Genomic DNA, 57,076 nt, shown 5'->3' with positions numbered 1-57,076 from the left:
CGATCCGAAAAAGTCTAAGGTTGTCGGCAAAGTTGGTTGGGCCCTCCATCCGGAAGGCACGCGTCGTGGCAGCCAGACAGGTGGTTTCGGCATTGGTATCCCGGCAAATGCCGAGCACAAGGAAGCTGCCTTCCTGTTGATGCAGTGGCTCACTTCCAAGCAAGGCGACAAACTTGTGGCGATGGCAGGCGGCAATCCGTCCCGTTTCTCTACTCACCAGGATGAGGACGTGAATGAGAAGTTCCCGCACATGGCAACCTTTGGGGAAGCCCTGAAACATGCCGACCCTGACTGGCGCCCAATCATTCCGGTCTGGGGAAAGATCAATGCTGACCTTGGCACTACGCTGTCCAAGGTTCTGACAGAAGATCTTGATGTTCAAGAAGCGCTTGATGGGGTTGCCGAAAGAACCCGAACGGTGATGGACGAAGCTGGCTACTACACCTGGCAGTAACATCCCGATCGTTCCGGGCCGAAGAACCCACAGCTTCGGCCCGGCCCTTCTCATTCCCTATCCCAGGAAGGCGTCTTTCGATGAAAACGGCGACGCTCAATCGCTTAACGCCCTATATTTTCATGGCCCCGGCGGCTCTGATTATGATCATCGCCTTGCTCTATCCGCTCGGCTACATGATTTATGGGAGCTTTCGCGCCTGGGATCCGAGCCAAACGCTCTCGGAAACCGAGTTTGTTGGGCTGAAAAACTACATCAGCCTGCTGAACGATCCGAATTTTCACGAGAGTCTGGCTGTTACGTTGAAATTTGCCTTCGTTGTGGTGAGCATCGAAATGGTGCTGGGCGTTGGCCTCGCATTGCTGCTCGACCGCAACATTCGCGGTATGTCGATCCTCAGAACACTTTTCATTTTGCCCATGATGATCGCGCCTGTCGTTGTCGGCTTGATGTGGCGGTACATGTATCACCCAACGGTGGGCACGTTTAATCGCTTCTTGAAGTCAATCGGTCTGGATGGTGTGGATTGGCTTGGCCAGCACGCCCTGATGTCTGTCATCATCGCTGATATCTGGCAATGGACACCCTTTATCTTCATCTTGTCCTTAGCTGCGCTTCAATCGTTGCCGAGTTCGGCGCTGGAAGCCTCGCGCATTGATGGTGCAACCGGCTGGCAGCAGATTTGGCACATCAAGCTGCCATTGATGATGCCGGTTTTGATCGTGACGTGCCTCTTGCGTCTGATTGATGCGTTCAAGGTGCTGGAGGTCATTCTTGTGATGACGGAAGGTGGCCCTGGACTATCGACGGAAATCTTGGCTCTTCGAATATCCAGAACAGCGACCGAGTTCCGCGAGCTGGGAACGGCAGCAGCCATGTCCAACTATCTCTTGATCCTTTTGATGCTGCTCACCGCATCCATGTTTGCCTACACCAAGTTTCAGGAAGCACGTGCTGCCCGGTTGGCAGCCCATGCCAAGGAGGACGACTGATGGCTTCCCCCTCCTACGACAAGCAGAACCCCGCGTTTTTTGCGCTGCTCGCCGCGCTGATTTTTATGGCGATCGGGCCGATCTTCCTGATGCTTGTCAATTCGTTCAAGCTGGATGTCGACATCATCTCAGGCACGAGCGGTCTTTTGTTTCTGCCGACAATCCAGAACTACGAAACCGCACTTTGCGACATTCTTTGGTACGAGCTTGAACATCTGGACTACTGCTCGCTCAAGTTCGGCCAATCCTTCATCAACTCGCTGATCATTGCGCTTGTTTCGACTGTTCTGACACTGGTCATCGGCTGTATGGCCGCCTATGCGCTGGTTCGCTTTCGGTTCATGGGCCGGGACGTAGCCTCGGTTTCAACCTTGATGGTGCGCATGGTACCGCCAGCCGTATTGCTGGTCCCCGTTTTTGGCCTTTGGAACAATGAGTTTTGCATCGACAAGACGACCATGGTCGGGGAGTGGATCCGCGATACGTTTGGCGGGCGAGGGGATGTTTGCCTTGCTGGAACGTACTCAGGCATCATCTTGATCTATGTCGCCATGAACCTGCCCTTTGTAATTTGGATCTTACAGAGCTTTATCGTTCAGGTGCCACGTCAGCTTGAAGAAGCCGCAAAAATGGACGGGGCAAATCCTTTTCAGGTCTTCTTTCTTGTGGTTCTGCCTTTGATCAAACCGGGCTTGGCAGCGGCCGCAATCTTTACCTTCCGTATAGCCTGGAATGAGTATCTACTGGCATCTGCCTTATCGGATCGCGATACCAAAACTGTGCCGATCCTGATCGTAAACAACATGTCCGAATTCAACGTGGAGTGGGGGGTGATCATGGCCACGGGCATGCTGCTCGCGATTCCGCCGATCATCTTCACCTTGCTGGCGTCTCGCCAAATCATCACGGGCATGACTGCCGGCGCCGTGAAAGGGTAAGGTACATGCTGGATTGGCTGCTCTCGCCAATTGATCCAGATCGGGCTCATGACGTCGGTGTCTATGTGTCGTGGCATGCCAGATTGATGGTCGTAGCCTGGGCCGGTTTGGCTCCAGTGGGAGTATTGGGTGCGCGTTTTTTCAAAATCTGGCCAGGGCAGGATTGGCCAAGGGAGTTGGATAATCAGAATTGGTGGATCCTGCATCGGTTTTGCCAGTATGGCGCAGTCACCTTGTCCTTCATTGCGCTGGGATTATTGCTGTTGAGTCAGCCGTTGTTGTTTGCCTTTGGGCATCCTCATGCTTTCATTGGATGGTCAGTGGTATTGTTTGCGCTGTTTCAGGTGGCGGGCGGCCTCATGCGCGGCACCAAGGGTGGTCCGACGGATATCGATCTCAGAGGAGATCATTACGATATGACAAGCCGCCGTGTCGTCTTTGAGTATATTCATAAGTATCTGGGCTATGCGACGCTTGCTTGTGCAGTCGCTGCCGTTGTGAGCGGGCTTTGGCAAGCAAACGCGCCGCGCTGGATGTGGGGCGTGATTGGAATTTGGTGGACTGTGCTGATTATCGCCTTTGCATATTTTCAGCGGCAAAAGATGGCGATTGACACCTATCAGGCAATATGGGGTTCGGACGAGGCCCTTCCGGGCAATAGCCTGAAGCCGATCGGAATTGGTGTTGCCCGCCCAGATGAAGCCAAACAAACACCGGAAACGCTCGATACCGCAAAATCGATGGTCGCGGATCGGACCTGAATCTAACGGCGTCGATATCGGCCTAGATATTTAAACCGGGTCTTTTTGGCTTTGCGGGCCTTTAAAATACTCCATTAATGCCGCCTGATCTTCACCACCGAGACCTGCTGCTGTGAGCATTCGGTGAACTTCAGCACATGTGGCGGTGAGCGGCATGGCGGTTCCGGTGGCTCGCGCTAAATCTTGCGCGCCATTCAGATCCTTCACCATATTGTCGATCCGCCCGGTCCGGCGATAGTCCTTGGTGACAAAGCGAGGCATGTATTCCTGAAGCAACGAAGAATCTGCACGGCCTCCTTTCAAGGCTTGTGGGATTTTGGCTGCATCAACACCTGCATCCAATGCCAACTGTGTTGCTTCGGCAACGGCCAGAAATCCAAGGCCACATAGTACCTGATTGATGAGTTTTGTCGTTTGTCCGGCTCCGACTGGCCCCATGTGGGTGGAATTGGCGGTCACATGTTTCAGAACCTTTTGAGCATCCTCGAAGTCTTCTTCTGTGCCGCCGGCCATGAGTGTGAGTTCTCCAATCAACGCCTTTGGGGCACCACCAGATAGGGGGCTGTCCACCCAACGCAGCCTATGCTCTTTGGCTTTCGCTGCCAAATCTCTAGTAGCAGCCGGATCAATGGAAGACATGTCGATGATCAGAGCGTTTTTGCGTGCGCCCTCTGCAACACCAGCGCTTCCGAAGACTGCAAGATCAACGATCTTTGGTGAGTTTAGGCTGGTGATTATATAGTCAGCCTTTGAGGCTGCGTCAGCTGCGGATGCGGTTGGGAAAGCCCCAACTTCTGCCAAAGCGGTCATGTTGTCCGGATTAAGATCAAACACATGGACACTGTTGCCGGTCTCTGCCAGGCGGCGGCCAATTGCCCCGCCCATTGCACCAGCACCGATGAGGGCAATGCTTTCACTCATGATCCATGTCCTTTGATATAGGCGCTGAGGGTGTCGACAATCGCTTCAATTGGTTGGTTGATATCGATCACGGTGCCTTGTTCGTCTACATCCAGTGGCTCAAGGGCAGCAAACTGGCTGTCGATCAGGCTTGTCGGCATGAAATGTCTGGTGCGTTCCGACATTCTTTCGGTAATCACTGCGCGCGCTCCACTTAAATGAAGAAACGCGATCTCTTCTCTAGCGGCAGTCCGGATTTGGTCTCTGTACTTTCGTTTCAGCGCTGAACAGCCAACCATGTAGCCGTCTTCTGCGTGTGCCAATTCTTGGCCGACAAGAGCAAGCCAAGGGGCACGGTCTTCATCATTCAGCGGTATGCCAGAAGACATTTTTCGAACATTTTCTTCCGGGTGCAAATCATCGCCATCGCGGTAGTGTAAGCCAGTCGCAGCCGAAAGCGCCGCTCCAATTGTTGATTTGCCACACCCAGCGACACCCATGATCACGTATTTTTTCATGGTTAGAGAGACGCGGTGATGCCGCCATCGACATAGAGCGTGTGTCCGTTGACGAAGCTGGACGCCTGACTGGATAAGAAGATGCAGGCTCCGACCAATTCTTCAACATTGCCCCACCGACCTGCAGGTGTGCGTTTTTCCAGCCAAGCACTGAATTCCGGATCGGCTACAAGGGCGGCATTCAGCGGTGTATCAAAGTAACCAGGTGCAATGGCGTTACATTGAATGCCGAACTTGGCCCAGTCTGTCGCCATGCCTTTAGTAAGATTGCCGACGGCCCCTTTTGTTGCCGTGTACGGAGCAATCGACGGGCGTGCCAAAGAGGTCTGTACGGACGCGATATTTATGATCTTGCCGCGCCCTCGTTCAATCATATGCCGTGCGCAAGCTTGACCTACATTGAAGACGGTTGCGATGTTGGTATTGAGAAGTTCTGCAAATTTGTCAGCCGGGAAATCCTGAAGTTCTGTGCGGAACTGCATTCCGGCATTGTTGACCAGAATGCCAACGGGCCCGTTTTCTTTCTCATAGTGGTCTACTGCAGTGCGAACAGCGCTGTGATCTGTTGCATCAAATGCGAGTTCATCAATTGAAAGCCCTTCGCCACGAAGGGTTTCGGCTGCAGATTTGAGTTTGGTTTCGTCGCGGCCATTCAAGACAACCTTGGCACCGGCCTGCGCTAGACCTCTGGCCAGTGCAAACCCAATTCCTTGCGATGAACCGGTAATAAGAGCGCATTCCCCCGTGAGGTCAAAAAGCCCAATTCCATTTGTCATCTGTTGTCCCCATTTGCTCTCGACAAGCCGTTACGTCATGTTATGTTATCGATAACATTTGAAGTCAAGAGAGGCAACCTTCATGTCAAAACCGGACGTCTTGCAAATGAAGCCTTACCCGGCTTGGGATGAAACGCCCCTTAATGAGGCATTCACGATGCACAGGCTGTTTGAGGCTGAAGACCGCGACACGTTTTTAGAAAACGTTGGCCGTAAAATTACGGCTATCGCCACCCGCGGAGAAACCGGTGCGGACAGATCTATTATCGAAGCTTGCCCAAACCTGAAGCTGATATCCGTTTATGGGGTAGGATATGATGCAGTTGATTTCGAGGCCTGTCGAGAATACGGAATAAAGGTCACCAACACGCCGGATGTGCTGACCAAAGACGTCGCTGATCTTGGAGTGGCCATGATGCTCTGCCAATCGCGCGGCATGATTAGCGCGGAACAATGGGTCAAATCTGGAAGCTGGGCCTCAAAGGGTTTGTACCCTCTGATGAACCGGGTCCATGAAGCAAAAGCGGGAATCTTGGGTCTGGGGCGCATTGGCTATGAAGTCGGCAAGAGGCTGGCTGGCTTTGACATGGATATCGCCTATTCGGATGTGTCTGAGAAACCTTACGCACCAGACTGGACCTTCATTCAGGACCCGGTTGATCTTGCAGCCCGATCCGACTTCCTGTTTGTCACTTTGGCGGCCTCTGCGGAGACGCAGCATATCGTCAACGCTAAAGTTCTGAAGGCGCTTGGTCCGGACGGGATGGTGATCAATATTTCCCGTGCGTCGAATATCGATGAAGCAGCCTTGCTGGACGCCCTGGAACTAAAGACCATTCGCTCGGCGGCTCTGGATGTGTTTGAGGGAGAGCCAAAGCTAAACCCACGCTTCTTGGACCTCGACAACGTTTTGCTTCAGCCGCACCACGCTTCGGGCACTTTTGAAACCCGCAAGGCAATGGGCAAGCTGATGCGAGACAATCTGACCGCCTTTTTTGAAGGCAAAGAACTGCTGACGCCGGTGCTGTGAGGACATCCATGAAGGCAATTGTAATTCACGCGGCCAAAGATCTGCGTGTCGAGGAACAGGAAACGGCGGCTCCAGGTGCTGGTGAAGTTGAAATTGAACTGGCCACCGGCGGCATCTGCGGCTCTGATCTTCATTATTATAATCACGGCGGTTTCGGAGCTATCCGGTTAAGAGAGCCCATGATCCTTGGCCACGAGGTCTCCGGTTACATTCGCCGGTTAGGCCCGGGTGTCGCAGACTTGAGCGAAGGTCAGTTGGTGTCGGTCTCACCGTCTCGTCCTTGCGGTGAGTGTAGCTATTGCCAAAACGGCCAACAAAACCATTGCCTCAACATGCGGTTTTACGGGTCCGCAATGCCGTTCCCGCATATTCAGGGTGCATTCCGGCAAACCCTTGTCGCAAATACGAGCCAGATTGCGGTGGCGGATGGATTGAGCGCAGGGGAGGCTGCAATGGCTGAGCCATTGGCGGTCTGTCTCCATGCGGCCAAACAGGCAGGAGACTTGTTGGGGCGGCGCGTTCTTGTAACAGGCTCGGGACCGATTGGAGCGCTTTGTATCTTATTGGCCCGTCGTGCGGGTGCCGCAGAAATTGTCGCCACCGATCTGTCCGACTTCACGCTTGGAATTGCACAGAAAGTCGGCGCAGATCGCGCCATCAATATGGCGTCGACCCCAAATGGTCTGGCGGACTACGAAAAGAACAAGGGGTACTTTGATGTGGTGTTTGAATGCACCGGTGCTGCTCCTGCTCTAGCATCAGGTGTTGCGTGCCTGAAGCCAGGAGGAACATTGATCCAGCTCGGTCTCGGAGGCGACATGAACGTGCCTCTGCAAGCCCTGACAGCAAAGGAAATTACGCTGCGCGGATCATTTCGTTTCCATCAGGAGTTTTTCACTGGTGTGGAGATGATGAGAAATGGACTGATCGACGTGAAGTCTTTGATCACGCACACTTTGCCCTTAGAGGATAGTGTCGCGGCTTTTGAGCTGGCATCTGATCGTAGCCAAGCCATGAAGGCGCAGATCAGTTTCAACTAACGTCGGCCCCAATGGCGATCAAGGCGGCTCTCGCAACTTCGATATCCTGTTCTCCAGAGCCAGATCCAACCCCGATGCCGCCAACAAGCTGACCGCTCATGAGGATGGGCAGGCCACCGGGTAAACCTGTTACGCTCCCATCGGTTGCAGCGGCTATAGCTGGCCTTACTGCTTCCGGAATGTGCGTGGTGGGCGCTCCGATTGATGCTGCGGTTTGGGCTTTTGAAAGAGCGCTTTTCCGACTGAGAAACTTTGCACCTAGCATCCTGATCTCACCAAGGACTTCACCGGACGCATCCACAATAACGATGCATTGAGGTTGGCCGATCTGTTCTGCGGTTTGGACTGCCGCCTTCAGCATGGTCAGGGTGGCATCATGGGTCAATTGCAGTTTCATCACAGTAAAATTCATGGCCACCTCCTTTGACATCTCATGAGGGCATGTTATCGATAACAAACTGTCTTTGGAAGATGTTTGCGAGAGGCCGACATGTCGTTTTTTGAAGCTGTTGACCCTAAGTTTAATCAGTTTGTCATGGGCAATGCCCCGGTAAAGCAATTGGCGAGCGGGTTCGACTGGACAGAAGGGCCGGTCTGGTTCGGCGACGCAAATTGCCTACTCTTCTCGGATATTCCGAACAACCGGATCATGCGGTGGACACCGAATGTCGGCATTTCGACTTATCGTGAGCCCTCTAACTTTGCCAACGGCCATACGCGGGATCGCCAAGGCCGTCTTATTTCGTGTGAGCATGGTGGGCGCCGGGTGACGCGAACCGAGTTGGATGGAACGACCACGGTTGTTGCGGATAGATATGACGGAAAGCGCCTGAATTCACCCAACGATGTTGTCGTGAAATCAGATGGTTCAATCTGGTTCACGGATCCGCATTACGGGATCATGACCAACTACGAAGGCTTTAGGTCGGAGCAGGAACAGCCTTGCTATCTCTATCGTGTCGATCCGGCGAGTGGCGAGATTTCTGCCATGGTGACTGACGCGAATTGTCCGAATGGCCTTGCTTTCTCCCCCGATGAATCAAAACTCTACATGGCTGATACGGGGCGGATGTTTCAGGACGACCCGACCCACATTCGGGTGTTTGATGTCTTGGAAAACGGCAGTTTGTCCGGTGGGGACGTCTTCCATGTTGTCAGTCCGGGGGTGTCCGATGGATTTCGTTTTGATACCGATGGCAATCTTTGGACATCCGCAGCCGATGGAGTTCATTGCATCTCGCCAAATGGTCAGCTTCTTGGCAAGATCCTGGTGCCTGAGGTGGTCTCCAACATTTGCTTTGGTGGTCGCGGAAAGCACGTTCTTTTCATCACCGCTACAACAAGCCTCTATTCGATTGCCTTGAATCGCCAAGGAGCACAAACGCCTTAGTCGGCATTGAATTCCCCGGGGTGGTGCTGGAGTGACGCGAGCCACTCCCCGGGTTCATCGTCATGCCTGGGTCTAAATTCTGCTCCCAATGGCCGTGTCCAACCCAAAGAACTGATTGCAGAAAATACTGTCGGATAGTGAAGCTCACCGTGGTCTGGCGCGCCGCGGTCAGGGACTGAGGCTAACTGGATGTGCCCGATCAGCGGAAGCAACTCTTTGAGACGTGTTGTTACGTCACCTTCCGTTCGGCCGACATGATAGCAATCGAACATCAGTTTCAAATTGTCCGACGCGATTGTCTCGATAATATCGCGGGCTTGATCTGTCGTTGACAAAAAGTAGCCGGGCGCGTCGTGGGGGTTTAGGGGTTCAATCAGGATTGTGCGGCTGGTTTGAGAGACCGCGTACTGAAGGTTTTTAAGAAAGCTCGCATGGGCAGCGGCTCCACTTGCGATGCCTGCCATTACATGTATGGCACCTGCATCAATGGCATCGGCGTATGCGATAGCCTCATCTATGACCGCCCTCGCCTCTGTTTCACGGTCCGGTACAGCTGCAAGCCCGTTTTCTCCCGGATTTCCGCGGCGGGTGTTGAGTCCAAGCATCGACAGCCCGGTTTCGATAAGGGCGTCCTTGACGTCGTTCGACGGTGTATCATAGGGCCAATGGCACTCTACGGCAGCGAAGCCTGCCTTTTTGGCAGCGCGGATTGCATCAGGTAAGGGCCGATCAATCCATAAATACCCTAGGTTTGCCGAGAACTTCATGCATACCACCCCATATTGGTTCGTTACTTGCTGCAATAGCAGCTGCTTGACTTGGTTGGGAATGAAATTTGCAAGATGCAAAAATCCGTTATCAATTTGAAAAAGCGCTTATACCGATTAGTTGTAGCGTGTTTAAGTATTTGAATTAATTATGAAATATAATTTCTGATTTCGGAAGTATATGGCATCCAACCTGCATCGTCCTTGCGTCGTAGGCCTACAATTTTGGAAAAGGACGAAGATACTATGGCTAGTTTACCCGCGACTCGTCCCATGATCGGGACGAATGATGATGACATATTGAATGGCACTGTTCATTCAGATGTTATCTCGGGCCGCTTTGGTGACGACACGTTGATCGGAGCCAATGGCAATGATGAAGTCTGGGGCGGTACAGGTGACGACACGCTCTACGGCAACAATGGAAACGATATTCTTTATGGGTCTGGAGGACCAAACCTAGTTCAGATCACTTCGGTTGAAATTGGAGACGACTATCCAGTCTCTGTGGTCTTCGAAGGTGAAACCGCCGGCTATCGAAATACCTTTGGCTATTACAAGGTCTCCGAAGATGGCACCATATATCATGTTGAGGTCATATGGCCAAACGCGTCTCTGCAAGGAAGTGGAGGTAACCTGATACAGGGCGAATCCCGCGAGTTTCTGGATGTTCAATCCGGAGATCAGCTGGCCTTCTTCATAATATCTAACGGCTACAGCAGAAACGGAGGCTATGCCGGCATAGACTTGGAGAATGGGACTCTTGAGTTTCAGGAGAGCGACGGGACAACTGCCACGATCAACAGCACCAGTCCGAGACTGTATTACATTGCCGCAGACGGAACACGGACGATGATCCAAACGGATCCGTATCACACCGCTGCATATGGCGACACAGTTGGACTAAATCCGGACGGATTCCTGCATACAACCGGTGTGTTGAAGACGGATGCAGGTACAATCACTCTTGGCTTTGAAGACCTCTACAACGGCGGGGATAGAGACTTTGACGACAGCGTCTTCACCGTTGATATCGGCGTTGCCAATGCGTTGGTTCTCAATGCGCATTATCGAGGTCAAAATGAAGGGGAAGACCCTGATACCGGCGATGGTGAAAACCCCGTTGTTATAGAGCGAAGCGATAACGACATTCTCTATGGAGGAACGGGCCAAGACGAACTGCATGGCCGGTCCGGAGACGATACACTTTACGGCAATAATGGTGAGGATGACCTTCACGGCGGCAGCGGTGATGACGCCCTTTATGGAGGTTCAGCGTCGGATAACCTTTATGGAAATTCAGGCAATGACACGCTGTTCGGCGGTCAGGGCAATGACAGTCTGAACGGCAACAATGGGGACGATATCCTCAATGGGGAATCCGGGAATGACGAACTCATTGGCGGAACTGGCAACGACACCCTAGATGGCGGGCATGGCAATGACATCCTTGATGGCGAATATGGAAATGACGTTATCAAGGGAGGAGCCGGTGACGATCAACTGAGAGGCGGTTATAACAATGACGAGCTCTTCGGCGGGCATGGGAATGATACGTTCTATGGAGATGCCGGGAATGATGTCATGCATGGTGGCCGCGGGGTCGATACGGTTGATTACAGCGCCTATGATGTAGATCTGACTGTTTCGCTCCATAACAAGAAGGCGCATGGGCTGGAGATCGGCTCCGATACTCTGAAGTTTATCGATAACATCACGTCAGGAGATGGGGATGACTTCCTCAAAGGATCATCTGGCGACAATGTCATTAACGGGGGAGCTGGTGACGATACCATCAGAGGACTTACTGGAGAGGATGTTCTCACCGGTGGAGCGGGAGCTGATACTTTCGTCTTCCGCACGTTTGATCTGAATCCAGCAGACGTCATTACGGACTTTGACCTGCTCAATGACACCTTGGATCTAAGTCATCTGGCTGGAGGTGAGGGTGAAGGCTTCCTTTCTAGCCTTCAGGCCTTGGAGCAGGGAGACGGAACACTGCTTTCGGTCGACCTAAATGGCGACGGCTCCTATCAGGATATTTGTTCCCTGGAAGGCATTGGGTCGGTGTCCCTGACAACACTCAACAACAACGACTGTTTCTTATTTTGATCCAGTTTGTTCCGACCCGCCTCTGTTGCAGAGGCGGGTTTTCGCTGAGTTGGTTTTTCTCTAATTTTGCATTTTCGGAATCCGGGAGCATCAAAGCAGTGGGCAAGAGCTTTCCCATTTTGCAAAGCCTGAGATGGAAACATCTGAAAAGGCTATTTATTTCAATTCGATAGATTAAATTCAACAATGTGGGAGATTATGCGCGTTGCTGGCACGGCGCTTGCTCAAGAAAGGCATAACTTGTCTTTTTGGGAAAGCGCTTCGTGCAGATTGTTTACGAAAGACCATGCCAACGCCTCCACCATCGGGTAACAGCGCCCATGCGTGTGAGTTTCAATGGCCGTTCTTTCGATACGGTTGATTGGAGCCTTGGTGGTTGCCGGATTTCCTTTGTCGGCGATTTTCCAGATGTCGGTTCGGAGCACACTCTGAATTGTTCGCTGGCTTTCCAGGGTTTTGAAATCACGCTCAAGGTTGAGGCACGAGTGGTCCGCCACGAGACAGAGCGGCGGGAACTTGCCTTTTGTTTCACAGATGTGGGTGAGCGTGAGACAGCCCTGCTGCAGCATTTTGTGGAAGATCTCATTCGCGGAAAGATGTCGACTGTAGCGGACACAATCGTCCGAATAGACACGCCGGTGACACCTGTTGCGACAACCCCAGACCCTAATCCCATTCAGGCGGTGCCGATTCGGCGCTGTGCGTGGAAGCAATTTCTGTTTGTTTCATTTTATCTGGTGCTCGGCGCGGTCGTGTTCGGCTACATCGCGCTCTACTTCTACGCCTTGATGTTTCAGATGGAAGTGACCTCGGCGGTTATCTCGTCCGAGCGCGCTGTTGTCGCTTCCCCGGTTGCCGGTCAGGTCAACAAAATTAATTTTGCAGTTGGAGCAACGATTTCTACGGGCGCTCCGCTTGTCTATCTTGAGAACACGGCCCTCACTCGGAACCTAAGAGCTGCTCAAGCTGATTTGGCAGAAACGGAAGCAGAACTTGCCGAAGCCCAATCCGTTCTTGCTGGAGAAGAAGAAAAGGCCAAAGGCTATGATCTGGTCGCACGAAACAATGTGCGACAGGCAGAAACACAGTTGGAAAAGCTACAACTGGCAAACAAGAATGCGAAGTTGAAAGTCGAACGCATGCGCAAGCTTACTCAAAAAGGGCTTGCACTTGCCGACGACCTAGAGGCTGCCGAGTTGGAGCTGAAAGCCGTTCTTTCTGAGTATGAGCGCAAGAAAATCCATATTCAGGAACTCAAACAGCTGATTAAAAACGGTGATGCAACCCGGTTGTTTACCGGGAACGGATTCGCCGGTCGATTATCGGAAACCAAGGCACGTATTGCGCGGCTCAGGCGCGAGTTGGCTTACAAAAAAGACCATAGCAGGAGTTAGACCAGGTGGAGCCGTATGCAATTGTTAGGGCTCCTTTTGATGCTGTTGTTGTAACGCGAAACGCGACTGTTGGATCGCCCGCGAAACTGGGTGAACCCTTGTTGGTGCTCGAACGGGTAGGAACAGAACGCGTGACGGCTTTTGTCTCACAGGATGAAGCTTCCCAGCTTCTAAATGGGAGTCTTGCGAATGTGTTTGTACCTGCAGAAGACCGATGGGTCGAAGGCATCGTATCTGAGGTTGATCGCACCGATGGGTTTGTGGATGAGGTCACGGAGGCTTTTCGGTTTAGGGCTCCTGATGCGAAATCTGCAAAGGTAACCCTCGAATTTGGAGGCTCGCAGACTTTAAAGAGTGGCACCCCAGTCATCGTCTATTTCGATCGGCATCGGAATAACCGGGTCTGGCGGACATTCCAGCAAATCCGGGATCAATTCAAATGAGGGGGCAGATTGACACAAGTCCCTATTTTGTCGACGAGATCACTCATGAGTCCAAGGGCTTTGCCAAATGGCATTCATTGGTGCTCCTTCAGCTCGGACTTTATCTCGGAATTGGCTTCATCGGTCTGATACCAAACGTCAGATGAAGTGACTCATATTTGGGCTTCCGGTTTTGTTGCGAATATGATTCCAGATGGCAAACGATGGGAGTTTGCCATGGGAGCCGCGATACCGCTTCGAGATGACTTTGACGGTTGTACCCTTCGCCGGTTGGCGAGGGTGTGCCGGGACGCCAAACAGACCCGTCGCCTTTTGTCATTGGCGGTGATCTATGATGGGGGGAGCCGTTCGGACGCAGCTCATATTGGCGGAGTGACGCTCCAAATCATTCGCGATTGGGTGCTGCGTTTCAATGCTTCTGGTCCCAATGGTCTGAAGGATACGCCCAAGTCAGGTCGCCCCTCAAAACTTGACGAGCAGCAGCGTCGTGCGTTGATCGAGATTGTCGAACGAGGCCCGTATCCATCGGTGGATGCAGTGGTACGTTGGCGCTTGAAGGATCTCGCTGCGTGGATCCTGTCTGAATTTGGCATTGTCGTTGACGAGCGTACCGTATCGCGGGAGCTGAAGAATGCGGGTTATCGGCGTCTGACGGCCCGGCCGCAGCATCCGGCGCAAAACGAGTTTGCCGTCGAGGATTTTAAAAAAGCTTCCCAGCCGAACTGGCGGAAATCGGCAATCAGCTTGAAAGCGGCACCCCGATAGAGGTTTGGTTTCAGGACGAGGCGCGTGTGGGTCAAAAGACCAAGATCACAAGGCGATGGGCAAAACGCGGGACAAGGCCGCGGGCCCCCAAGGATCAGCGGACAAAGTCAGCATGGATATTTGGGGCCATCTGCCCGGAACGGGGTGTCGGTGCTGCGCTCGTCCTTCCCAAGTGCAACATCATGGCCATGCAAATGCATCTTCAGGAAATCTCGTCGCAAGTCGCTCCGGGAGCCCACGCCGTTGTCATCCTTGACCAGGCTGGCTGGCACACATCTGGCAAACTCGACATTCCCAACAACATTACCCTTCTCCCATTGCCACCGAGGTCTCCCGAATTGAACCCGGTCGAGAACCTATGGCAGTTCATCAGGGATAACTGGCTGTCAAACCGGGTCTTCAAATCCTACGAACAAATCATCGATATCTGTTGCCGCGCATGGAACAGGTTAATTGAACAACCATGGACCATCATGTCCATCGGAATGCGAGATTGGGCCCATCGGTTCTGAATTTTGACGGTTGGTATGACGAGCGTTGAAAATGTTTTTTTCAGCCCGGCGACCAAACAAATTACCTTTGTGATCGGGATACTGGGCATATGGCGTTATGGCTGGTGGTTTACCCATGCCGTTCGCGCCTGGATTTACGGGCGCTTTATCTATCCGTCCATGCGGGATGCTGGTCAGAAGGTTTGGGAGGATGGTTGGCGCCCCCGTCACCTCCATTTCATGATGACGACATACAAGGAGCACCGGGACATTACCGAAAAGGTGATCCGCTCCATTTGCCGGGAAATTGAAGATGCCGGAGTTCCTGGCACAATCTGGTTGGGATCGGGGGACCGGTATGACGAGGTGCTAATCTCCGAGCAGTTGGCTCGCGAATGGGCAGACCTTGATGTGACTTTGCATATTGTCCGCCAAAACCAGCCCGGGAAACGGTTGGCTATCGGACTGGTTTTAAGGGCTATGAGCCGGGGAAGTGTTGAAGATGATGATCTGATCATCTTTATGGATGGTGATTTCATTTTGGCAAAAAATGCTGTTGGCGCTTGCTTGCCCCTTTTCAAACTCTATCCGGATTTGCAAGCTTGCACGACAAACGAGGAAGTGCTCTGCATCGGCCCAAAATGGGTTGCAAACTGGCTGACAATGCGATTTGCACAGCGCCGGTTGGCCATGCAATCGCACTCCTTGTCAGGCCGTGTGTTGACGTTGACGGGGCGCATGTCGGTTTTTCGCGCAAAACACCTCACCAAGCTGAAATTCATTCGGCTTCTGGAAGCTGACCATTTGGAACATTGGCTGTGGGGGCAGTTCAGGTTTCTCTCCGGAGATGACAAGAGCACCTGGTATTACATGCTGCAATCAGGTTGTCGGATGCTCTATGTGCCAGATGCCATGGGTTACACGGTAGAGGTCATCGAAGGGTCTGGCATGGACCGCATGGTTCAGAACTTCCGAAGATGGTCCGGTAACATGCTGCGAAACGGAACGAGGGCGCTCGCTCTTGGTCCGAGTCGAATGCCGTTCTTCATCTGGTGGTGTCTGCTTGATCAACGGTTGTCCATGTGGACCATGTTGGTCAGTCCGGTTTTGGCAATTTCAGCAACTGTGTTGCACGATCCGCTGTATATTTTGGGATACACGGTTTTCATTTGCCTGACCCGACTTTTGCTGTCGCTCTTCTTGTTCCAATACGCACGAACAGTCGATATCAGTGTGCCATTCATCTTGTATTTGAACCAACTCATCAATGCATCGGTGAAGGTGTATTGCATCTTCCGCCTTTCCAAACAGCGTTGGTCCAATCGCGGTGATCAAAGAGCAGGTGAGGGGTCGGGGCTTCTGGCGATGATGCAGAACCTGATGGCAAGCTATCTAACACTGCTCTATGTGACGATGTTGTTCCTGGTTGTTTGTCTGATGGCAGGGCTCGTCGAACCGATGAGTTACAAGATGTTGGACAACGTCTTGCGGTCTGCTGCTTGAGTTTTGCGCGCCCTTCCCATTTTGCAACTCCGACTTTTTGATTTTGCGAACGACCTACGTTCGCGTTTTGGGAAGTCTGAAATAAGTATCTGAAAATACAGGCTAAAAGTCACTTCTGATTTCGGCCTGTTTCTTGAATTGCTGATGTGGAAATCATTTTCCAGGGTGGTTCTTATGAAACTGGCACCGAAGTTCTATGTTTCCGCGCTTACTTTTGTGGGTCTTTTGTGTCTCGCGCCCATCGCATTCAATACCATCGTTGACGCGTATAACCACAATCGCTGGTTCGACTTGGGCCTCGATAAGGCAGAAACGAGCGTCAAGGCGCATTACCCGCTTTATAAAATGATCGAATACCCGCGGATCAAGTCGCCAACTGTAGTCCTTGGCGATAGCCGTGCACGCGCCCTACAGGACAAATACTGGAAGGAACTCGGCCGCGATGACGTTTACAACTTCGCCTATGGTGGTGCGACGGTCTATGAGATCTATGACACTTTCCAATATCTGAAACAGTCTACCGATCTGGAAACTCTGATCGTGAGCCTGCCGCTGCGGTCCATGGATGCTCGTTTCAAGGGTGGCATGAACAGGGTACCGGAAGCGATCTCACTCGCTGAAAACCCTTTCAAATATTATACGAACTGGTTTGTCGCCAAAATCGGATGGACGCTTTTGGAAGAGCGCTATCCTTCTTTGAAAGAGAGCTTTCAGAGCCTTTCCTTCCATCCAGTGCAAAATGCCTTTGCTGGAGAATTTTTCCCATCGGGCGAACTGTCTTTGGACAAGCTGTTGGACCCGGAGCTGTGTGACGAGTGTCAGCTGGCGACACCGTTAAATGGCATCCTCCCGAAGATAGTTTTTTACGGTCACGGGTTTGGGCTCGGCGCATGGGCGCGGTTCTGGCCGGAAGTGTCGCTTGACCGTGAGTTGCCGTCACTTTTTGCCAAGCAGGTTGGCACCAATGGTGCCGCTGACTGGCGGCGGTTCAAACAGTCTGATGAACTGTGGTCCATGGTGGAAGAGATGGCTGCCTGGTGCGCTGAAAATGATGTGCGTCTGGTTTTCCTGATCCCGCCTACCATCACCGAGATGCAGCAGCGCATCGGAGATTTCGGCCTGAGTGCGGCAAATCACAAGTTCCGGGAGAGGCTGGCCGCCATGGCTCCAGTCATCGATCTCGATTTCAGCAACGCGTTCACTGAAGATCTCGCCAACTTCACCGACGCCTATCATTTCGGCTCAAAGCCTGCCCGAAAGATTGTCGGAGAATTGCTCCTCGCTTTAGAGCCGACAACGGAACAGCGGTCTTTAGCAACAAAGCGCCGAGGAACGCTCTCGTGTCCCACGTCTGAGAAAGACACCCGCCAGCTGCATCAGGAAGATGGTCTGGAATTGCGCGAGGGAAGCCATTGTAGGATTTGGAGGCAGAAAGATGTTTGAGCACCACGCAAGCTTGCAAGACTTCCGCCCGTTTTTTCTAGGCCTGACCGCAGGAACAATGATGGTGGCTGCGTTTTTCACTTTCGCAGACATCGATGCCTATCGGTCTGGGTTCAATGAACTCCAGTTCAAAACGGAACAGACTCTGCTTTCAGACATGCTTGTCGGTGCTGTTTTAAGTACCAACGGACAGGAGGTGGCGCAGTGACTGAGAGAACCAAGAACCACCTTTGGAAAGGGCTTTTGGTGAGTGCCATGCTCGGCGGGGCAGCTTTTGTTGCTTTGCAGCCGAACCAGACGGTAAAACCGACCAAATCTCAACGACTTGATCCCACGATTGATGAAATGATCAAACAGGCGCGGGGTTTGCAAAAGGTAGGGCGATGGGAGGCGGCTGCCGACATCCTCACCCAATTGGCTCATGATGGTCATCCTGTTGCCTTGTACCACTTGGGACGCGCTTTCAAGAACGGGTGGGGTACGGAGCGGGACCTGCCACAAGCGAGAGCAGCCTTTCTGGAAGCTGTTCGCTACCAATTCAGATTTCGCGGCGAAACTGCATACGAACTTGGTCGTCTCTTTCAGCGTTCGTCAGGCGAAAAATGCGCTGCAATTGCGCTCCAATGGTTTGAGAAGGCGCTGGCCTGGGACTATCCCAAAGCGCACGTGCAATTGGCCAAACATTATGAGCGTGGGATCGGGACTGACCGCGATCTTGATGTCGCGTTTTTCACTACGAACGTGCTGCGATTGCCGGTTATCCATCCTCCACAATCAACTACGCGCGCATTTTGTACACCGGTCGTTACGGTGTGGTGCAGGATTTAGAGCAGGCTCAGTTCTGGGCGGATCGCGCTATTTCCGGACTGGAGAAGAAAGCCCGTGATGGATCTGCGAGCGCAGCCAAGACCCTTGGCCGGATCTATCGGGATGGCGAGTTTCGGCCCCCGGATAGGCAGAAATCTGAAAGTTGGTTCATTCGCTCGGCAAGCCTTGGTGATGCGGGAGCGATGCACGATCTTGCCCAGATGTTGCTGGCTGATGAACCTTCTGAAAAAGGGGGGAAGGGCGTTTTGAAATGGCTGTCATTGGCGGCGAAAGCTGAACATGGCGGCGCTTTGACAACGCTTGCGCGGCTTCATCTCAAAAACCGATTTGGCCTCGATCCGAAAGCATCCGTTGACCTGCTTAAACGCGGCGTTGCTGTTGGCCATCCAGGCGCTATGGAGGAACTCGGGCGTCTTTATGCAGAAGGCAAGTTTGTCGAACAAGACCGAGCCAAGGCTCTTGAATTGGCAAGCAAGGGCGCGGATCGCGGGCATCAGGGTAGCTCGAGGCTGCTGAAGGCGCTTGAAGATGTTGCAAGTGCCGACTCCTCGGAAAATGCAAGCCGCTCTCTCAATCAAGACACGTCCGGGAAGGGGTAAACCCATGGTATTCAGTTCGCTGGAGTTTATGTATCTGTTCTTGCCGCCCGTGCTTTTGGGTTTTTTGTTTCTCCGATACCTGCGCTGGGAAAATGGCATCATCTGGTGGCTGACGCTTAGCTCACTTGCCTTTTACGCCTGGTGGACGCCGGTTTATTTGCCACTTTTACTCGGATCGGTGGTAATCAATTATGGCTTTCACCGCATCCTGCTGAAGGTGCCAGACCGGTATATTCTCACCTTGGGAATTGTCTTCAATTTGGGGCTCATTGCGATCTTCAAATACGCCGACTTTTTTATCGGCAATGCCAATATGTTGGCCGGGGCTGAATTTCCGCTTTTGCACCTTGTTTTGCCGCTGGCTATTTCCTTTTTCACCTTCCAGCAAATCTCGTTCCTGATCGACACGTACAAGGGCGACGTTTCGCATTGCGATTTCGCCAGATACACACTGTTCGTTGTCTTCTTTCCGCAATTGATTGCCGGCCCGATCGTAATGCAAAAGGAGACGATCCCGCAGTTCAGGATGACGGTTTTTCAGAACCGGCTGGTAATGAATTTTGCGGTTGGCGGAACCTTGTTCGCGATCGGATTGTTCAAGAAAATCGTTCTTGCTGACGGCGTTGCGCCCTATGCCAATGGTGTCTTCAATCTGGCAGAAACCACATCAGGCGTGCCCTTTGAAGCGGCGTGGATCGGGGCTTTGGCCTACACTTTCCAGCTCTATTTCGACTTTTCGGGCTACTGCGATATGGCGCTTGGTCTTGCGCGCCTGTTTGGCATTCGCCTGCCGGTCAATTTCAACTCACCTTATAAGGCAACCAGCATCTCCGATTTTTGGCGGCGTTGGCACATCACCTTGTCACATTTTCTGCGTGACTATTTGTACATCCCCCTTGGTGGAAACCGGACCGGTCCTGCGCGCCGCTATGCCAACTTGATGATTACAATGCTTCTAGGCGGGCTTTGGCACGGGGCAAGCTGGACGTTTGTGTTCTGGGGGGGATTGCACGGGTTTTATCTTGCTGTGAATCATGCTTGGTCCGCCGCTGCTGAAAAGGGCTATATCCCGAGCATTCTGCCTGCACCGCTGTCTTCACTCACTGCACGCGCACTGACACTTCTGGCTGTTGTTGTTGCGTGGGTGTTTTTCCGGGCAGAGAGCTTCGATGGGGCGAGCAACATCCTCGCTGGTATGGCGGGTCTCTCAACCGTATACGAGCCTAAGCTCTGGGAGGACGTTGTCTCTTACACAACCCCCGTTTGGGCAATGCTGGCTGCGCTGGCTACGATCGTGTTTTTGTTGCCCAACTCCATCGAGTTCACCGAGAAATACAACCCGGTGCTTGGTTTGAAAAAGCTCTTTAGACACCGTGAAGACGCCAGCTTCTTGCCGCTTCGTTGGCAACCGACTTCAAGCTGGGCTTTTGGAGTTTCGCTCCTGTTCGGCGTCGCTCTCATACAGACCTATCGTTTGTCTGAGATGACCGAGTTCATCTACTTCAATTTTTGACGGGGCGATCATGAACAAAACAATTGGTCTCGGGTTCTTGTTTGTCGTGCTCATGTCGGCCCCCTCTTTTGCAGGAGGGGAGACAAGCACTGGCGACACTCTTGCGATCCCTTCAAGGGGTTTGGAGGTCGATCTTGAAACGGGCAATGTCCGATTGCGGGGTGTGGAAGGTCAGTGTCTTGAAAAAGTGTCCAAGGCTGGGCCCCATGTTTTGGTGGTCGAAAAGAGACCAGGGGATGACCGACCTTCCATCATGGTTGACGGAACTGAGCGCTTCATAAACGCAAATAAGGAAACGCGAGCGCGGCTTGGGTCCGTTCACTTAACCAAAACAGGGGACGTATTTGCGCTGCGGCAATGGAAAACCGGCGCAAAACAAACCGAGTTGCTACAGAATGCAAATGTGGTTCTGAGCTGGCCACGAAACATATCTGCGAAGCTCATTCGGGTTGACGACGCAGCGATTTATGTCCTTGAGGCAAGCCATCGAAACCTTACCAAACTGGTTAGTTATGCTCTTCCGCTTTTGCAGGTTGACGAGCATGGCTCCAAGACGCTGATTGATTTTAAAGGCTGCCATGTCGACAGGCTTCGCCTTCGAAAACAAACAGTTTGGGCGAAACTTGAGTGTGACGACCAGCGGGGTGCTGGAATATTCAAAATTCCGCTTGCAACTGGCATCATTGAAAAACCGCTTCTTTCTAAAGCTGATGCCGACTTTATCTCGTTGCCGAAGAGAGAAAGAAGGAGGGCTGGCGAGACCTTTTTGATCGCCGCCGGTTCACAGTCGGCTTTGCATTTCTTTCGCGCTGTCAATGGTTTGATGCTTTCGCAAACTGGCGAAGTGCGGGCCTGTTCCTCGGATGCGGAGGGCCTGCAGAGTTGGAACCAAAGCTATCGTCTTCAAGCCTTGAGCTTGTTGTATGAAAAAACCGGCGACAACACTTTCGCCCAGCTGGCCTCAAAATCCATAAGGCTGACGCTCGCTGCCCAAGATGGCCTTCAAGAGCGCGCTGGGCCGAACAACCCAGAATGCGGGTGGAGCTCCACGATTTATGGAGGAGGACATGAGCGGCTGAGTTTGCTGATCAATCAGGCTGTGATCGCGAACGCGCTTTCATCTGCCTGCTCGCGGTTGGGGAGCATGTGTTCGTACGCAAATTCCCAACAGATCACGAAGACACTTCAATGCTTGAAAGGAGCATATGAACCGAATTTCGATGCGGCCACCGGTCTATATCGGATTGCAGATAAAATCGACTTTCGGTTTGCAGGAAAGGTCGCCCCCTGGAACTGGCAGATGTCTTTCGCGGCGCTTTTAGGCGCGTTGAGCGAGGACAAGGCCAACCAACGAGCGCAACAACTTGCTGATCGCTTTCTTGATGAGTGGGATAGTGATGATCAGGGATCTTTATGGCGATATTGGCCGGAGGCCTATTACCTCGAAAAGGGGCTCGAGGACCGGGATATCAAGGACCAACGTTTTGAGGATGTGGGTCATGCAGGAATCAGCCTGCTTGCGTTGAAGAACTTCAAAATCGATGATGTTCCTGATGCCGTGCGGGCTCGCTTGGATCATCTCTTGTCGTTCAAGCCAGCGGTTCCATGTGATCTTGATGGAGATGGGCCACCATCCCCCCGCTGGTTTCCAGCCGGAGGATGGGCCGACTATGCATCTGACAGTTTTGCAGCAACTTATGCCGACCCTGTTCCACGCGGAAACTCAGCTGACCGGATTTATGCCCGGGCAAGGCTGATGATCCCAACGCTCCCTTTGATCTGAGGCTGGCAATCTTCGAGTGTGAGGAGGCGTGCCAGCTACTTGAAAGCCATGAGTTTGATAGTTGGCAATCTTTCATGGCGCACAATCCGTTGTTCGAACTTCGATCTCACAATTGAAGGATGAAATGATGTTTGGCTGGGGCAACTAAAAATTCACTCCTCTTGATTGAACGTAGACCTAAAGACACCATGCGTAAGACCGACAAACCAGAAGTGGCAAGGACCGACGTTATGCGGATGTGGATTAAGAGGATTGGCCTCGATGCCACTTTTTGGCTGGTGTTGGTCTTCATCGTTGCATCCGCAACTGCGGCCTATGTCATCGCGGTCGACTTTGGCCAAAAGACGCGAACCAGAGATCTCGCGGCTGCTGCTCAATCCCAGTCTGACCTTCTAACAGCCGCCCGGACTTTTTATTCGCGCGAAGTCGTCGATAAACTCTATTCATCGCAGGATGTCGTGGTCTCGCATGATTACCACGACAAGGAACTCACCATTCCCGCTCCCGTGTCCATGACCTTGGCTCTGGAGGATGAACTCCGTGTTCAAGGATCAGACAGCACCATTCGGATCCTTTCCAATTATCCCTGGCCGTGGCGAACGGATCGCAGGCTTGATGATTTTGAAACGCAGGCCATGGAAAGCTTGCTGAAAAACCCGGATGCTCCTTTTGAGGAACTGGTTCAGCAGGATGGTCGCGCCTTTTTCCGAAGTGCGCGAGCGGTGGTGATGGAAGGCAGCTGCGTTGCTTGCCATAACACTCACCAGGATTCCCCAAAGACCGATTGGGAGATTGGCGACATTCGGGGCATTCAGGAAGTCGTTATCCCCGCCAGCGAGCTTTATGGAGATGGCTTTACCTCCATTGATAATCTGATTTTCATGTTGGTGGTCGCTTTTTTGGCAGCGCTCGCCTTGACCCTTGTTCTGACAAAACAACGCCAGAGGGCGATCAAGAATCTCTCCGATCTCGCGGCAGAAGAGCAGAGAAAAAACAAGGCGCTGCAAGCGGCTACTCAGAGAGCCGAACAGGGAGAGGCCCAGGTTTCTGCCATTCTTGAAAATATGCTGGATGGGGTTTTGACGCTGAACCCATCGGGAGACGTGCTTAGTATCAACCCTGCAGCCCAAGAAATGTTCGGGCTCCAAGATGAAGATAGCTTGGAGAACATCGAAGTCTTCAAGGTGCTCCCGGCAATCGCTCAGTTGATTAAACCGCTGTCAATGGATGAGGTTGGACGCATCCGAGCAGGCTCAGATAGCAGCAGCAAACGCCTTGAAACGTCGGCCCGGCGGCTTGATGGTCAACACTTCCCCTCTGAACTCTCTTTGACCAGAACACGCCTTGGCGGCGTTGAAACATTCACGGCCATTGTGCGGGATCTGACGGATCAGAAAAAGGCAGCGGAGGAACTCCGCCGCGCGGAGACAAGGCTGGTAGACGCGATCGAATCCCTGCCGGATGGGTTCGTACTCTATGACAAAGATGATCGCTTGGTGGTCTGCAACAGCAAATACAAGGAGTTCTATCACTTAAGCGCCGACCTGTCTGAGCCGGGCAATCGGTTCGAGGACATTATCCGCGAAGGTGCACACCGTGGTCAGTATCAATTCGACGCCGGAACTGTTGACGACCGGATTGAACAGCGTTTAGAGCAACACCGCAATCCCGGCGAGCCCATGGAGCAGTTCCTTGCGGATGGCAGATGGTTGCGGGTTTTTGAGGCTCGAACCAGTGAAGGAGGACTTGTTGGTTTCTGTGTCGACATCACCGAGCTGAAACATCGTGAGCAAGAGCTGTTGCGCAGTCAGGGGCTGCTGCAAAATGTGGTGTCTGCTTCTTTTGATGGCGTGATTGTCATGAACGCTGAAGGTGTTGTTCTGGACTTTAATCCGGCTGCTGAGGATGTGTTTGGCTGGACATCCGATGAAATCGTTGGTGAGCGGTTGTCGGACTTTATTATTCCAGAGCATTTGCGTGAAGCGCATGAAGCTGGACTGTCACATTATCTGGCTACTGGTGAAGGGCCTGTCATCGGGAAACGAATTGAAATTCAAGGGCTCCATAAACAGGGACATATTCTCGAGGTCGAGCTTGCGATCCGCCAGACCACCAGTGATACTGGCCCTCTCTTTCTTGGGTATGTTCGAGATATTACGGAAAGAAAAGCCGCCGATGAGGCGCTGCGTGATGCCAAAGAGCGTGCAGAAGCCGCAAATGAAGCCAAAGCGAAGTTTCTGGCGATGATGAGCCACGAGATCAGAACGCCCATGAACGGAGTCCTCGGTATTCTAAGCCTCCTTCGGGACACCAACTTGAATCCGGCGCAGGAAATCTATGTCAAAACGGCAAGAGAATCCGGGCGGTCCTTGCTTGAGCTCATTAATGACATTTTGGATTTCTCCAAACTGGAGGCCAGCCGCGTAGAGCTTGATCAGGCGCCTTTCAATCTACGAACAGCGGTCAAGAGCGTTGTCGATCTTTTCACGCCAATAGCGCAGGAAAAGGCGCTTGAGCTGAACTGGAGGTTCCCGTCTGACCTTCCGCGAAATGTTGTCGGCGATGCTGGTCGTTTGCGTCAGGTTCTCCTGAACTTTGTGTCCAACGCCATCAAGTTTACCGAGTTGGGTTCTGTCGAAGTCAATGTTGGTCTGGAAAAAAGTGATCCGCAAAAACCGGTTTTCCGCTTCTCTGTCAAAGACACTGGTATCGGCATACCGGCAGAAAAGCATGATGCGTTGTTTGGCGACTTCGTCACGGTTGATGGGGCATCGACTAAGCGTTATGGTGGCACTGGATTGGGGCTGGCAATCAGCAAGCAGATCGCAGATTTGATGGAAGGCGAAATCACACTTGAAAGTCTCCCCGGTGCTGGAAGTACGTTCCATTTCTTCGTGCCACTCACGCTCTCGGAGGAGACTGTGGGGGACGAAGAGGAAGCTCATTTAGAAGAACTGCCTGAACTCAAGGAAGGGCTGGTCGTCCTTCTTGCTGAGGACAATACAACCAATCAAATTGTTGTTAGTCATGCGCTTGAGCGCATTGGCTGTGATGTCGATATTGTCGACAACGGGAAAGCGGCGCTGAGAGCGGCGCATCAACGCGACTATGGCTGTATTTTGATGGACATTTCCATGCCTGAGATGGATGGTCTGGAAGCAACGCAGCACATTCAAAGCGAAACACGAAATGCCAACACGCCGATTATTGCTCTGACCGCCTACGCTCTGCGTGGAGACCGGGAGCGGTTTCTATCGGCAGGTATGTCAGACTTCCTGGCCAAGCCAGTTGAAAAGGAGGAATTGGTCGCCTGCATTGCCCGCAATCTTGCGAGCAAAGATACGTCTGCAAAGGCGGAAGGTGCTCCTTACCATGCAGAAGATTTGGATGCAGCTCGGGAAATCATGTCCACGATGCCACCTGAGCTACAGAAAAAGTTCCTCTTTCAGTTCCTTATGGACACAAGAGACCGAGCAGAAGCCGCTTCGTTTGCGTACGAAAATTCTGACCTCATTGAGTTGGAAAGAGCCACACATTCATTGAAAAGCATGGCTGGAAGTTTCGGTGCGACTGACCTGGTCACCATTTCAACAATTATCAATTCTCTGTCGAGAGACGGCAACGAAACAGCAGCATTTGCAATGCACGCGGAACTCCAGACTGCCTGCGGTTTAACGATAGAAAAAGTAATTAAACTCGCTGAGGAGATGGGTGTCGACATTGGCACCGAAGGGTGATTACCTCAGTGGGTGCGAGGAGATTGAATTGAAGGTATTGATTGTAGAAGACACGCTTTCGCTTGCGACTGTCTATGAGCACAAGCTCAACAGAGCAGGATTTGAAACCGCCCACGTTGACACGGGCGCTGCTGCGCTATCCCGGCTTCGCAAAGGTGGCGTCAGTGTCATGTTGTTGGACCTTCAGCTTCCCGACGTTCATGGTCTTCAAATCCTGGAGACTGTGAGAAGCGAACAGCTTCCCGTCACTGTGGTTGTTGTGACAAGCTCAGGCTCCATCAAAACGGCTGTGGAAGCGATGCAGGCCGGTGCTTATGACTTTATCGTCAAACCGGTGGCAGACGAGCGGTTGATTACAACAGTTCGCAATGCACTTGAGCGCGAAACCCTGACCGAAGTTGCTTCCACCGTTCAAAAGCCGAAGGTGAGTAATTCCAAAACCGGCTTTGTGGGATCTTCGCTTCCCATGGCCGCCATTTACAAGATGATCGAGAGCATTTCCCGCTCCAATGCAGCGGTCTTCATCACCGGCGAAAGCGGAACGGGCAAGGAAGTCTGTGCTGAAGCCATTCACCGCTCGAGCCCGCGCTCCAAAGGAGCATTTGTCCCGCTGAATTGTGCAGCGATCCCGAAGGATCTTATTGAATCGGAGATTTTTGGCCATCTCAAAGGCTCTTTCACCGGGGCGACGTCTGATCGGGATGGCGCCGCAATGAAAGCAGACGGTGGTACACTGTTTCTGGATGAAATTTGTGAGTTGGAACTCAATTTGCAGGCCAAACTGCTGCGGTTCCTGCAAAGCGGTTCCATTCAAAAAGTGGGCAGTGACACACTAAAAAAGGTTGATGTTCGGGTGATCTGCGCGACCAATCGCGATCCGTTGCGGGAAGTCGAAGAGGGGCGTTTCCGCGAAGACTTATTTTATCGGCTGCACGTTCTCCCGGTTGACATGCCCCCGTTAAGAGCTCGCGGTGCGGACATTTTGGAATTGGCCAGGCACTTTCTCGATATTTATGCACGTGAAGAGGGCAAGGAGTTTCAAGGGTTCTCAGTTGAAGCGGAAGAAGCGCTTATGGCGCATGGCTGGCCCGGGAATGTTCGCGAAATGCAGAACCTCGTTCGCAAATTGATCGTTTTAAATGATGGGCCGATTATTGAAGCCGATATGATTTCTGTTGTTCAGGGACGCACTCCTACCCCTGCCAGAGAAGCAGCGCCAATCCCCATGCGCATTCCGGGGAAGAGTGTTCCAGCGCAGACTGACGTGGGCGGGAATTGGCCCCATCTTACATTGCCACTCGGTCAACCATTTGAAATACTTGAAAGACAGATTATTGAAGCAACGATTGACGCGTGCGGTGGCAGTCTTCCCAAGACTGCTCGGGTTCTTCAGGTAAGCCCATCAAAGCTCTATCGCAAAAAAGAACTTTGGACGGCGCAGGAAGAGAAAGAGGCGATTTCAACCAGTGCAGAAGATGAGCCGGTTGAAGCTCCGGCACTGACCTGAATTACCAAATGCTCTGATGCGTCTTGCACCCGCTCGAAAGTGTAGCGGGTGCCAAGGGGCCTGATCCTGTAGTGTCAAACCGACGGAAACATCATTTCTGCCATGCCAATTGCGGCCACATGTGAGGCAATAGGCACTAGACCGGAGGTTGCCATCAGTCGTAGATCATGTCTGGACATGGTCACGAGCGTGGCATCTTCCAGATCACCTGATTCAATCTCATTCAATTTCACGACGTGATGGGCAATGAAGATTTGGGATCGGGCGATCTTTTGATTACCATGCAGGATCATGGATGGGCCAACTGTCCACCGTCCGCCGCCATATCCGGTTTCTTCAAGCAGTTCGCGGCGTGCCGCGAACTCGGTCTGCTCCCCTGCATTCACCTGACCGCCCGGCAGGGTGAGGCATACTTCGCCAACGCCATGTTTGTATTGCCGCAAAACCAGCGTTTCGTTTTTTTCCGTGATTGCATAGATCGTCGCAAATGATGGAAGCTTGATCTGATAATAATCCGAAACGATTTGATTGTTTGGCATGAGAACAGACTGACGATTCACTTTTACCCTGTTTGGGGCATCAAATACGGCGACCTCGTCCAGAAGACGCCATGTTTCCTGATTGGGTTTGGGTTTAACCGTTGTCACAGCGTTAGGCCTTCTGAAATTGTGCGTTGGGAGTTTGGAGGCGTGGTGTCGCGGATGCTTTCAGAATTTTGCGCTCGTGACACAGAAGCTGGCTCACATCACTAGGGTCCGCCACAACGGAAATCATATCCGTGTCTGACAAGGCCTCGCAAAATGGTTTTAGATATCCCGACATCGTATTTGGAGCGAGGCATGTGATCAGCCGCGCCGATTTGTGACGGCGACGGAGATGATCGCGAACCAATACGGTTGAGAAGCTGCTTGGAACGATCAACAAACTCGCTTCACTATCCCGACAAATCTGGTAGTTGGTGAAGCGTATCTTGAACTCGGCTATGATTTCGGAAAGTTCCTGATGCTTCCGTTCCCAAGCAAGATATTTTGCCGTTTCCCTTGCTGTGCTTTTTGTGCCCGAAAGCTGCAGCCGCAAAGTAGCGGAGCCGCTTTCTAGGACTGGGGCGTTCTTCTTGTCATAGGCGCTAGACCTGACAACGTTGACCATAAATTCGTAAAGGTCATCACTAAAATCGTGGTCATGGCGGAGCAGGAGTTCTTCCCTGCGCCACATTTCAGTTCCAGCTGAAGCAAAGATGCCTTCAAAACCATTTCGGATCGAAAGTGGCAAGCGAGCCATGACGGAACTGTAGCTGCCATTGGAAATGGCATAACAGGGTGCAAGCTCTACAAACTCTCGCAGGTACTCACCAAAATGATGATCTAGTTGTCCAAAGTTGGATGGTACCAGAATATCTAGATCAAAAAGGAACACATTGTTTGCAGCTGGCGTCTGACGCTTTAGGCTGTGATAAGGACCGCGTATGGTGCTGCTGTTTTCGGATTGCGGGAACATGGCAACTCCTTTCCATGTGGTTTGGGAGTGCATTGCAATTGTCCGGCCAGCTTTAGAATTTTCTGAAAGTTTATTAAATTCAATGATTTCAGAGTTTTTGATTTATTGAAAGTAAACAGAAAGAGCTCAAATCTTCGCAAATCAGTAATTTGGTTTTCAAATCGAAAAACGTTCGATATTGGCCTCCAGCTGGACATTCATGATCATATGTCCTCCCGCTTTGGAAGCAATTGGGTCGAATGAATGCACGGATATTTCCCAAGTAACTGTGTGTTGCGACGAGGTTGACCGTTTTCACGGACGTTTGCAACTCTGACGGCAGCGTTGTCGGGGCGATTATCGATTTTGACGGTTACGTAAGCGCGGTTTTTGAGCTTTTCGTGGACTTTATCCCGTTTGGGCTGCGACAAGACACAGCTGTGGAGCCGCATTTGTGTTGGTTTCGTTGTTTGGAGCGTCATGCAGGCCTCGGCGGGGGCTTGAGGGCGCGGATTGCGGCGAGGATTCGTCCGAAGACGTAGCCTGATACAGCCACCTCTGCCAGTTGGAACGTGATTTTGCGCGCATGGCGTACGACCTTTGCCCCGATTTTGATGAGGCGGCTCTGGATACTTGTCAGCGACCAGTCGGCGACCTCTTCCGGGAGGTCTAGCCCTTGCAGGAAGACACCAAGGTTATACGCCAATGCGTGAAGCTGAAGCCGGACCTCATTGTCACAGAACCGCTTGCAGGACAGGCGGGTCCAAGTGATGGCGTTCTTGCCTTCTTTGATGTGCTGTTCGGCTGTGCCGCGCTGATTGTAGAAGCGGATGATCCATTCCGGCTCCATCGGCAAGTTGGTGACGACAAAACCCACGCGAGGGAATAGATCACCGGGATACCATTCGATCTTGGCAACCACCTGACGGGGCTTGCTCCATGAAGCAGCCTGATACTCAAAAACCTCATAGAAGCGCTTGATCTTTGTCTTTGAGGGACGTCCCACGGGGCGGGTCAGCTGATGGCTGATCTTCTCTTCCAGCACAGCGTTCTTTTTGAGGCGGATGGCGTAGCGGTACCCTTCAGCCTCTAAAGTCTCGTAAAGTTCCGGAATGGCAAAGGCGGCATCAGCGCGAAAGAAGCGCATGATGTCGCGCTCTGCATAGCGCGCAATGACGGGTATCAGAAGAGCCTTCCAGTCATCCGCGCTGTGGACGCTGCCATTGCGCAGGGCACAGCGTTCCAAGTGGCCAAACTGATTGAAGATGAACAATGGGTGATAGCAGTTGCAGCCGAAATGCCCGTTCCATGCGGTTCCCTCCTGAGCGCCATGGGTGGGGCTGACAGAGCTATCCATGTCCAAGGTGATGTAGTTCAGTCCTTGGCGACCATGCACCGCATCAATCCATTGACCGGGCATATCGGCCAAGGCTTCCCTGTTGGCGGCAGTCGCGAGCACCTCAGTCTCAAAGCGGCCCATCTGGGAGGAGGATGCCGCCTGAGTGTCAACGGCACGGCCCCCGATAATCTGGCGCATTACCGGGTCACGCGACAGACGCACGGCATCATTCACATCTTCATAGCCCGCAAGGCGACCAAATATCGATTGGCGCAGCAGGCCCATCAAGGTGTGAACGCCATTCTTACCTTTGCGGGTATCCCGAAGGAACCGAACCGCTTTGCCGAAAAGGCCAAGGGCGTCATCAAGCTCCCGGTAAAGCAGAAGACCGCCATCAGAACTGATCTTTGAACCGTGGAATTCCAACCGCACCCGAGGGTCAAAATCCAGCCGAAAATCGCTCTCAGAACCCGCACCCGTTGGGTGTGCCATTTTTCAGCCCTCCGTCATCAAGTAACACGCTGTAATATAAAGAGAAAAATAGGATAGAAGAAGCTAAATCAGCTGACTACTTGGGAAATCCGGGATGCATAATCATAACTTTGTATTTCAAAAATGAAATTTACAATTCTAAATCGCAAACATTCGAATTCGATCTGTGACGGTAACGAATTGTTAAGATGCTGGTTTTGTTAAGATAATTTTTGCCATCTGAGTTTGGCACACAACTTTTTGTTTGGACTGCGGGTCACCGCAGGAGGACAGGCAGATGAACAAGCCGATCAAACAATTTGAATTTGCAAAAAACTTGCCATCTTTGGATGTGAACGTTGGCGTCTCGAAAAAGGCAATCAGTGTTATCGGACTTGGGTATGTCGGAGCCGTCTCTATGGCATGCCTCGGCTTTCTTGGTCACCGTGTTGTTGGCGCGGATGTCGATAAAGACAAAGTCGACACTGTTGGTAATGGCCAAAGCCCCATTGTTGAAAACAAGCTGGACAGCCTTTTGCAGGAAGCTCTTGGCAAGGGAATCTTGTCCGCAACTACAAACGTAAAAGAGGCTGTTGCAGAGACGGATGTCACATTTGTTTCTGTTGGCACTCCAACGAGCGAAGATGGCGGATGTGACACGCGCGCAATTGAAGCCGTGGCCCGATCAATCGGTGAGAGCATTGAGCAAAAGGACGAGTTTCATGTGGTGGTTTTGCGGTGCTCAGTTCCTCCTGGCACCACTCTGACTGTGATGAAGCCGATCATTGAAGAGGTTTCGGGCAAGGTTGCCGGTCGGGATTTTGGCATTTGCTTCAATCCGGAATTCCTTCGGGAAGGGACGGCGGTTGACGACTTTCACGAGCCTCCGAAAACAGTCATTGGTGTAACAGACCCGAAGACCAGCAAGATTATGGCTGATATCTATGCGCCGGTCGATCAAAACCCGATTGTTACGACCGTGGAAATCGCGGAACTCGTCAAATACGTTGACAATGTCTGGCACGCTACAAAGGTCTGCTTTGCCAACGAAGTTGGTCGCCTGTGCAAGCCACTTGATATTGACAGCCATTCGGTCATGGACATCTTTGTTCAGGACACCAAGCTGAACCTGTCTCCTTACTATTTGAAGCTAGGGTTTGCGTTTGGTGGATCGTGCCTTCCCAAGGAAGTGCGGGCCGTCTCTCACCTTGCAGCTGAACTGGATGTGGACTTGCCGTTGATCGACGCCTTGATCCCTTCCAACGCACGGCAGGTAGAACAGGCATTAGCGCTTGTTGCAGGTGAGCGTTCGGTATTCCCGCTCTGACGGGGAGCGCAGTGGGGTGATAATGTCCATTTTCGTTAATGGACATTGTGAGGCACATTTTGGGTACGAAGAAGGGCAGCAAGAAGCGGTTTTGGTCGGATGACGAGAAGCGGTCGATCTGTTTGCAGGCCAGAGTGCCGGGGGTTTCGGTTGCGCAGGTTGCGCGCCGCTCTGCGATGAATGCGAACCTGATCCACAACTGGCTGCGTGATGAGCGGTTTGCGCCAGAAGACAGCGATTGCGTCCTTGATGGAGCGGCGTTTCTACCAGTGGAGATAGAGGGCCCGCAGGCCGCACCAGGCCACCAGATCGCGGCGCTTGCCTCGGATATGCCGTTGTCGGCTCAGCGGGTTGATATCACGCTGTCGGACGGGCGGCGGGTATTGGTGGAAGGGACGACGGCGCTGCCGACGGTGCTGGCTTTGGTTGAAGGTCTAATGCCGTGATCCCCGTGCCGTCCAACGCGCGGGTTTGGCTGGCTGCCGGGGTGACGGACATGCGGCGCGGGTTCAACACTTTGGCGGCTCAGGCGGAGAAGGTTCTGGAGCTTGATCCCTATTCTGGACATCTGTTTGTGTTCCGGGGACGGCGCGGTGATCTGCTGAAGATCATCTGGTGGGATCGACAGGGCGCATGCCTGTTCAGCAAGCGCCTTGAGAAGGGCCGGTTTGTTTGGCCTGCTGCGAAGGACGGTAAGGTCAGCGTGACGCCCGCGCAATTGTCGATGTTGCTTGAAGGCATAGACTGGCGGATGCCGCAAAAAACATGGCGGCCCCTGAGCGTCGGATAGGCCAATATATTGGCGTTTGCGCGCCTCTCGGGATTCAACTTACGCCCTTGATCTGATATAAGATCGAAGATGCTGAAGGACCTTGATATCACCCCGGAGGACCCCGCCGAATTGAGGGCGGTGAACCGCCTTCTGGCCGACGAGGTCAAGGCTCTGAGCCTCAAGGTCGAGCAGCTTCAACACCAGTTGCACGGGGCCAATCGGCATCGGTTCGGCTCCAAGTCTGAGGGTCTGGATCAGCTCAATCTCGATCTGCTCGAGGACGCCGAGATTGTTGAGGCCGCTGAAGACCAGGCAAAACAGCCCGCCCCGTCGCAGGAGGGAGTTGATCCAAAGCCGAAGCGCAAACACAGCCGCAAGCCCTTGCCGGATCATCTGGATCGGGAAGACGAGGAGCTCTCTCCCGGTGATGAATGCGGTCGTTGTGGTGGCAACTTGCGCACCCTGGGTGAGGATGTCACCGAAGAGTTGGAATACGTGCCGGGACGCTTCAAGGTGAAGCGGATCATCCGGCCCCGCAAAGCCTGTTCATGGTGCGAGGCGATTGTGCAAGCGCCGCTGCCATCGCGCCCCATTGAGCGTGGGCGGCCCGGACCGGGATTGTTGGCCCATGTTCTGGTAAGCAAATATGCCGATCATTTACCCCTCTATCGCCTGAGCCAGATCTTTGCCCGTGAAGGCGTCGATCTGGACCGCTCGACCATGGCCGACTGGGTTGGTCGCTCGACGGCCCTGCTGGAACCTCTTGCCGATGCCATCGGACGGATGGTGCGGCAAGGACCTGCGCTTTTTGCCGACGATACGCCCATCAAAATGCTGGCCCCCGGCAACAAGAAGACCAAAACGGCGCGGGTCTGGACCTATGTGCGGGATGAGCGTGCCTGGTCTGGCCAATCGCCACCCTGTGCATGGTATCAGTTCACGGTGGATCGCAAAGGAGAGCATCCCGTTGCTCATTTGTCGGGATACAAGGGCTGGGTCCATGCGGATGGATATTCCGGGTTCAACGGTGTGTTCGGTGACGACAAAGCCGATGAGATGGCCTGCATGGCGCATGTACGACGCAAGTTCGTGGATGTCTTCTCCTCGCAGGGCAGCGCCATTGCCGAAGAAGTCATCCGCCGGATTGCTGAGCTTTACGCTATCGAGAAAGAGATCAGGGGCATGCCCCCCGAAGACCGCGCTACCATCCGGCAGGCTAGGGCAAAACCGATCTTTGACGCCTTGGAAGAATGGTTGCAGACGCAATTGCCCAAAATCTCGGGAAAGTCACCACTCGCGCAGGCCATCCGCTATGCCTTGGGCCGAATGCCGAAAGCACGCCCATACCTTGAGCTCGGCCATCTGGAATTGGATAACAACACCGCCGAGCGCGCCGTTAAACCCGTCGCCATCGGACGCAAAAATTGGATGTTCTCAGGCTCCCAAGGCGGCGGCAAAGCCATGGCTATCGCTTATACCCTGATCGAAACGGCCAAGCTCAACGGTGTTGACCCTCAGGCCTGGCTGACCTGGGTCCTCGGTCAAGTCGCCGACCACAAAATCACACGCCTCGACGAACTTCTGCCCTGGCGTTACGCTGCTCAGGCAGCGTAACAGGCCGCATCGGTGTCGCGCCAGAGCGCCTTCGCCGGACGGTCACTGTTGCAGAAACCGGTGCCAAGAAAGTCGCTGTTTTAGGGGTGGCGTTCAAACCCGGTACTGATGACCTTCGAGAGAGCCCAAGCCTTGAGTTGATTTCCGGTCTTCAGGAAAAGGGCGTCGAAGTGACAGCTTATGATCCCGCGCTCGTTCCCGGACCACATTTCCTGAAGCAGTTCGAATACATGCAATATGCGCTGCCTCATCTCAAACAGGTCACGGAAGATTTGCCGGAAATTCTGCGTGAGACGATCCTTGGAGCCGTGGATGGTGTGGACGCAATCGTCGTCGTTCAAAAAATGCCGAACCTTCTAGGGTTGCTGGAAGCAACTGGAAACGAGGCAACGGTGATTGATTTGGTCCGGATGGCGCCGAAGCCTCCAACGGCTGCAAACTATATTGGAATTGGTTGGTAATTGAGTGCACCCTACTGCCTGCTCCTGAGCGCACCCCCGGCGTTCTATAGGAGCAGGCCTTTTTCGATGCGGGCTGTTTAAAATCAAAACGCGTTCAACTTTCCGCAGTGCAACGAGCCTTTTCGTCTCATGAGGCGTACATCCGCTTGCACTGAGTAAAATGGTGAACTGGGGTCGGATATAGTCGCCCCTACCGCTGATTTGGCGTTTTGGTGTGTCAATTCATGAACCAATCCCGAGCATTTTCGTAGCACACCCGCCGGATCAGGGCATCAGTTGCACGCGGTTGGTCGGGAATGCTGCCGTCTTCTACCCATCTTCCCACCATTCGGCAAACCAGCCGGCGATAGTATTCGTGACGCGGGAATGACAGGAAGGAGCGGGAATCGGTAAGCATTCCGATGTAACGCGAGAAAAGCCCCATCTGGGCAACTTGCGTCATCTGTCGCTCCATACCGTCGATCTGATCATTATACCACCAACCCGGACCTGCCTGTATTTTTCCGGGCTCTGACCCATCCTGAAAGTTCCCTGCAATAGTGACGAGCACTTCATTCAAGGTTGGATTCAGGCAATAAAGAATTATGCGCGGCAGAGCTTTTCGTGTGTTGATCTTATCGAGAAGCGCATTCAATTCGGCAGCAAGCGCATAGTCTGCCATGCTGTCACCGCCGATGTCTGGACCCAAGGCTTTGTACAAACGTGTGTTTTGATTGCGCATAGCGCCGATGTGAAACTGCATGACAATATTGCGTTCTGCATAGGCTGCCCCAAGCTCGACCAGTAGAGCCCCGGTAAAATCGGCAGCATCCTGAGTGGGGACGTCTTTCCCGTTCTGTCCACGCTGTAAAATCGCGTCAAGATCCATTGGGTGTCGGGGTTCAAACGCATGGAGGCGCGTCAAACCGTGATCGGCAGCCTTACAGCCATAGGATACGAAAAAATTCAAACGTGTGAGGAGTGCCGAGAGCAGATCCTCAAACCGATTGATGTTGGTACCACTGACCTCAGATAACCTTTTGATGTATTCTGCAAAGCCTGAAGCTGCTGGATTGAGCGCCTTGTCCGGGCGGAAGCTTGGGGCGATCTTGAACGGAAGGGTGCTGTCAGACTGTGCGGCCAAGTGATGCTTCAGGTCATCGCAAGGATCGTCAGTTGTCCCGACATATTCGACATTCATCTGCGCGAGTAATCCTTGGGCGCTATGGGTTTTCGCGTTCAGTAGAGCATTGGCCAAATCCCAGACTTCAGCAGCTGTTTCCGGTGATAAAATGCCATCCCAGTCGAAGTATCGTTGAAGTTCTAGATGGGTCCAGTGATGCAGCGGATTGCCAAGACAGTGCGGAATGGTTTCGGCGAACGCATCGAACTTTTCCCGGAAGGAGGTATCACCCGTTATGCGCTCTTCAGGGATACCATTCCAGCGCATGGCTCGCCATTTGTAGTGGTCGCCTTCAAGCCAGATTTCACCAATGGATTGCCATGAACGATCTGAAGCAATTGCCTCCGGGTCCAGGTGATTGTGGAAGTCCACAATCGGCAAAGGGGCTGCGACGTCATGAAAAAGACGGCGGCTTTCCGGAGTGCCGAGCAGAAAATCAGGGCCGAGAAAGGGAGCTGACATAGTGGTTTCCGTTAGTTCGCTTCGGCAAGCGCTGTTTGCACACCTTTGGTCGACAAGGTCTCAAAGGCACCTTGGATTGTCTCGGTGAAGATGGGATTGGCAACAAGGTCTGGCGCAAAGATCATCTCCAGTGACAAAAGCTGTCGGACATATTCGGCCTTGTCGTTTTGAGCAGCGATCTCACTTATTTTATCGGCCAACTGGTCGTTGAGAGGCAGATCGTGTCCGGCCTCGCTCCTACCGCGGCAATATTGCATCCAACCTGCGATGCCGAGTGCAGCGAGAGGCCACGGCCTTTTAGCTTTTAAATGGAACTTGATCGGGGCAAGAAGCCGTTGTGGGAGTTTCTGTGTGCCGTCTGCCGCGATTTGTGTTGTCTTGTGTTGCAGGGCGCGATTTGAAAAGCGTTCCATCAAAGCGTCGATATAGGCTGGAACATCGACATTATCGGGCATTGAAAGAGACTTGGCTTGCTCCTGCATAAGGTTGCAGGCTTCGCTTCGAAGTGTCGTGTCTGTCATGCATTCGGCGATGGTTTCTTTTCCATCGAGTGCGCCAAGATAGGCCAAAAAGGAGTGCGTACCGTTCAGCAAACGGAGCTTTAGGTCCTCATAAGGTTCCACATCCCGCACAAGTTCAACCCCGCCGAGGTTCCAGTCCGGGCGCATGGCCGCAAAGTTGTCCTCGACGACCCATTGGCGGAATTGCTCGCAAAACACTCCGTTGGGGTCAGGAGAACCGAGTGCGATCGCCATTTTCGTATTGGATTCTTCTGTCATGGCGGGTGTTATGCGATCCACCATAGAGCACGGAAAAGTGCAGTTGGTTGATATCCAGTCAGCAAGCTCTGGGTCTATTTTATTGGCGTACTCCAGAACAGTTGTTTGGCAAAGCTGGCCATTTGCCGGGAGGTTGTCGCAGGATAGGATTGTCAGGCCTGCGTTCTGTGCGGCACTCCGCAGGCGAAGACTTTCAACAAGGATGCCGATTGCGGTCTTGGGGGCGTTTGGGGTTTTGAGGTCTGCAACAATCGCAGGGTTGTTTGTGTCCAGATGACCCTTTGAAAGGCAGTAACCCTTCTCAGTGATCGTCAGTGTAACGACTTGCAGGTCCGGGTCTGCGAGTTGGCCCAAAAGCGCATTTGTGCCATCTCGCCGAGGATGAAGTGTCTTGATGACCGCACCAACACGACGAAGGTGCAGGTCGTCGTCAGCCATCTCGCCAACAGTGAATAGTCCATGGGTCTTGTCGAGCTTGGTGAGCGTTTCTTCGCCAGAGTTTAGTCGGCAAACAACCATGCCCCAGTCACTTTGGGACTTCCGCAGCATCTCATCATGAAACACGCAAACATGTGCCTTTGCGAAAGCTCCGAAGCCAATGTGCATAATGCGAGGTTTCAAGCGACTGCGGTCATAATCGGCAGGGAACAGGGATGGCGGCATGGTAGGAATTCCTCAGGGTAAGCAGATGCGTAACTCTGACCATGCTGCATGGTCTTCGCTTTGACAATGAAAGGAGAGGATCTAATCTCTCGGTGAAAGAAAAAGGGGCGGATGCGATGATTGAAAGTTGGCGCTGGTTTGGACCTGAAGACCCCATTTCACTTCAAGATGTTCGCCAAACCGGTGCAGTCGGGATTGTAACTGCCTTGCACGATCAGCCCAACGGGGTTGTTTGGCCACGGGAAGCGATCAGGACGCGCCGAGAGATGATCGAGCAAGCTGGCTTAACTTGGCAGGTTGTCGAAAGCATTCCTGTTCATGAGGACATCAAAAGCGCCGCTTCGGGCTGGGAGAGGCTAGCCCAAAATTGGGCTGAAACGGTAAAGCTGCTGGCTCAAGAGGGTGTGAGGACAATCTGTTATAATTTTATGCCCGTTTTGGACTGGACACGAACTGATCTTGAATGCCTTCTGCCAGATGGTGCGACTGCCCTTCGGTTTGAGTTTCCAGCTTACGCAGCATTTGACCTGTTCGTTTTGAAGAGGGAAGGTGCTATAGCGGATTATACGTTGGAGGATGTTGAAGCAGCAGAAAGATGGCTTGCAGACAAGTCCGATGAAGATGTTAAACGTCTTACGGATACGATTATCGCGGGGCTTCCCGGATCGGAAGAAAGTTACACCTTAGACCAGTTCAAAGAACGTCTTGAGGCCTACAAGGGAATTGATCGCGAACAGCTTTTTCAAAATCTTCAGAACTTTCTGGAGATCGTTATCCCAGCTGCAGATGAGGCGGGAGCCGTTCTGGCAATTCACCCCGATGACCCCCCTCGCCCAATTTTTGGCCTGCCCCGGATCGTTTCCAACTTGGAAGATCTTCACCGGATCAAAGCAATGCATCCTTCAGTCTCAAACGGCTTCACGGTTTGCTCCGGGTCTTTGGGAGTGCACGCGGATAATGATTTGCCGAAGATTGTTGGCGAACTGGGTGAGCGTGTGCATTTCATGCATCTGCGAGCAACGCGCCGGGAGGAAGACCCAAGGAGTTTTTACGAAGACAACCACCTGGAAGGTGATGTCGACATGATTGCGGTCCTTCGGGTGGTCAGATGTCTGGAACGAGAACTTGGCAAAGAGATTCCAATGCGTCCGGATCATGGACATCGCCGTCTTCATGATCTGCAAGAGACTTCAACGCCGGGCTATCCTGCAATTGGCAGACTGCGTGGGCTTGCCGAACTACGGGGGGCAATTAAGGCAATCGACCATTTCGAGAACCCTTGAGCTCTCTCGTGTGCCCTTTGGCGGTTGCGGGCGGAAATGCAGTGAGGGTTTCGTATAGTCAAATGCCGATTAGTAAGGGAATGTCCTTACCTTGAGTTGCGCAGTGCAAAAACTTTTCTATCACCGGGTGGAAAGTATAATAAACGGCCCTTCAAACAGGTCTGTGAACGTGGTATTTGCCGATATATCGTTGGTAAATATGCCGGTGATTTTGTTGTCGGACCACTTCGGCAATCAAATTGGGCCACGATCTGGGTGAATTGAGAGACTTGATACAATTGTTTCCCACCTTATCGAACACCTGGTCATTTCCTGTGGGGGCACTTCAGGAATGAAAACGGATTTGTTGTCGCCCAAAACGAAGAAGGCGTGATTTATGGGACAGAAGATAGGAACGCCTCGGGAAGTATTTCCCGGAGAGGCGCGGGTTGCTATGACGCCGGATTCTGCAAAACAGCTGCAGAAACTGGGGTTTGAGTGCGCGATCGAGGCGGGTGCCGGTGCGCTGGCAGGTTTTTCCGATGAGGCGTATGCAGAAGCTGGTGTAGAGATCATCAAGACACCGGCTGCCCTTTGGAAAGCGGCCGACATCATCACGAAGGTGCGTCAGCCAACCGAAACAGAACTGAAACGCCTGACATCCGACAAAACGCTGATTTCCTTCTTCAATCCTGCCGGAAACGAAGAGGGGCTTGAGCTGGCCAAATCGAAAGGCGCCAGCGTCATTGCCATGGAAATGGTCCCACGGATCAGCCGTGCGCAGAAGATGGATGCTCTCTCATCCATGGCGAATATCGCCGGATATCGTGCCGTCATTGAAGCGGGCAACAATTTTGGTCGCTTCTTCACCGGCCAGATCACTGCGGCTGGTAAGGTTCCTCCCGCAAAGGTCTTGGTTGTTGGAGCTGGTGTTGCCGGTCTTGCGGCCATCGGCACCTCGACTAGTCTCGGCGCTGTCACCTACGCTTTTGATGTTCGTCCGGAAGTGGCTGAGCAAGTTGAGAGTATGGGCGCTGAATTTGTCTATCTCGACTTTAAAGAAGAGCAGCAAGATGGAGCCGCGACCGGTGGATACGCCTCGGTCTCCAGCCCAGAATTCCGTGAAGCGCAGCTTGCCAAGTTCCGTGAACTGGCGCCAGACATGGACATCGTCATCACCACGGCCCTGATTCCGAACCGCGAAGCTCCAAAGCTTTGGCTGGAAGACATGGTCAAGGCCATGAAGCCCGGTTCTGTGATCGTTGACCTTGCCGCTGAAAAAGGCGGCAATGTTGACGGTACAGTGATGGACGAGAAGGTTGTGACCGACAACGGCGTAACGATTATTGGTTACACCGACTTCCCGAGCCGTATGGCGGCTCAGTCTTCCACTCTTTATGCGACCAACATCCGTCACATGATGACCGACCTGACCCCTGAAAAGGACGGTCAGATTGCACATAACATGGAAGATGATGTGATCCGTGGGGCAACTGTGACCCACGAAGGGGAAGTCACCTTCCCACCTCCACCGCCGAAAGTTCAGGCCATTGCGGCCAAGAGCCAGGAAAAGCCTAAGGAACTCACCCCAGAAGAGTTGCGCGCCAAGGAAATGGCGGACTTTAAGGCTCAGACCAAGCAGCAGGTCACCTTGCTGGCTGTTGGTGCTGCGCTGATCCTTGGTGTGGGGCTCGTTGCTCCGGCCAGCTTCATGCAGCACTTCATCGTGTTCGTGTTGGCTGTTTTCGTGGGTTTCCAAGTGATCTGGGGTGTTGCGCACAGCTTGCACACACCGCTGATGGCAGTGACCAACGCGATCTCCTCAATCATCATTCTGGGTGCGCTGATGCAGATCGGTTCGGGCAGTTTCCTTGTCATATTGCTCGCCGCGCTCTCGGTCTTCATGGCCGGCATCAACATATTTGGTGGCTTCCTAGTGACGCGCCGAATGCTCGCCATGTTCCAAAAGTCTTGAATTGAGAGAGTAGTCAGATGGATTTCGGATTTACGACAGCGGCCTATGTGGTCGCGGCTGTTCTCTTCATTCTCTCTCTTGGGGGATTGTCAGGACAGGAGAGCGCAAAACGCGCAGTATGGTACGGCATTGCCGGTATGGCACTGGCGGTGTTCGCCACATTGATTGGACCCGGCTCTGGCCTGTGGCTCCTGTCGCTGGTACTGATCGCTGCAGGTGGCGTGATCGGCTATTTTCTGGCAAACCGGGTTCAAATGACCCAGATGCCGGAACTGGTTGCGGCCATGCACTCGCTGGTTGGTTTGGCTGCTGTTTTCGTGGGCTTTAACGCGCATATCGAACTTGGCCGCGTTCTGGCCATGGATGAAAGTGAGCGAAAGGCCCTTGAGGGTTTTGCAGCGCTTTTGGCCAAGAAGGATGCGGTTGAGATCGCGATCCTGCGGGTGGAACTATTCCTCGGTGTCTTCATCGGTGCGATTACCTTCACAGGGTCTGTCGTTGCCTATGGCAAGCTGGCCGGTAAGGTCACCTCTGCAGCAACAAAGCTGCCGGGCGGCCACATGCTCAATGCAGGGGCTGCAGCCATCTCCCTGATCGCCCTGGTCTGGTACTTCAACACTGGTGGCTGGTTCCCGTTGATCATCATGACGATCGCTGCGCTCTTCATCGGGTATCACCTGATTATGGGCATCGGCGGTGCCGACATGCCAGTGGTAGTGTCCATGCTGAACAGCTATTCGGGCTGGGCGGCTGCTGCGATTGGTTTCTCGCTTGGCAACGACCTTCTGATCGTCGTAGGTGCGCTGGTTGGTTCCTCAGGTGCGATCCTGTCCTACATCATGTGTAAGGCAATGAACCGATCGTTCATTTCGGTGATTTTGGGCGGCTTTGGTGGCACAACCGGACCAGCCATGGAAGTGGAAGGTGAGCAGATCGCCATTGATGCCGATGGAGTAGCATCCGCACTGGAAGATGCTGACCAGATCATCATCATTCCAGGCTACGGTATGGCGGTTGCACAGGCTCAGCAGAATGTTGCTGAACTCACCCGTCGTCTGCGTGCCAAGGGCAAAACCGTGCGCTTCGCCATTCACCCGGTTGCGGGTCGTTTGCCGGGACACATGAACGTACTGCTTGCTGAAGCGAAAGTGCCTTACGATATCGTTATGGAAATGGACGAAATCAACGAGGACTTCCCGGACACGGACGTTGCCATCGTCATTGGCTCCAATGACATCGTCAACCCGGCTGCTCAGGAAGACCCGAACTCGCCGATCGCTGGCATGCCAGTGCTTGAGTGCTGGAAGGCCAAGCAGGTCTTCGTCTCCAAGCGCGGGCAGGGCACAGGTTACTCCGGTATTGAGAACCCACTGTTCTACAAGGAGAACACGCGCATGTTCTACGGCGATGCGAAGGCTTCGCTCGACAAGCTTTTGACCTTGATCAGCTGATCTGCTGTCAGGTTGTCAAAAATAATGCCCGCCGCAGTCAACTGCGGCGGGCTTTTTGTGTCGGTGTCGAGGACCTTGCGTTATTCCGGACGAGTGCAGCGAAGCTGCAGGAAGATCCGGAACCTGGCGTATCAGCATGAGCGTAGGCGCATACAAGACATTTAGGATTAGCCACGCTACGCGTGACTGATGTCTGGAATCCTGATCACCGCTTCACATACGTTCAGCTGGTCTGGAATGACCGAAGTGTCCGGTCTGGCAACCAGAACTTACTTGTCCTGAAGTCCGTAGCCGGAAAAACCTTTCATCGTGTCTTCGATTTCTTCATCGCTCAAAATGGTTGGGCCGCCGATTTGAAGGCTTAGATAATATTGCTTGGCGATGGTCTCCAGCTCAATCGCGCGCCACATGGCTTTGGCAAGGTTTTCGCCGATAGCAATCATGCCGTGATTGGCGAGAAGGCAAGCAGTGCGGTCCTGCATGGCTTCAATAGCCAAAACGGAAAGTTCTTCAGTTCCAAACGTGGCGTAGCCTGCGCAGCGCACGGATGTTCCGCCGAAGGCCGCGATCATATAGTGGCAGGATGGGATGTCCTTGCGGGCAATGGCGAGTGTTGTGCAATAGGTGGGATGAGCATGTACCACTGCACCAGCGTCCGGACGATCCCGCAGCAATTTTTGATGAAACCGCCATTCGGTTGATGGCTTCAAAGGCCCTTCACAAGCAACACTGGTATCTTCCAGTCCGACCGAGGAGACCATTTCAGGCGTCATCTGGTCGTAAGGGGTGGCTGATGGTGAAATGAGCATTCGGTCTTCAAAGCGTACTGAAATGTTGCCGGATGTTCCCTGATTAATGCCGCTTGAGTTCATTTCGCGGCATCGGGCGACAATCTCTTCGCGGAGGGCAAGTTCATCTTTGTTCATAAGCCCAATCTCCTGTTCGGTTTTGCAGCTGACTCTCGGTCGGCTCGATGAGCGATGTTGTGTGATCAGAGTGTGAGGGTGGTCATGACGAAGTTGGGTTGTGTTTCTGAGATCCCGGCTCCCGCTTGAACGCCACTGGAGATCAAGAGCGTCAGGCACCCCGCTGCAGCACCACCAGCAATATCATGATGTGGGCTGTCTCCAATCATCAGAGTTCTGCCAGGAGGTGGGCTTCCCAAGGCATGCAAACCGGCTTCAAAGATTTCGCGGTACGGTTTTCCGATTACTTCCACCGGACCGCCCGCGTTTTGGTAGTCTTCAGCGACTATCCCGGCTCCGAAGGCAGCAGACCCGTTTACATACATCATGTGGTCAGGGTTTGCGCAGATGGCCGGGACACCCTTTCGGGCAAGATTTTTCAGCATGGATTTGTAGTCATTTCTGGAATGGCTTTCAGGTGTCACGCCTGAGAGAAAGACCAAATCAATTTCGGTGTGGGCAGTGTCCAGAACCTCAAAACCCAGACCGTCCAGAACGCTGCTGTCATTGTCACGCGCCAGGTTGAGAACCCGATTTCCAGGCCGAAGAATTCCAGCTTCAAGCTTGTTTTGGATCAGAGCGCGCGCGAGATCGCCGCTGGTTACGACATCGGAAACAAGGTCGTTTGAGAACCCAAGGCGGGTCAGTCGCTTTATATTTGGGGCTTTTGTCCGACCGGAGTTTGTCAGGGCAACGACAGGTTTGCGAGTATCACGAAGCGCTTCAAGGCAGGGAATGGCGCCATCAAACACTGTTTGCCCGTCATGCAGCACACCGAACTGATCAATCAGTACAGCGTCAAAACGGTCCATGATCTGGCTCAACCTCTGGATTTCGCGTGTCACCTGCTGCCCTCCAGATAAGACCGGGCAATATGCGCTGAACCAACGGCAGCCTCGCCAGATTGGGAAGGGGGCGTTGGGGCATTGATCAGCGTGTTGCGGATGGATTTCCAGATTTTGTTTTTGCCGCCGCCGCCGACCGTGCGGAGAGTTTTTAAGGATGGTGCTCCCAACTCCTTAAGCCGCTGATAGCCGAGAGCCTCGATCCGCGCGATCCCTTCAAGTAGGCCGTGAAAGAACTGAACGTCGTCTTCTGGCCGTGGTGACAGTTTGGGAGCAAGATCTGGATCGTTGATCGGAAAGCGTTCTCCGGTCTTTGAAAGCGGGTAGTAGTCCAGACCGCTTGGTTGTTCTGGATCGATTCTGTCGCTGAGGTTCGCCATCTCATCTTCAGAAAAATACTGAAGAAGAACGCCGCCGCCCGTGTTGGAAGCCCCACCAGCTAGCCATCTCTCCCCAATCCGGTGGCTGTAGATCCCATACTCTGGAGCGAAGATTGGGGTATCGGACAAGAGTTTGAGGGTCATCGTGGTCCCGAGCGCCGTAACCGCGTCGCCGACCTCCTTGGCACCCGTGGCGAGAAAGGATGCGCATCCATCAGATACGCCAGCGACAATTGGAATGCCGGATGGCAGTCCAAAGGAACCGTTGGTGATCGCAGTTGCGGTTCCTGTCTGCACTACATCTGGAAGAAGATTTGCCGTTATGCCGGTTTCTGACAGCCAGTCGGGCCAGCATCGGGCAATCGGATCGTAGCCGGTCTTTAAAGCGTTGCTTTCATCGCTCGGAACGGGCGTTCCGGCAAGTTGTTCTGCTATCCAGTCTGCCTGATGGGCAATGCGGGTGACACCTGAGCGTTTTTGCAATTCCAGCGTCCTTGACAGGGCAGATGCCGGGCCATGCGCTGCACTTTCTTTCGGAGCAACAGCTGCGATGGCCTTCGGGATTTTTGGATCTGAAGTGGCGTCATTGTACATCAGTGCCGAACCCACGGGCCGGTTTTCTTGATCCAGAGCCAGAACCGTACCGGAGGTTCCGTCGACACTGATGGCTTCAATGGTTGACGGGTTAATTGCGCTTGCGAGCTCAGATGTCGCTTTGGCCAAGGCATCGAGCCACACCTCGGGGTCATTTCGTCCGCCCTTGGTCAGGTCCATTTCTGCCTTGGCGAGGTGGGCAAGAGTTCCATCTTCGCGCACGGCTGCAACTCGAACACCCGAGGTGCCAATATCAACGCCAAGGGCAAGGCGGTCAGACATCAGGCTGTCTCTGCTTTCTTATTGAGTTCCTGCCTCAACTTTTCAGCATCCCAGTTGATCAGCTCATCCTCTTGCGATTTCGTCAAATAGGTGAGTTCGGCGTCTTTTGGGATGCGCGTGATGATTTCGCCAAATCCATTTGCAAGTGCCAACATGGCAGGCGTGGAATCTGTCGGTATGGCAACGCCTCGGCCGGGGACCAGCACAAGTTTCCGACTTGCGTCTCCCGCACTGGCCCGCTCTGCCGCTTGATGCACACTCTCACCCGGTTCTGCGATTGCACAGCCGGGCCCGAGGAAAATCAAATGGTCGGGATAGAGCGTGTTGGCTTGGAGTTTCTCGATCAAATGCTCGGTAAAGGCGACGGTCTGTGTTTTGTGTGAGGGAGCAGCCATCCAGCCGGCCCCGAGGGCTTCTGGAGGAATGGCGCATAAGGTCGGCGGGTTTTCATGCTCATTGAGCTTAGACAGCCGCCTGCTTACTTCCAAAAGCAAAGCCTCCGCTCCGTCTACCGTGTTCCCGGTTGCGACCAAACCGTGATTTCCCAGAACAAGAACGCGGGTTTTAGGGGTTGTGCGTTCTATTATCGAATACGCAAGATCAAGACCTGGTTTGATGTAAGGAATGAACACAGCCTCAAGGTCTGATAAAGCCTCTGACACCAGCAATTCTGCATTCTTGCGAACAGCGACCGCAATCGTTTCCACGCAGTGGGTATGCAGCACGACGGGCCAATCCAGAACAGCGTGGACGCAGGTCTCAATTGAGGCGTGATGAGGTGGCGCATTTTCGACTTTTGCCGCGAAATCACGTGTGTTGCCTGCCCCCGGCTTTCTTGTCCGAACAGCCTCCGCAAACGCCTTGGCGAACACTGGTACAAAAATATCCCGCTCCGTTGCTTCCGCGAGCCATGTTCCGGAAGCCTTGATCCACATTGCCCCATCTCGCTTGATAGAGGTGTTGCCACCCGGGCCCTGCACTTGCAACGGATCGCGTCCCAATTTGGCTGATACATTAATCAGCTTCTGGAGCTCTAGGTCTTGTCTCAACTCAAGAAATGAGTGCATTGGCTTTTTGCCGGTCTTCTATCCAGGTTTCAAAAACGATGCGCTGAGTTTTGGTCAAAAACAGACCGTGTTTGGTGCGGCGGAGCAAGATGTCGTCCGCCGTTTGAGCCCACTCTTTTTCCATCAGCCATTCAGCTTCTTTTTCATAAAATTGCCCGCCAAAATGAACACCAAGGTCTGTCACGCTTGTAACGCCATCAAGGAGAAGGTGGGCATCGCCGCCGTAGCAATGGGCCAAATGCTTGAGTAGAGGTTTTGGCAGTTGTGGGTAAGCGCGATAAAAGTCATTTAGCCAACTAATAAACTGCTTTCCTCCCAAATCTCCGCCGGGCAATGGAGCATTGGCCGTCCATGAGGGCTGCATTTGGCGGAAGAACGGAGCAAGTTTTTCCAACGCATGTTCTGAGAGTTTGCGATAGGTAGTGAGCTTTCCGCCAAAGGCAGAAAGAATAGGGGGGCGGTCGCCTTCAGGTGCCAGTGAGCCGTCAATTTCGAACTCGTAGTCGCGGGTGACCGCAGAGGCGTTTTTGTTCGCATCATCGTCAAACAGGGGCCGGACACCGGAATAGTCAAAGAGCACCTCAGATGGCGAAAAGGTCTTTTCGAAATAAAGTTCCAGTATGTCGAGAAGGTAACGGACCTCCCCATCATCAATTGCAACGTCCTCGGCCTTGCCATCGAAAGGGATATCCGTTGTGCCCACAAGAGCCATATTCTCGAAATAGGGGTTCACAAAGATAAGCCGTTTGTCAGGTGCTTGAAGCACGAAGCCATTTTCACCTTCCCACCATTTGGGAAGGATGATGTGGCTACCCTTGACGAGGCGCACATTTAAACGGGAGTTTATGCCTGCGGATTGGCTGATGACCTTTTCCACCCATGGCCCGGCGGCATTGATGACTGCCTTGGCCCTGAGCGTTCTGATTGTCCCTGCGTTGTGGTCTCGCAGCTCGGCGCGCCAAACCTCGTCTTCTCGTCGCAGAGAGACACATTCATGGCGTGTCAGAATTTGTGCGCCTCGTCTGGCAGCATCCACCGCATTCAAAATGACAAGTCGGGCATCATCTATCCACACATCCCAATAACTGAATGCCTTGCGGTATTTGTTCTTGAGGCTGTTTCCAAATGCCTCACGAGAAAGATCAACAGCCTTGCTGGTCGGCACCCGTTTGCGACCCCCCAAATTGTCATAAAGAAACAGTCCAAGACGGATTAACCAGCGAGGTCTTTGGGTTGGGCTGTGCGGTAGGATCAATTGAAGCGGCCATGACAGGTGGGGTGCAGCTTCCAGAACGACTTCGCGCTCGATTAGAGCTTCTCGCACAAGCCGGAATTCGTAGTACTCCAGATAGCGCAAGCCACCGTGAATATATTTCCCAGACCGTGAGGATGTTCCTTCTGCAAGGTCTCCCTTTTCGCAAAGCGCGACTGACAAACCCCGTCCAGCGGCATCACGCGCGATGCCAACTCCGTTAATCCCACCGCCAACAACCAACAGGTCAACTTCCGCAGAAGGGGGTTGAGCCGACATGATCTCGTTTGATGGATCTGGGAACATCCTGTTCATGGGTTGCCTCAGCACGGTCTCAAGGGTGGTTCACCGGATATCCAGCGGCGGATTTCTTCCGCAATTCCTTGGGCGGCGATCTTCACTGTCTTTTGTGAGGCTCCTGCAATGTGTGGGGTCAGGGTGACATTTGGAAGCTGAAGAAGAGGATCATCTGGCCTGGTTGGCTCAACTGAAAATGTTTCGAGCATTGCACCGCCAAGGTGCCTGCTGACGAGAGCTTCATAGAGCGCTTCGTAATCCATCAAGGGACCGCGCGCGGTGTTTACGATCACCGAACCGGACTTCATTTGCTCAAATTCGGACCTGCCGATCATCCCGGTGGTTTCAGTTGTCACGCGCGGGTGGAGGGTGACCAGATCTGAGCGCTTCAGGAGGTCTGACAGGGCAACCTGCTCAACACCGTCCTTGGCATCGTCAACGGAGAGCTGAACATAGGGGTCGCAGACTAGAACCTTAGTTCCAAATGCGCGCAGAAGTTTCACAACGCGCGTGCCGATGTTGCCATAGCCGATGACCCCGATGGTCATGTCTGACAGTTCATTGCCAACGATATCACCGCGGTAAAGATCGCCGCGATATTCACCCTTTCTAAGCGCATCGTGACCCTTGGTGATGTTGCGGGTTTGGGTGATGATTGCCCCGATGGTGAACTCGGCAACTGCAGACGCATTTCTTCCCGGTGTATTGACCACCAGAACGCCTTTTTCCCGAGCCCTGTCCATCGCGATATTGACCGGACCGCCTCGAGACACGGCGACCAGCTTGAGGTGTGGGGCTGCGTCGAGCATTTCACTGGACACCGGCGCAAGGTGCGTGACCAACACGGGAGCATCTTGAAGATGGGAAAGCACCAACTCTGGTGTCCCCATGTATTCCTTGAGGCCTTCCAGACCGGCTTTTGCGTATCCGTGCTCCATGGGTTCGTCTGGCCAGGGTAGATCGAGGCAACGGCATGAAACGCTTTCACCGCAGGCCGCCTTTATTTCCCGTTCAAAGATGGAAGACTCCATGAACCGGTCGCCGATTATGGCGATTGAAGCGCTCATGACAGCTCCTTTCTGGCATAGGCCTGCAATTGCCAGACAGGTGACAGAGCTTGTCTGGTCTCAAGGTAAGCTGCGAAAAGGGTGCCGTATGTTTTTGCCAAACTGGTATCGGGCAAAACTGGCTCTTGAAGAAGGGGTGTTACCCATTTGGCTGCTGCGTCTTCAATACTTGCAAAGACGCCCTGTTTGACAGCCGCCATCATTGCTGCACCGGCGGCCCCTGCTTCAGGCTGGGCAATTGTCCGCACCGGTGCGTTCAGGGCGGAAGCCAGCATCTTGCGCAGTGCCTGTGACTTTGCCGCCCCGCCGGTCAAGCGGATTTCATGGGGGAGCGTGCCCATCGTCTGGTAGCAGTCCCGGGTGGCCAAAACCAAGCTGTCGAGCACGGATCGCAGGAGGTCTGGCCAAGTGGTGGTCTGGTCCAGACCGGTCCAGCTGGCCCGCGCATTTGGGTCGGTAAACGGTCCTCGCTCTCCTGCGGAAGAGATAAACGGGTGGAAAAGGGCTTTTCCGGCCGTTGCTGAAAGCACCAAATCATCGAGCGTGGCCAGAAAGTCATTTTGGTCTCGCTCAATTCCTTGTGAGGCCAAAATCTGTTGTGCAATGCCGAGCACCCAATCGATGTTCAAGGTTGCAGCCATGTTTGTCTGCATTTGCGCAAAGGCGCTGCCCGGGAATGCCATCGTGTATCCGCAGCGATCGTTATTGAGGGTCACATTTTCGGCGCTGGGCACAAACCGCATATGCATGCCCGTTGATCCAAGAATGGTGAGGCCGGGCATGTTTTGCGGATCATACAGACCGGCTCCCAACCCGCAGCACATGACGTCCACGAGACCGAGACTGACCGGCAAACCTTGAGGGAGGCCTGTTTGTGAGGCGGCTTTCGCGCTCAGTCCATGGGCGGTGGTGGTTCCGTCCAGAATAGGTGGCAATATGTGCTTAAATTCGCCAAGCCCGAGATCGGCCAACAGTTTGTTGCTGTAGGTGCGCGTTTTAAAGTCCCCAAAGGTGAAAAGGCCTTCGGTAATGTCGGTGGCAAATTCGCCGGTCAGTTGTAGATAAAGCCAGTCCTTGCAGTGCAGGGCCTTTCCGGCCTTTTCCAAGAGGTCTGGAGCATGAGCTTTCATCCAGCACAGGTGGCTGCGCATCTGACTGATATTGATGCCAGTTGCGGTGACCTCGTAAATACGTTTGCCGGTTTCACCCTGTTGAAGCGCCTTTGAAATGTCGGCTGCTCTTCCATCCAGCCAAAGCCAACCGTCATGGATGGGAGTTCCATTGTTATCGACCAGCCATGTGCCATCGCCCTGACCGGTAACAGCCAGCGACAGGCAGCGATTTGCGCAGTTGGGTATGGCCTCTGTCAGTTCCTTCAAAACGGCGGCAGTGTCAGACCAGGTCCGTTCCATATTTTGTTCAACGCCGCCATTTGGCAGGCTGGTGTAGGTGTTGCGGCGAACTGCTTGAGCGACCTCACGACCTGTTAAATCGAAAGCGACGGCTTTGATAACCGACGTTCCTGCATCAATTCCGATCAAAAGGTCCTTGTGACTCATGCCAGAACTCCACCGTGGCTGAGAGCTGCCCCTGTTGCCGGATCAAAGATGTGAAGGTCTTCGGGGTTTATTTGGACGTTCACTTGCTCACCCGGACCACAGCGCACACGGTCATGGGCAACGGACACGATGGACTTCCCGGCAAATCGTGCCGCTACATGGGTTTGGTCGCCGAGCCATTGATTAGCGTAGACTTCTGCAGGGTGCCCGGTTTCTGCCAAGTGAACGGAGTGGGGACGAATGCCGACGACTACGCTTTTGTTTGTCAGGACACGTTCAATGAGTTCAGGTGAGAACCGAGCTTTCGGGAATTCGAGTTTTACATCATCACCCAGTCGAAGGTGAATTTCGGTGTCATTCAAAGCCGCGCCAGCCTCAAACAGGTTCATCGGAGGTTCGCCAATGAAGGCGCCTGTGAAAATGTTTGCCGGCTTGTTTTTCAGGTTCTCCGGTGTGTCGAACTGCTGCAGCACACCGCCTTCCATCACCGCAATTCGATCCGCCAATGCATTTGCTTCGGTTTGATCGTGGGTCACCAGGATCGCGGTCAGATTATGTTGCTTTATGTAGTGCTTGATGCGGCCTCTGAGGAGTGCTCGAAGTTGTGGCTCCAGTTGGCCCATGGGCTCATCAAGCAAGTGGAGGTCTGCCTTGCGGATCAGTGAGCGCCCAAGGCTAGCGCGTTGTTGCTGCCCGCCGGAAATTGCGTTGGGGCGTTTGTCCAGAAAATCGCTGATTTCCAGCAACGCCGCAATTGCCTCGACCTGCTTGTTGACCTCAGTTGCAGGCATTTTTTCAGCCTTTAGCGCAAAGGCAATGTTCTCGCGAATACTCAAAGGCGGGTAAAGCGAGTAGCCCTCAAAAGCCATCGCAACACCGCGCTTGGCGGGGGGGAGACGATTGATCTCTTTGCTGTTGATGGCCATTTGGCCGGAACTTGCCTCTTCAAAACCGGCAATCATGCGGAGTGTTGAGGTTTTACCGCAGCCTGAGGATCCGAGGAGGGCTACGATTTCGCCTTTTTCAACGCTGAGGTCGAGGTTCTGGACCGCATGAACGGCGTGCGCGCTGCCAGGATTGTAGATCTTGTTGACCCCATTGAGTTCTAAAAGGGACATCAGGCCGCCTCCTCAACTCGTTCACCTGTTGTTACCGGCTCCAGCCGTTTGCCGGTTTGCCTGTCAAACAGGATCGCATCTTGTGCGGAGATGGTGATGTTCTGCTCGGGTCCTTCGGGAACTGTAGATTGCGCGGGTTGAGACACCAAAATTTCGCGCCCCCTTAAGGTCGTGACCAAGGTGACTGTCTTTTCATTGAAAGGGGTAACGGCTTCGATTGTAACGGGAAAACCGCCGTTTTGAGTGAAAGACAGGGCTTCAGGGCGCAGCCCCACGATGCAGTCACGGCCTGCAACACCTGGAAAATCGCCATGGAAGTCGACACGTTGGTCTGACAAGAAGGCGTGCAATCCTCGTTCGTCTTCCTGAGGCACAACATCCAGCAGGTTCACCGTTGGATCCCCGAAGAGTTGGGCAATTTCAGTATTTGCTGGGCGCTTGTAGATATCTTCCGGGGAGCCAATCTGCACAATGTTCCCCTGATCCAAAACCGCGATCCGTTCGCCCAAGGCCATGGCTTCCTTGTAGTCCTGCGTCACATAAACAACTGTCGCGCCTCGGTCCGCCAGGAGGCACGGCAGTTCCAGTCGCATCTCAAATCTCAGCTTTGCGTCTACGTTTCTAAGGGGATCATCGAGTAACAGGACTTTCGGTTCGGATACCAGCGCCCGCGCCAGTGCGGTGCGTTGCTTCTGTCCGTTGGAAAGGGCCTTGGGCGTGTGCGTCAGGACGTGGTCGATCTTCAGGAGTTCGGCGACGTCCTGCACTTTTCGTTTTATTTCCGAGGCAGACATGCGGCGGGACGTTAGAGAACTGGCGATATTGTCGAACGCGCTCATATGCGGGAACAGCGCAAAGTTTTGAAACGCCATACCGATACCGCGGTGTTCTGGTGGGACAGTTGTCATGTCCTGTCCGCCAATTGTCACCGATCCTGCATCCGGGTCGATGGCTCCCGCGATGGTCCGCAAGAGAACGGTTTTGCCAGCCCCGGATTTGCCGAAAAGCACCAGCGTGCCGCCTTCAGGAACGCTGAGCGAGATACCATCGAGAACAGTTTCGTTCTCGAAGGACTTTCTGATGTTGCTTAGATCAAGATAACTCATGAGATCACCCTTTCACCGCACCGAGGGACAGACCTTCGACGAGATAGCGCTGGGCCCAAAGGGCGAGAGCCAAAGTCGGAGCGATGGAAAGCACGACAGCCGCAGCGATCTGGCCGTATTGAATGCCGGACGCTGTTACGAAGGCGAGGGCCCCAACCGTCACCGGTTGCTTGTCTGCAGACGCTAGAACCAACGCGAAGATGAAGTTGTTCCAGGCAAAGATGAAGGCGAGTAGGCCAGCTGCAGCAATTCCGGGGCCCGCGAGTGGCAGCGCGATCTTGCGGAACGTGGCAAACCAGCTGTGTCCGGCAATTCGGTAGGCGTATTCAATGTCTGGTGAGATGTCTTCGAAATAGCCGCGGACAATCCAGAGGATCAGCGGCAAGCAGATCAGCTGGTAAACCCAGACCAGTCCCAGATAGGTGTCAGCCAACCCGATTTGCTGGAAGTATAGCGTAAGGGGCAGGAGTACCAGAAGCGGCGGGGCAAACCGGAAGGACAGAAGGGTAAAGGCAATGTCTTCCGATCCGCGGAATTTATGCCGGGCAAATGCGTAGGCAGCTGGAACGCCGAGACACAGGGCTACCGCGACCGAACTCACTGAAAGAATGATGGAGTTCATCAGGTTGTTCAGGAAATCAATACCCATGCTGGCGACATTGGAGTCCAGCCGTCCGGCGAGAATGGCCAGATAATTGTCGAAGGTTGGGACAAACGCCATGGAGGGCGGAGAGCGCAAAATGGTCTCATTGGTCTGCAGGCTCATGAGCACGATCCAGAAAATCGGGAACATGAAAAAGGTGACGATGAGAGCCAAGGCAAAGCGGCGCAGCCAGCGTTCCAAAAGGGATGTATGGTCCATGGTTTACGCTCCCCCTCGTGCCCGTTCGCGCAGGCGCAACCAGTTTTTGACGAAGATGTTTGACAGCACATATGTGATTGCCCAAAGGATGAGCAGCAGGGCCGTTGATCGCCCAACATTGGTGGATTGGAAGAAGTTCAAATACGCCTCAACCTGGAACACCATCAACGTGTCGCCGGGGCCGCCCTGGGTCATTGCGTAGATGATGTCGAACTGCTGGATAGAGTCGAGAAGGCGGAAAAGGGCTGCGGTCAAAATGTAAGGCATGAGCATTGGCAGGGTAATGCGCCAGAACTGCTCCAGCCGCGGCACGCCATCCAGAGCTGCGGCCTCAAACGGCTGTGTCGGCAAGGACCGCAAACCAGCCAGAAGCAGGATCATCATAAAGGGTGTGTAGACCCACACGTCGACCAAAACGACTGTGAAAAGAGCTGTGTCCGGTGAGGACCCCCAGCGGAAATCGGAGAACCCCAGAACCTGCATGAAATAACTCAGGATGCCGAAATTCGGGTTGGTCATCAGCTTGAACATCAGGGCAGCAAGTGCGGGCGCTGTCATAAGCGGCATCAAGAGCATGATGGAAATGAAATTATTGACCGGTGTTCGCTTTCTCAAAAGCAGCGCAATTGCCAAGCCGAGCAAAAGCTCCAGGACCACCGTAGACCCTGCATAGACCAGAGACACTTTCAGCGTGTTCCAGAAATCCGGGTCTGAGAGGAACTTCAGATAGTTTTCGCCCCAGTTCATGCCCCGGTTCCAGGGCTGCGACATTCTGTATTTTTGCAAGGAATAATAGATCGCCGTCACGAACGGGATCAGGATTCCGATGCAAACCAGAAGTGCAGGTAAACTCAGCACATAGGGCAGCATTTTGGGCGAAATGAGCTCACGCCTTTGGGGCATCGCGGTATCAGTCATGTGCCTACCGGACGGTTCAGATGATTTTTAAAGTCGGTGAAAGGGTGGAGCACACGGGGAGGGGACCGCGTGCTCCACAGGCTGCTCCTATCTCAGGCCTGCATCTGCAAGCTGGGAGTTCATGCTGTCAGCGAGTTGATCAAGGCCTTCGTCAACAGGCACTTCGTTGGCAACCATCTGTTGGAGCGTTGCTGCCCATTCTGTTGTCAAATCGAAGAACAGAGGCTGTGCAGTAAACTTGATGCTAGCACCAGGTGCGGAAACATCATGCATCTCCACGTAGCCCGGATAGCTCTTGTTGAGCCGCTCGCGGAAGATATCGCTGTTCCAGACCGACTGACGGACTGGATTGACGAAATCCATTTGAGTTGCGCCAAACAAGCCGTGTTCCGGACCTGATGCCCACTGCATGAAGTACCATGTCGCATCAAGGTCCTTGGAGAACTTCGACATGGCGAGCGACCAGATCCAGATATTTGGTGTCGGAGCAGAGGCTTCCGGATTGGCGGCAAATGGGGCATAGGCCAATTGACCCGCCATCGCATTTTCTCCGCCGTTCATGAAGTAGCCCAGTATGTCAGCATCAAAGATCATGGCTGACTTGCCCGCGCCGAGGTCTGTGCCGACCTGATACCAGGTGTGGCTGGACCAGTCGCTTGCGCCACTGTCCTGGATCATCTTGACCCATTTGGCGTGGAACTCTTTCGAGCCAGCCGTGTTCATTGCCGCAGACAGGCTGCCGCCGTCATTGGTCAGATCAGCCTCGCCGAAATTGGCATAGGCTGACAGGAAGCCCGGGTGAATGGTGGCCCAAGATCGGGAGCCGCGAACACCAACGCCGTAGACGCCATCATTGGCAGCCTGCACTGCTGCAGCCACTTCCAGCATCTGGTCCAGATTGGTTGGAACATCCAGTCCCGCCTTTTCCAGCATGGCAGCGTTATAAGTCAGGTTGTTCTGCTCATAGCCCCACGGAATACACCACTGTTTGGCGTCATCAGAGCCGAGTTCGCCACCCGGCACACCGTTCCAGGCGCAGGATTTGCGAACACCTGGAAGCATATCGTCCCAATTGTAGTTCGGATTGGTCTTGGCAGGATCATTGATCCATTCATTGTGATCGACGATCCAGCCTGCCGGGCCATAGGTCCAGGTCATGTAGGCGCCGGTCATAAAGGCATCATATTCGGTTGAACCGGATGATAGAGCGGCAGTTACCTTGTCGAAATAAACATCTTCGGGAAAGATGTCGTAGGTGACATCCATTCCGGTCAATTGTTTGAAGTTATCGAGATTGGCGATCATCGCATCGGTGTAAGGGTGCTTGTTCAAAAGCAGCTTGATGCCTTTACCAGAGTGCTTTTTCCAATCGAAGTCGGCAGCCTGAGCGTTGGTTGCCATCATATTATAAAGGGTTCCCGCTGCACCGGCTGTAACGCTCAGTGCGCCGAGCCTGCGGATCAAAGAACGGCGATCCATCTCCCCACGCAAGAAGGCCCCTATTGCGTCCTTTTCCTTATCATACATTCCCAATTCCTCCCTTGGTCGTTTCACTCAGCGTCCGTTCGGATCTTCTATGAGGGTTTTTGCAGTCAGTTCGTCTGTCAGCAGTCCGGTCAAATATCCGCTCTGCAAAGCTGCACGCACGGCTGGGACCTTGTTGGTGCCGGCTGCTATGGCAACGACATCCCGATCCTTCAGGTTATCAAGTGGCGGAGCCATTACTCTTTCATCGTGTGGTGTGGAGATCTGATTGCCATCGCGATCAACAAACTGTCCGAGAAGCTCGGCGACCGCGCCTCGTTTGCGCAGGTCGGTTGCGAGATCCTTATCCTCTGTGGCTGTGTCGAGAATGCTGCCGATATC

The 57,076-nt window shown here is 53.3% G+C and carries 51 protein-coding genes (2 of these 51 only partly in view); 28 read left to right on the top strand and 23 right to left on the bottom strand.

The window, feature by feature from the left end; translation table 11 throughout:
* From TRICHSKD4_RS11725 to TRICHSKD4_RS11710, 4 genes are all read left to right on the top strand, one after another.
* A protein-coding gene (locus TRICHSKD4_RS11725) for an extracellular solute-binding protein (RefSeq protein WP_009467470.1) crosses the window boundary here: on the top strand, window positions 1–454 show its 3' end. 875 nt of this gene lie to the left of the window's left edge; 454 of the gene's 1,329 nt are visible here — the last part of the coding sequence; its start codon lies beyond the left edge, outside the window; its stop codon occupies window positions 452–454.
* 80 nt (window positions 455–534) lie between these two features.
* On the top strand, window positions 535–1,446 hold the full coding sequence (locus tag TRICHSKD4_RS11720; protein ID WP_009467469.1) for a carbohydrate ABC transporter permease: 912 nt from the start codon (window positions 535–537) through the stop codon (window positions 1,444–1,446).
* On the top strand, window positions 1,446–2,384 hold the full coding sequence (locus TRICHSKD4_RS11715; protein ID WP_009467468.1) for a carbohydrate ABC transporter permease: 939 nt from the start codon (window positions 1,446–1,448) through the stop codon (window positions 2,382–2,384). The genes TRICHSKD4_RS11720 and TRICHSKD4_RS11715 overlap by 1 nt, the downstream gene beginning before the upstream one ends.
* 5 nt (window positions 2,385–2,389) lie before the next feature.
* Window positions 2,390–3,145, top strand: a complete 756-nt coding sequence (locus TRICHSKD4_RS11710) for a cytochrome b561 domain-containing protein (RefSeq protein ID WP_009467467.1) — start codon at window positions 2,390–2,392, stop codon at window positions 3,143–3,145.
* Between the two features lie 30 nt (window positions 3,146–3,175).
* Here TRICHSKD4_RS11710 and TRICHSKD4_RS11705 read toward each other — a convergent pair whose 3' ends face one another.
* Genes TRICHSKD4_RS11705 through TRICHSKD4_RS11695 form a run of 3 tightly spaced genes read right to left on the bottom strand, consistent with a single transcriptional unit; the run spans window position 3,176 to window position 5,339 of the window.
* On the bottom strand, window positions 3,176–4,066 hold the full coding sequence (locus TRICHSKD4_RS11705; protein WP_009467466.1) for an NAD(P)-dependent oxidoreductase: 891 nt from the start codon (window positions 4,064–4,066) through the stop codon (window positions 3,176–3,178).
* Window positions 4,063–4,563, bottom strand: a complete 501-nt coding sequence (locus TRICHSKD4_RS11700) for a gluconokinase (RefSeq protein WP_040616770.1) — start codon at window positions 4,561–4,563, stop codon at window positions 4,063–4,065. The genes TRICHSKD4_RS11705 and TRICHSKD4_RS11700 overlap by 4 nt, the downstream gene beginning before the upstream one ends.
* Window positions 4,564–4,565: 2 nt before the next feature.
* Window positions 4,566–5,339 carry an SDR family oxidoreductase gene (locus TRICHSKD4_RS11695; RefSeq protein ID WP_009467464.1) on the bottom strand — a complete coding sequence of 258 codons (774 nt, stop codon included), beginning with the start codon at window positions 5,337–5,339 and terminating at the stop codon, window positions 4,566–4,568.
* A gap of 82 nt (window positions 5,340–5,421) precedes the next feature.
* Here TRICHSKD4_RS11695 and TRICHSKD4_RS11690 point away from each other — a divergent pair, with 82 nt between their 5' ends.
* Window positions 5,422–6,369 (top strand): 2-hydroxyacid dehydrogenase, encoded by a 948-nt coding sequence (locus tag TRICHSKD4_RS11690; protein WP_009467463.1) that lies wholly within the window; start codon window positions 5,422–5,424, stop codon window positions 6,367–6,369.
* 8 nt (window positions 6,370–6,377) lie between these two features.
* The gene (locus TRICHSKD4_RS11685; RefSeq protein ID WP_009467462.1) at window positions 6,378–7,409 is read left to right on the top strand and encodes an L-idonate 5-dehydrogenase; all 1,032 of its coding nucleotides are present in this window, start codon (window positions 6,378–6,380) and stop codon (window positions 7,407–7,409) included.
* On the opposite strand, the gene TRICHSKD4_RS11680 is transcribed toward TRICHSKD4_RS11685, so the two are convergent.
* On the bottom strand, window positions 7,402–7,821 hold the full coding sequence (locus TRICHSKD4_RS11680) for a heme-binding protein (RefSeq protein WP_009467461.1): 420 nt from the start codon (window positions 7,819–7,821) through the stop codon (window positions 7,402–7,404). The two genes, TRICHSKD4_RS11685 and TRICHSKD4_RS11680, sit on opposite strands and share 8 nt — an antisense overlap.
* Window positions 7,822–7,899: 78 nt before the next feature.
* Here TRICHSKD4_RS11680 and TRICHSKD4_RS11675 point away from each other — a divergent pair, with 78 nt between their 5' ends.
* A complete protein-coding gene (locus tag TRICHSKD4_RS11675; protein ID WP_009467460.1) occupies window positions 7,900–8,799 on the top strand; it encodes an SMP-30/gluconolactonase/LRE family protein in 900 nt (299 codons plus the stop codon).
* Here TRICHSKD4_RS11675 and TRICHSKD4_RS11670 read toward each other — a convergent pair.
* Window positions 8,796–9,566 (bottom strand): hydroxypyruvate isomerase family protein, encoded by a 771-nt coding sequence (locus TRICHSKD4_RS11670; protein WP_040616769.1) that lies wholly within the window; start codon window positions 9,564–9,566, stop codon window positions 8,796–8,798. The two genes, TRICHSKD4_RS11675 and TRICHSKD4_RS11670, sit on opposite strands and share 4 nt — an antisense overlap.
* Window positions 9,567–9,812: 246 nt before the next feature.
* On the opposite strand from TRICHSKD4_RS11670, the gene TRICHSKD4_RS11665 reads away from it, so the two are divergent.
* The 13 genes from TRICHSKD4_RS11665 to TRICHSKD4_RS11595 all read left to right on the top strand — a co-directional run bounded on the left by TRICHSKD4_RS11665 (window position 9,813) and on the right by TRICHSKD4_RS11595 (window position 27,684).
* A complete protein-coding gene (locus tag TRICHSKD4_RS11665) occupies window positions 9,813–11,678 on the top strand; it encodes a calcium-binding protein (protein WP_208993075.1) in 1,866 nt (621 codons plus the stop codon).
* Between the two features lie 263 nt (window positions 11,679–11,941).
* The gene (locus TRICHSKD4_RS11655; protein ID WP_139052087.1) at window positions 11,942–13,072 is read left to right on the top strand and encodes a PilZ domain-containing protein; all 1,131 of its coding nucleotides are present in this window, start codon (window positions 11,942–11,944) and stop codon (window positions 13,070–13,072) included.
* A gap of 5 nt (window positions 13,073–13,077) precedes the next feature.
* On the top strand, window positions 13,078–13,515 hold the full coding sequence (locus tag TRICHSKD4_RS11650; RefSeq protein WP_009467455.1) for an HlyD family secretion protein: 438 nt from the start codon (window positions 13,078–13,080) through the stop codon (window positions 13,513–13,515).
* A 216-nt stretch (window positions 13,516–13,731) separates the two neighbouring features.
* Window positions 13,732–14,792, top strand: a protein-coding gene (locus TRICHSKD4_RS29295) for an IS630 family transposase (protein WP_085979595.1) whose coding sequence is annotated in 2 segments (ribosomal slippage) — window positions 13,732–14,224 and window positions 14,224–14,792 — 1,062 coding nt in all. Because the reading frame shifts where the segments join, the coding sequence is not laid out codon by codon here.
* Between the two features lie 15 nt (window positions 14,793–14,807).
* Window positions 14,808–16,274 (top strand): glycosyltransferase, encoded by a 1,467-nt coding sequence (locus TRICHSKD4_RS11635; RefSeq protein WP_009467453.1) that lies wholly within the window; start codon window positions 14,808–14,810, stop codon window positions 16,272–16,274.
* Between the two features lie 174 nt (window positions 16,275–16,448).
* Window positions 16,449–17,717: a hypothetical protein gene (locus TRICHSKD4_RS11630; RefSeq protein WP_040616766.1), complete on the top strand. Its 1,269-nt coding sequence runs from the start codon at window positions 16,449–16,451 to the stop codon at window positions 17,715–17,717.
* Window positions 17,710–17,925 carry a hypothetical protein gene (locus tag TRICHSKD4_RS11625; RefSeq protein WP_009467451.1) on the top strand — a complete coding sequence of 72 codons (216 nt, stop codon included), beginning with the start codon at window positions 17,710–17,712 and terminating at the stop codon, window positions 17,923–17,925. The genes TRICHSKD4_RS11630 and TRICHSKD4_RS11625 overlap by 8 nt, the downstream gene beginning before the upstream one ends.
* A complete protein-coding gene (locus TRICHSKD4_RS11620; RefSeq protein ID WP_009467450.1) occupies window positions 17,922–18,545 on the top strand; it encodes a tetratricopeptide repeat protein in 624 nt (207 codons plus the stop codon). The genes TRICHSKD4_RS11625 and TRICHSKD4_RS11620 overlap by 4 nt, the downstream gene beginning before the upstream one ends.
* Entirely contained in the window at window positions 18,509–19,144 is a 636-nt protein-coding gene (locus tag TRICHSKD4_RS11615; RefSeq protein ID WP_009467449.1) for a tetratricopeptide repeat protein, read from the top strand. Before TRICHSKD4_RS11620 ends, TRICHSKD4_RS11615 begins: the two co-directional genes overlap by 37 nt.
* A gap of 4 nt (window positions 19,145–19,148) precedes the next feature.
* A complete protein-coding gene (locus TRICHSKD4_RS11610) occupies window positions 19,149–20,657 on the top strand; it encodes an MBOAT family protein (RefSeq protein ID WP_009467448.1) in 1,509 nt (502 codons plus the stop codon).
* Between the two features lie 10 nt (window positions 20,658–20,667).
* Entirely contained in the window at window positions 20,668–22,440 is a 1,773-nt protein-coding gene (locus TRICHSKD4_RS11605) for a hypothetical protein (protein WP_009467447.1), read from the top strand.
* A 230-nt stretch (window positions 22,441–22,670) separates the two neighbouring features.
* Window positions 22,671–26,177: a PAS domain S-box protein gene (locus TRICHSKD4_RS11600; protein WP_009467446.1), complete on the top strand. Its 3,507-nt coding sequence runs from the start codon at window positions 22,671–22,673 to the stop codon at window positions 26,175–26,177.
* Window positions 26,178–26,205: 28 nt separating this feature from the next.
* Entirely contained in the window at window positions 26,206–27,684 is a 1,479-nt protein-coding gene (locus tag TRICHSKD4_RS11595; protein ID WP_009467445.1) for a sigma-54 dependent transcriptional regulator, read from the top strand.
* A gap of 74 nt (window positions 27,685–27,758) precedes the next feature.
* Here TRICHSKD4_RS11595 and TRICHSKD4_RS11590 read toward each other — a convergent pair whose 3' ends face one another.
* The 3 genes from TRICHSKD4_RS11590 to TRICHSKD4_RS11580 all read right to left on the bottom strand — a co-directional run bounded on the left by TRICHSKD4_RS11590 (window position 27,759) and on the right by TRICHSKD4_RS11580 (window position 30,991).
* Window positions 27,759–28,331, bottom strand: a complete 573-nt coding sequence (locus TRICHSKD4_RS11590) for an NUDIX hydrolase (protein ID WP_009467444.1) — start codon at window positions 28,329–28,331, stop codon at window positions 27,759–27,761.
* Between the two features lie 4 nt (window positions 28,332–28,335).
* Window positions 28,336–29,181 (bottom strand): hypothetical protein, encoded by an 846-nt coding sequence (locus TRICHSKD4_RS11585; protein WP_009467443.1) that lies wholly within the window; start codon window positions 29,179–29,181, stop codon window positions 28,336–28,338.
* Window positions 29,182–29,638: 457 nt separating this feature from the next.
* Window positions 29,639–30,991 (bottom strand): IS1380 family transposase, encoded by a 1,353-nt coding sequence (locus TRICHSKD4_RS11580; RefSeq protein WP_009466009.1) that lies wholly within the window; start codon window positions 30,989–30,991, stop codon window positions 29,639–29,641.
* Between the two features lie 277 nt (window positions 30,992–31,268).
* Between TRICHSKD4_RS11580 and TRICHSKD4_RS11575 the strand changes: the two genes are divergently transcribed.
* The 5 genes from TRICHSKD4_RS11575 (at window position 31,269) to TRICHSKD4_RS11555 (ending at window position 35,144) form a co-directional block, all read left to right on the top strand.
* A complete protein-coding gene (locus TRICHSKD4_RS11575) occupies window positions 31,269–32,297 on the top strand; it encodes a nucleotide sugar dehydrogenase (protein WP_009467439.1) in 1,029 nt (342 codons plus the stop codon).
* 59 nt (window positions 32,298–32,356) lie between these two features.
* Complete coding sequence (locus TRICHSKD4_RS11570) at window positions 32,357–32,743, top strand: transposase (protein ID WP_009465943.1); 387 nt, start codon at window positions 32,357–32,359, stop codon at window positions 32,741–32,743.
* Entirely contained in the window at window positions 32,740–33,087 is a 348-nt protein-coding gene (gene tnpB, locus TRICHSKD4_RS11565; protein ID WP_009465831.1) for an IS66 family insertion sequence element accessory protein TnpB, read from the top strand. The genes TRICHSKD4_RS11570 and tnpB overlap by 4 nt, the downstream gene beginning before the upstream one ends.
* A 69-nt stretch (window positions 33,088–33,156) precedes the next feature.
* Window positions 33,157–34,683, top strand: coding sequence for an IS66 family transposase (locus TRICHSKD4_RS11560; RefSeq protein ID WP_009465942.1), 1,527 nt, complete (start codon window positions 33,157–33,159; stop codon window positions 34,681–34,683).
* A gap of 86 nt (window positions 34,684–34,769) precedes the next feature.
* On the top strand, window positions 34,770–35,144 hold the full coding sequence (locus TRICHSKD4_RS11555; RefSeq protein WP_009467438.1) for a UDP-glucose/GDP-mannose dehydrogenase family protein: 375 nt from the start codon (window positions 34,770–34,772) through the stop codon (window positions 35,142–35,144).
* A gap of 217 nt (window positions 35,145–35,361) precedes the next feature.
* Here TRICHSKD4_RS11555 and uxaC read toward each other — a convergent pair whose 3' ends face one another.
* Window positions 35,362–36,768, bottom strand: a complete 1,407-nt coding sequence (gene uxaC / locus TRICHSKD4_RS11550; protein WP_009467437.1) for a glucuronate isomerase — start codon at window positions 36,766–36,768, stop codon at window positions 35,362–35,364.
* A gap of 11 nt (window positions 36,769–36,779) precedes the next feature.
* The gene (locus TRICHSKD4_RS11545; protein WP_009467436.1) at window positions 36,780–38,210 is read right to left on the bottom strand and encodes a mannitol dehydrogenase family protein; all 1,431 of its coding nucleotides are present in this window, start codon (window positions 38,208–38,210) and stop codon (window positions 36,780–36,782) included.
* Between the two features lie 116 nt (window positions 38,211–38,326).
* Here TRICHSKD4_RS11545 and uxuA point away from each other — a divergent pair, with 116 nt between their 5' ends.
* The 3 genes from uxuA (at window position 38,327) to TRICHSKD4_RS11530 (ending at window position 42,898) form a co-directional block, all read left to right on the top strand.
* On the top strand, window positions 38,327–39,493 hold the full coding sequence (gene uxuA / locus TRICHSKD4_RS11540) for a mannonate dehydratase (RefSeq protein WP_040616780.1): 1,167 nt from the start codon (window positions 38,327–38,329) through the stop codon (window positions 39,491–39,493).
* Window positions 39,494–39,869: 376 nt separating this feature from the next.
* A complete protein-coding gene (locus tag TRICHSKD4_RS11535; RefSeq protein ID WP_009467434.1) occupies window positions 39,870–41,447 on the top strand; it encodes a Re/Si-specific NAD(P)(+) transhydrogenase subunit alpha in 1,578 nt (525 codons plus the stop codon).
* 17 nt (window positions 41,448–41,464) lie between these two features.
* Window positions 41,465–42,898, top strand: coding sequence for an NAD(P)(+) transhydrogenase (Re/Si-specific) subunit beta (locus tag TRICHSKD4_RS11530; RefSeq protein ID WP_009467433.1), 1,434 nt, complete (start codon window positions 41,465–41,467; stop codon window positions 42,896–42,898).
* 269 nt (window positions 42,899–43,167) lie between these two features.
* On the opposite strand, the gene TRICHSKD4_RS11525 is transcribed toward TRICHSKD4_RS11530, so the two are convergent.
* The 13 genes from TRICHSKD4_RS11525 to TRICHSKD4_RS11465 form a co-directional block, all read right to left on the bottom strand.
* Window positions 43,168–43,824: a class II aldolase/adducin family protein gene (locus TRICHSKD4_RS11525; RefSeq protein WP_009467432.1), complete on the bottom strand. Its 657-nt coding sequence runs from the start codon at window positions 43,822–43,824 to the stop codon at window positions 43,168–43,170.
* A gap of 65 nt (window positions 43,825–43,889) precedes the next feature.
* Window positions 43,890–44,708, bottom strand: coding sequence for a TIGR01459 family HAD-type hydrolase (locus TRICHSKD4_RS11520; protein ID WP_009467431.1), 819 nt, complete (start codon window positions 44,706–44,708; stop codon window positions 43,890–43,892).
* Window positions 44,705–45,964, bottom strand: coding sequence for an FGGY-family carbohydrate kinase (locus TRICHSKD4_RS11515; protein ID WP_009467430.1), 1,260 nt, complete (start codon window positions 45,962–45,964; stop codon window positions 44,705–44,707). The genes TRICHSKD4_RS11520 and TRICHSKD4_RS11515 overlap by 4 nt, the downstream gene beginning before the upstream one ends.
* Window positions 45,964–47,031, bottom strand: coding sequence for a class II aldolase/adducin family protein (locus TRICHSKD4_RS11510; protein WP_009467429.1), 1,068 nt, complete (start codon window positions 47,029–47,031; stop codon window positions 45,964–45,966). The genes TRICHSKD4_RS11515 and TRICHSKD4_RS11510 overlap by 1 nt, the downstream gene beginning before the upstream one ends.
* The gene (locus tag TRICHSKD4_RS11505) at window positions 47,015–48,589 is read right to left on the bottom strand and encodes a glycerol-3-phosphate dehydrogenase (RefSeq protein WP_247642812.1); all 1,575 of its coding nucleotides are present in this window, start codon (window positions 48,587–48,589) and stop codon (window positions 47,015–47,017) included. Before TRICHSKD4_RS11505 ends, TRICHSKD4_RS11510 begins: the two co-directional genes overlap by 17 nt.
* 17 nt (window positions 48,590–48,606) lie before the next feature.
* The gene (locus TRICHSKD4_RS11500) at window positions 48,607–49,647 is read right to left on the bottom strand and encodes a 2-hydroxyacid dehydrogenase (protein WP_009467427.1); all 1,041 of its coding nucleotides are present in this window, start codon (window positions 49,645–49,647) and stop codon (window positions 48,607–48,609) included.
* Window positions 49,644–51,206, bottom strand: a complete 1,563-nt coding sequence (locus TRICHSKD4_RS11495) for an FGGY-family carbohydrate kinase (RefSeq protein ID WP_009467426.1) — start codon at window positions 51,204–51,206, stop codon at window positions 49,644–49,646. Before TRICHSKD4_RS11495 ends, TRICHSKD4_RS11500 begins: the two co-directional genes overlap by 4 nt.
* On the bottom strand, window positions 51,203–52,324 hold the full coding sequence (locus TRICHSKD4_RS11490; protein ID WP_009467425.1) for an ABC transporter ATP-binding protein: 1,122 nt from the start codon (window positions 52,322–52,324) through the stop codon (window positions 51,203–51,205). The genes TRICHSKD4_RS11495 and TRICHSKD4_RS11490 overlap by 4 nt, the downstream gene beginning before the upstream one ends.
* Window positions 52,324–53,430, bottom strand: coding sequence for an ABC transporter ATP-binding protein (locus TRICHSKD4_RS11485; protein ID WP_009467424.1), 1,107 nt, complete (start codon window positions 53,428–53,430; stop codon window positions 52,324–52,326). Before TRICHSKD4_RS11485 ends, TRICHSKD4_RS11490 begins: the two co-directional genes overlap by 1 nt.
* Window positions 53,431–53,434: 4 nt before the next feature.
* The gene (locus TRICHSKD4_RS11480) at window positions 53,435–54,292 is read right to left on the bottom strand and encodes a carbohydrate ABC transporter permease (protein WP_009467423.1); all 858 of its coding nucleotides are present in this window, start codon (window positions 54,290–54,292) and stop codon (window positions 53,435–53,437) included.
* A gap of 3 nt (window positions 54,293–54,295) precedes the next feature.
* Window positions 54,296–55,210 (bottom strand): carbohydrate ABC transporter permease, encoded by a 915-nt coding sequence (locus TRICHSKD4_RS11475; protein ID WP_050763413.1) that lies wholly within the window; start codon window positions 55,208–55,210, stop codon window positions 54,296–54,298.
* An 87-nt stretch (window positions 55,211–55,297) separates the two neighbouring features.
* Window positions 55,298–56,737, bottom strand: a complete 1,440-nt coding sequence (locus TRICHSKD4_RS11470; RefSeq protein WP_009467421.1) for an ABC transporter substrate-binding protein — start codon at window positions 56,735–56,737, stop codon at window positions 55,298–55,300.
* Between the two features lie 27 nt (window positions 56,738–56,764).
* A protein-coding gene (locus TRICHSKD4_RS11465; RefSeq protein WP_009467420.1) for a sugar-binding transcriptional regulator crosses the window boundary here: on the bottom strand, window positions 56,765–57,076 show its 3' portion. The gene runs 663 nt beyond the window's last position; the window shows 312 of its 975 coding nt (coding positions 664–975); its start codon lies off the right edge, out of view; the stop codon is at window positions 56,765–56,767.

It is taken from the genome of Roseibium sp. TrichSKD4, assembly GCF_000148725.1.
Classification (GTDB): domain Bacteria; phylum Pseudomonadota; class Alphaproteobacteria; order Rhizobiales; family Stappiaceae; genus Roseibium.
Note: the sequence above shows the minus strand (reverse complement) of the source record. Positions and strands in the feature narration are given on the sequence as shown.

What these genes read in the sequence shown, in the direction of transcription:
- TRICHSKD4_RS11600 (WP_009467446.1), top strand. Translation starts at nt 22,671, where the DNA reads ATGCGGATGTGGATTAAGAGGATTGGCCTCGATGCCACTTTTTGGCTG.
- TRICHSKD4_RS11695 (WP_009467464.1), bottom strand. Translation starts at nt 5,339, where the DNA reads ATGACAAATGGAATTGGGCTTTTTGACCTCACGGGGGAATGCGCTCTT.
- TRICHSKD4_RS11470 (WP_009467421.1), bottom strand. Translation starts at nt 56,737, where the DNA reads ATGTATGATAAGGAAAAGGACGCAATAGGGGCCTTCTTGCGTGGGGAG.
- TRICHSKD4_RS11635 (WP_009467453.1), top strand. Translation starts at nt 14,808, where the DNA reads ATGACGAGCGTTGAAAATGTTTTTTTCAGCCCGGCGACCAAACAAATT.
- TRICHSKD4_RS11585 (WP_009467443.1), bottom strand. Translation starts at nt 29,181, where the DNA reads ATGTTCCCGCAATCCGAAAACAGCAGCACCATACGCGGTCCTTATCAC.
- TRICHSKD4_RS11605 (WP_009467447.1), top strand. Translation starts at nt 20,668, where the DNA reads ATGAACAAAACAATTGGTCTCGGGTTCTTGTTTGTCGTGCTCATGTCG.
- TRICHSKD4_RS11580 (WP_009466009.1), bottom strand. Translation starts at nt 30,991, where the DNA reads ATGGCACACCCAACGGGTGCGGGTTCTGAGAGCGATTTTCGGCTGGAT.
- TRICHSKD4_RS11685 (WP_009467462.1), top strand. Translation starts at nt 6,378, where the DNA reads ATGAAGGCAATTGTAATTCACGCGGCCAAAGATCTGCGTGTCGAGGAA.
- TRICHSKD4_RS11485 (WP_009467424.1), bottom strand. Translation starts at nt 53,430, where the DNA reads ATGAGTTATCTTGATCTAAGCAACATCAGAAAGTCCTTCGAGAACGAA.
- TRICHSKD4_RS11530 (WP_009467433.1), top strand. Translation starts at nt 41,465, where the DNA reads ATGGATTTCGGATTTACGACAGCGGCCTATGTGGTCGCGGCTGTTCTC.
- TRICHSKD4_RS11525 (WP_009467432.1), bottom strand. Translation starts at nt 43,824, where the DNA reads ATGAACAAAGATGAACTTGCCCTCCGCGAAGAGATTGTCGCCCGATGC.
- TRICHSKD4_RS11575 (WP_009467439.1), top strand. Translation starts at nt 31,269, where the DNA reads ATGAACAAGCCGATCAAACAATTTGAATTTGCAAAAAACTTGCCATCT.
- TRICHSKD4_RS11690 (WP_009467463.1), top strand. Translation starts at nt 5,422, where the DNA reads ATGTCAAAACCGGACGTCTTGCAAATGAAGCCTTACCCGGCTTGGGAT.
- TRICHSKD4_RS11700 (WP_040616770.1), bottom strand. Translation starts at nt 4,563, where the DNA reads ATGAAAAAATACGTGATCATGGGTGTCGCTGGGTGTGGCAAATCAACA.
- TRICHSKD4_RS11630 (WP_040616766.1), top strand. Translation starts at nt 16,449, where the DNA reads ATGAAACTGGCACCGAAGTTCTATGTTTCCGCGCTTACTTTTGTGGGT.
- TRICHSKD4_RS11715 (WP_009467468.1), top strand. Translation starts at nt 1,446, where the DNA reads ATGGCTTCCCCCTCCTACGACAAGCAGAACCCCGCGTTTTTTGCGCTG.
- uxaC (WP_009467437.1), bottom strand. Translation starts at nt 36,768, where the DNA reads ATGTCAGCTCCCTTTCTCGGCCCTGATTTTCTGCTCGGCACTCCGGAA.
- TRICHSKD4_RS11670 (WP_040616769.1), bottom strand. Translation starts at nt 9,566, where the DNA reads ATGAAGTTCTCGGCAAACCTAGGGTATTTATGGATTGATCGGCCCTTA.
- TRICHSKD4_RS11515 (WP_009467430.1), bottom strand. Translation starts at nt 45,964, where the DNA reads ATGTCTGACCGCCTTGCCCTTGGCGTTGATATTGGCACCTCGGGTGTT.
- TRICHSKD4_RS11675 (WP_009467460.1), top strand. Translation starts at nt 7,900, where the DNA reads ATGTCGTTTTTTGAAGCTGTTGACCCTAAGTTTAATCAGTTTGTCATG.
- TRICHSKD4_RS11710 (WP_009467467.1), top strand. Translation starts at nt 2,390, where the DNA reads ATGCTGGATTGGCTGCTCTCGCCAATTGATCCAGATCGGGCTCATGAC.
- TRICHSKD4_RS11720 (WP_009467469.1), top strand. Translation starts at nt 535, where the DNA reads ATGAAAACGGCGACGCTCAATCGCTTAACGCCCTATATTTTCATGGCC.
- TRICHSKD4_RS11610 (WP_009467448.1), top strand. Translation starts at nt 19,149, where the DNA reads ATGGTATTCAGTTCGCTGGAGTTTATGTATCTGTTCTTGCCGCCCGTG.
- TRICHSKD4_RS11625 (WP_009467451.1), top strand. Translation starts at nt 17,710, where the DNA reads ATGTTTGAGCACCACGCAAGCTTGCAAGACTTCCGCCCGTTTTTTCTA.
- TRICHSKD4_RS11495 (WP_009467426.1), bottom strand. Translation starts at nt 51,206, where the DNA reads ATGAGTCACAAGGACCTTTTGATCGGAATTGATGCAGGAACGTCGGTT.
- TRICHSKD4_RS11505 (WP_247642812.1), bottom strand. Translation starts at nt 48,589, where the DNA reads ATGTTCCCAGATCCATCAAACGAGATCATGTCGGCTCAACCCCCTTCT.
- TRICHSKD4_RS11535 (WP_009467434.1), top strand. Translation starts at nt 39,870, where the DNA reads ATGGGACAGAAGATAGGAACGCCTCGGGAAGTATTTCCCGGAGAGGCG.
- uxuA (WP_040616780.1), top strand. Translation starts at nt 38,327, where the DNA reads ATGATTGAAAGTTGGCGCTGGTTTGGACCTGAAGACCCCATTTCACTT.
- TRICHSKD4_RS11475 (WP_050763413.1), bottom strand. Translation starts at nt 55,210, where the DNA reads ATGACTGATACCGCGATGCCCCAAAGGCGTGAGCTCATTTCGCCCAAA.
- TRICHSKD4_RS11705 (WP_009467466.1), bottom strand. Translation starts at nt 4,066, where the DNA reads ATGAGTGAAAGCATTGCCCTCATCGGTGCTGGTGCAATGGGCGGGGCA.
- TRICHSKD4_RS11680 (WP_009467461.1), bottom strand. Translation starts at nt 7,821, where the DNA reads ATGAATTTTACTGTGATGAAACTGCAATTGACCCATGATGCCACCCTG.
- TRICHSKD4_RS11510 (WP_009467429.1), bottom strand. Translation starts at nt 47,031, where the DNA reads ATGCACTCATTTCTTGAGTTGAGACAAGACCTAGAGCTCCAGAAGCTG.
- TRICHSKD4_RS11500 (WP_009467427.1), bottom strand. Translation starts at nt 49,647, where the DNA reads ATGAGCGCTTCAATCGCCATAATCGGCGACCGGTTCATGGAGTCTTCC.
- TRICHSKD4_RS11560 (WP_009465942.1), top strand. Translation starts at nt 33,157, where the DNA reads ATGCTGAAGGACCTTGATATCACCCCGGAGGACCCCGCCGAATTGAGG.
- TRICHSKD4_RS11665 (WP_208993075.1), top strand. Translation starts at nt 9,813, where the DNA reads ATGGCTAGTTTACCCGCGACTCGTCCCATGATCGGGACGAATGATGAT.
- TRICHSKD4_RS11545 (WP_009467436.1), bottom strand. Translation starts at nt 38,210, where the DNA reads ATGCCGCCATCCCTGTTCCCTGCCGATTATGACCGCAGTCGCTTGAAA.
- TRICHSKD4_RS11490 (WP_009467425.1), bottom strand. Translation starts at nt 52,324, where the DNA reads ATGTCCCTTTTAGAACTCAATGGGGTCAACAAGATCTACAATCCTGGC.
- TRICHSKD4_RS11480 (WP_009467423.1), bottom strand. Translation starts at nt 54,292, where the DNA reads ATGGACCATACATCCCTTTTGGAACGCTGGCTGCGCCGCTTTGCCTTG.